This window comes from Bacteroides sp., assembly GCF_028690125.1.
GTDB lineage: Bacteria > Bacteroidota > Bacteroidia > Bacteroidales > Bacteroidaceae > Bacteroides.
In genome coordinates, this window is record NZ_JAQVBV010000008.1 from 1 (window position 1) to 57,671 (window position 57,671).

The window sequence follows — 57,671 nt, forward strand, 5'->3', positions numbered from 1 at the left end:
TGATCGCGACAGGATTCAAACCTGTAACCGGCTGATCCGTAGTCAGCTACTCTATTCAGTTGAGCTACGCGACCGTTGTTTCGTTTTAACGGGTGCAAAGATACGTACTTTTCCCGAACTAGCAAGTTTTCCACGCACTTTTTTTGATAAAAATTATTCGATGAATCGGTAATTAAACAGTTGCCAGCCGATGCTTATCCCGACATTCCACTCCCTTTTCGGTGAGCTATAATGATTTACATATGCGGAGATGTCTCCAAAAGGTAATTGACATACAACAGATATTTCTCCTAAATATTCAAATTTAAAAAAAGCTTTTCCATAATATGCTTTGTTTAAAGAGTTCCTCTCGATTGGATATATTGGCATAAAACCATAAAATTCGCCTCTAAGATGAAACATTTGGTTCAATCTGTAAATTGGACGAATACCGGCTCCTACAAATTGGTTGGCGCGGAATGCCTCATTATAGGTCAATTTGCTATACAATGTTGGTGAAAATTCACCAGCTTGCATCATAGTCGCAGTATAGTTTTCAGAGAAATTCTTAGATGCATATAAAGCTTTCAAATACCAACCTAATGTCCAGTGTTCACTCATTGTATGGTATTTTTCTTTCATATATGATAGTTGTAGCCACGAATGATGTTCTTTGCTATTCTTATTTCCAGTTGCAGTTCCTTCGCCTGGATAGAATCGTTCTTTTCCAACGAAAATTTGTGCTATAAGAGCTTCATTATATCCACTTGTAGGATATTGCCGTGAATCTAAAGTACTTCCATTAAAACTAATAGAACCACCTAACAAATCATAATTACTCTTATCAAATTTATCTTTTCCAAAATCAATGACATTTTTTTGAAAATATTTATCTTCTATTTTAGCAATTCCAAATCCAAATTCAGCCCTTTTGCTGGAAAGGAATGGGAGTCCTACCTGAAGCTTCAAAAAACGCTCATCCTTTTGGTTAAATGCCGGTTTGTCATCTTTTGAAAATAACTTTTCTTTTTTAAAATAATCGAATGTACTGATAGATGCAATAAAGCGATATGAAGTCGGAATAACTGTAGAAAAGTTTATTTTTGCCATAAATTGTGCATTATTGTACACTTTTCCCAGTTGTCCATCAAAAAGAAACTCTTTAGCGTAATAATTCAAGTCTTGATAACCGAGTCCCAGATAAATCTGGTTCGAATTGGAGGTCGATATATTACCACCCAGTCTAACTGCAAAACTATTTTCTGCTTTTACTTTTAAATGCAAATCATAGGTGTCATCTTCAGGGTTATAAACAGCATGAGGAATGATTTCAGAAATCATATTATCCGAAAGAAGTCGAAAATAACCTTGTTTTAAATCTTCATAGGTAAATTCCTTTTTATCTGAACGGTGAAATTCTTTTTTGATGTATACTTGTTGCTGTACATTGGCTCCATCAATTATAATATTTTTAAAACGAAGTTCTGGAAAGTTGCTGCGATATACCATCCTACGCAAACGTATATTATCTTTATTGACTCTCCGATAAATACGACTCTTAATGGAATCCATCAGACTAATCGTCCGGTTGTAACCTATATCATGCAATTCATCTATACGCTGAAAGTCCATCAAACTGACATTATCATAATTGAAATTCATAAGAATTCCCATAGAATCAGGTATAGAATAGTCCGTTTTTTGCATAACCATATTTTCTATCTGACTCATTAGATCGTTTTCCTTTGGTTTGGTGGGATTAGTGGACACAACACTTCCAATAATAATATCTGGGTGAAAATCATCTCGCATGACATCAGTTGGGAAATTATTATAGATTCCTCCGTCATAAGCCAACACGTTATCTATTTCAATAGGCTTAAACATGAAAGGAAAGCTCATAGATGCACGTACAGCATCACCCAAATCACCTTCTCGCATGATTAACTGTTTTTTATTGTATACATCTGAAGCAACACAACGGAAAGGAACAAACAGCTTGTCAAAATCTCCTCCACATGCTGCAGTAGCACGTGCAAATAAATCTACAAAGACGAGATTCATCTGTATGGGATTTACCACACTAGTAGGCAAAAACTGCGGTTTCAAGTTCTTTAATGAATCTTTAAATGAGAAACGAATATTAAAAAATTCGGGAGTAGGAAGATTTTTTTTGAAGTGATATACATATTTTTCTTCTATTTGTCCTGAATACCAACGTTTAAATTCTTCCGACTTAAGTAACTCGATCATATCATCAGGAGAATATCCCATTGCATATAGAGAACCGACAATAGCCCCCATAGAAGTACCTGTAATATAATCGATAGGAATATTATTTTCTTCTAGGGCACGTATAATACCTATGTGCGTCAATCCTTTAGCACCACCACCACTTAATACGAGTCCCACCTTCTGGGCATAGATAGTCGGTATGAATACCCATAAAGTAATGAACACTAAAAGAAATTTTCTCATAATCCAGATTAAACAATTGAAGTCTTTTTTCATTAAGTCTTCAAATATATATAATACTTTCCAATTAATCGATATTTTTTTATTCGTTTTTTAGAATGAAAAAAAGAGCATTACAACGCAATTTGGGTTGAATGCTCTTTCTTGAGTTTATGTTGATAAATAAAAGGGCGAAATTAAATTAGTTCAATACTACGTTTTACAAAATTGTTCAATGCTTCACCTTTCAGCATATTATTCTGCAATAAAGCCAAATCAATAAGCTGACGAATCACTCTATTGCTACCAGCATATCTTGTAAAAATAGCATCTTTCTTGCTTTTCAGGTCTTCCAATTGTTTATCCAAATCGTTCAATTCATCTTTTTCAGTAGTTGGGATATCTTCATCTTTCTTTCCTTTCTGACTATCTCTCAACTCATTACGACGTTTATTCACGCTGTCCATTTCCGCCTGTATAGGAGCTACTTCGTTATGGCAAGCAGTTTCTTCTTCATTAAGCACCTCTTTAACAAGCTTATGATCTGAATTTAAAATCAGATTGAACATATCTGGCATCTCGCCATAAAAACTCATTCCAGCTTGAATGTTTGCCATTTCTTTCATACGACGCATATATTCACTTTGAGTAATCAAAACCGGAGCAGAGTTTTCACCCAATGCCTGTGTCATGACGTTGAATTCAACCTTATCCATTTTAGGTAATTGACTCTTGAAAGCAGTAGTAATAGCATCTTGTTTAGCAGTCTCTAATATCTCGCCTTTCTTATCTTCTTTGGTAATAAGATTATCAATTACATCACCGTCTACACGAGTAAAATGTGATTTCTCAAACTTCTGTTCGAGCATACTTATCATAGCAACATCCAGTTGTCCATCGAAAAGCAGAACATTATATCCTTTATTGATAGCAGCTTCAATATAACTATATTGCTCATCCTTATTATTAGCATACAGATAGATCAAATTTCCATCCTTATCTGTTTGATTATCTTTAATAAGAGTTTGATACTCTTCAAATGTGTAATGTTTGTTATCTGTATCGGTGAAAAGGGAAAATTTCTGTGCTTTATCATAGAATTCTTCCTGAGTCAGCATACCATAATTGATGAATATTTTCAAATCATTCCACTTTTCTTCAAACTGCTTACGATCATTCTTAAAGATTGATTGTAAACGGTCGGATACTTTCTTCGTTATATAAGTTGAAATCTTCTTCACATTCGAATCACTTTGCAGATAGGAACGGGAAACATTCAACGGAATATCGGGAGAGTCTATAACTCCATGCAATAAAGTTAGGAAGTCGGGTACAATACCTTCTACAGAATCTGTTACATAAACCTGATTGCAGTATAACTGAATCTTATTTTTATTAAGTTCAATGTTGCTTTTTACTTTCGGGAAATAGAGAATACCTGTCAGATGGAACGGATAATCTACATTCAAATGTATCCAGAAAAGAGGCTCGTCGGACATCGGATATAACTTACGGTAGAACGATTTATAATCTTCATCGGACAATTCACTGGGTTTCATTGTCCATAAAGGAGTAGTATCGTTAATAATATTGTCTTCAGAGGTTTCTACTTGCTTACCATCGTTCCATTCTTTCTTTTTCCCGAACGCAATAGGAACAGGAAGAAAGCTACAATATTTTTTCAAAAGGCCTTCAATACGTGCTTCTTCGAGAAATTCCTTGCAATCATCATCGATATAAAGGATGATATCTGAACCACGTTCTGCTTTATCTATTTCTTCGATTGTAAATTCAGGACTACCATCGCAAGTCCATTTTATAGCTTGAACACCGTCCCGATATGATTTAGTAATGATTTCAACTTTTTTAGCAACCATGAATGCCGAATAAAAACCTAGTCCGAAGTGACCGATGATAGCATTTGCATCATTTTTATATTTCTCCAGAAAGTCATTAGCACCTGAAAAGGCAATCTGATTAATATACTTTTCAATTTCTTCTGCTGTCAGACCAATTCCATGATCAGATATAGTAATGGTGTCTTTTCCCAATTCAACATGAATGGTTAAATCTCCCAGTTCACCTTGAAATTCGCCAATAGAAGCAAGTGTATTTAACTTTTGAGTGGCATCTACTGCATTAGATACTAATTCGCGAAGAAAGATTTCGTGATCGCTGTACAAAAACTTTTTAATGATAGGGAAAATGTTCTCTGTTGTAACCCCAATATTACCTTTTTGCATAATGATGTATATTTTATTAGTTTATCTATTAATAATTAATACTTATGAATATTTGTTCAGAGAAAGACAAAAAAAATGCCAGACTCGAAGGTCTGACATTCTGGCATATTAAAAAACATTTTCCTTAGCTAATGTTCAATCAACAAGCAATAGTCTTCATTTCCAATTCACCCTTTTCTTCATTGAGGGAAACCTGAATGGTATCTCCTTCTTTCAGAGCAGAAGAAATGATTAATTCAGATAGTCCATCTTCCAAATAAGTTTGAATTGCCCGTTTCAACGGGCGAGCTCCATACTGAACATCATATCCTTTACTAGCGATAAACTCTTTTGCTTTATCCTCAATAACTAGTTTATAACCAATCGATTCTATTCGATTATAAAGCCCTTTCAGTTCTATATCAATGATCTTTGTGATCGCTTCTAAAGAAAGCTGATCAAAAGTAATGATTTCATCGACACGATTCAGAAATTCAGGCGCGAATGATTTATTTAAAGCTTTCTGAATTACACTTCGCGAGAATTCTCTATCATCCAGACGGCTCTGCGTAGCAAATCCGACACCACGACCAAACTCTTTTAACTGGCGTGTTCCGATATTAGAAGTCATGATAATAACTGTATTCTTAAAGTCTACCATTCTGCCATAACTGTCAGTCAAACGACCTTCGTCCATTACTTGCAATAAGATATTAAATACATCAGGATGTGCTTTTTCTATTTCATCGAGCAATATAATAGAATAAGGTTTGCGACGCACTTTTTCTGTCAGTTGTCCACCTTCTTCATACCCCACATATCCCGGAGGAGCTCCAACTAAACGTGAAACAGTGAATTTCTCCATGTATTCACTCATATCGATACGGATCAGCGCATCAGAAGAACCAAACATATATTTAGCCAATTCTTTTGCAAGATGCGTCTTACCAACACCAGTCGGACCTAAGAACATGAAAGTTCCGATTGGTTTATTGGGATCTTTTAGCCCTACACGGCTACGCAAAATAGCTTTAACTAATTTCTCAATAGCCATATTCTGTGCAATAACTTTCGATTCCAAATCTTCCTTCATTCCTGCCAGTTTAATTCCTTCCGCCTGCGCCATACGCTGAACAGGGATACCAGACATCATTGAAATAACATTTGCAATTTCTTCAGCATCAACAGTTTGTCTATTCTCTTTCAAACTAGCTTCCCAATCTTTTTTCATCTCATCCAACTGAAGAGCAAGTTCTTTCTCCTTATCCCGGAAGCTAGCAGCAAGTTCAAAGTTCTGTGATTTTACAGCTTCGTTTTTCTTATTTTTAGCTTCTTCGATCAATTTCTCCTGATCCTCAATTTCTTTTGGAACATTAACATTGGTTAAATGTACACGTGAACCCGCTTCATCCAAAGCATCAATGGCTTTATCTGGAAAATTACGATCCGTAATGTAACGATCCGTCAGCTTGACACAAGCTTCCAATGCATCATCGGTGTAATACACATTATGGTGATCTTCATATTTATCCTTAATATTACGTAAAATCTGAAGAGTTTCTTCAGCTGTAGTCGGTTCTACCATAACTTTCTGGAAACGACGTTCCAATGCACCATCTTTTTCAATATTCTTCCGATATTCATCAAGGGTAGTGGCACCAATACATTGTATTTCACCTCTTGCCAATGCAGGTTTCAACATATTTGCTGCATCCATAGAACCTGCTGCAGAACCTGCACCCACAATAGTGTGTATTTCGTCAATAAACAAAATCACATTTGGATTCCTTTGTAACTCGTTGAGAATGGAACGAATTCGTTCTTCAAATTGTCCACGATATTTCGTCCCTGCTACTACAGCAGTCATGTCAAGAGCTACAACTCGCTTATCAAATAGAATACGGGAAACTTTCTTCTGAATGATTCTCAAAGCAAGTCCTTCTACAATTGCTGACTTACCTACACCTGGTTCTCCTATAAGAATCGGATTGTTTTTTTTACGCCGACTTAAAATCTGTGCCAGACGTTCAATTTCTCTCTCTCTACCAACTACAGGATCCAATCTACCTTCTTCTGCCGCTTTTGTCATATCCGTCCCGAAATTATCGAGTACAGGTGTATCATTAGAAGGCTTTTTAGAAGCTGTTTGTGCCTGTTGCTGACGGTCATCAGCATTACCTCTGCCACCAGAACGGGAAGAAGAAATATCTTCTTCGTCATCATCATCTTCTGGAAAACCCATTCCAGAATTGATGTCCGGCTGCAATGTTGCCTGTTCCAGTACTTTCGCGTAGTTTACATTATTCGCTTCAAGTACATTTGCTGCCATATTATTCTTTTCTCTTAATATTGCCAGCAAAACATGTTCTGTATCAGCTATGTTACTTTTCATACTTCGGGCTTCTAAAATACACATTTTTAATATCTTTGCCGCATCATTTGACAACGGCACCTCTGCATCTGGCAGTAACATATCATCAGCTTCCGCCTTCAGCTGAGCTTCAATCTGTTGCTTTAGGGCAACTAAATTGGCATTGAGTTTTGACAATATTTCGATAGCTTTTCCTTCACCGTCGCGAAGCATTCCCAGAAGCAGGTGCTCAGGGCCTATATACCTACTTCTCAACCGATTAGCTTCTTCTTTACTATAGACGATAATGTCGGAAACTCTTTGTGAGAATTGATTATTCATACTTCTTCCTTTTTCTTCTAAGGGGTTATTCACTCGCAAATATACGTATTTAATCAAGTTTGTGTCGCATATTCACTTTATTTCTTATATCTACAAATGGTATGCCATAAAACCATGTATATATGCTATTATATATAAGGTATAACAAATTATTGCCAATTTTCGCTGTTGATAGGAGGTTTTTCAGCGTTCATTTATTTTTTTTCTCTTTTTATTCTCAAGTATTAAAGTTTATTAGTTATATTAAGGGCCAATCTAGATGAGAAGTTAGAAAGGTTAAAGAGAAAACATAAAGATGTCAGTTGGAAACAAATAAAAGTAACATAAAAACTTTCGTATATCAAGGAAAAGTAGTACTTTAGCGTGGTTTTTCATGGACCAAAGAATGTATAATTAATAATCATTTTAAATGCTTGAACAAGACAGAATTATAAAGATTAACATCGAGGAGGAAATGAAGTCATCATACATTGACTACTCCATGTCGGTCATTGTTTCACGTGCCCTTCCGGATGTTAGAGATGGATTTAAGCCAGTTCACCGTAGAATTTTATACGGAATGATGGAATTAGGTAATACTTCAGACAAACCTTATAAGAAATCAGCCAGAATCGTGGGCGAGGTATTGGGTAAGTACCACCCGCATGGAGACTCTTCCGTTTATTTTGCAATGGTACGTATGGCGCAGGAGTGGGCTATGCGTTATCCTTTAGTAGATGGGCAAGGAAACTTTGGTTCTGTAGACGGTGATAGCCCTGCTGCTATGCGTTATACAGAAGCTCGTCTTAATAAGTTAGGTGAAGCAATGATGGACGACTTGTATAAGGAAACTGTTGATTTCGAACCTAACTTTGATAACACATTGGTTGAACCAAAGGTTATGCCGACTCGTATTCCTAATCTTTTGGTAAATGGTGCATCTGGTATCGCTGTAGGTATGGCTACCAATATGCCTCCCCATAATATTTCGGAAGTTATTGACGCGTGCGATGCCTACATTGACAATCCAGAAATCACAGTTGAAGACCTGATGAATTACGTTAAAGCTCCGGATTTCCCAACAGGTGGTTATATATATGGTGTAAGCGGAGTACGTGAAGCATATCTTACAGGTCGAGGTCGTGTAGTTATGCGTGCAAAGGCTGAAATTGAGTCGGGACAAACGCATGACAAGATTGTAGTAACAGAAATCCCTTATAATGTTAATAAGGCGGAATTGATCAAATATATTGCTGACCTTGTAAATGATAAGAAAATTGAAGGCATCTCAAATGCCAACGATGAATCTGACCGTGAAGGTATGCGTATTGTGATTGATGTAAAACGTGATGCCAACGCAAGTGTTGTGTTGAACAAGCTGTATAAAATGACTGCTTTACAGACTTCTTTCGGCGTTAATAACGTTGCTTTGGTTAATGGACGCCCTAAGATATTGAATCTTAGAGATTTGATTAAGTATTTTGTAGAGCATAGGCATGAAGTCGTTATTCGTCGTACACAGTTTGATCTTCGTAAAGCAAAAGAACGCGCTCATATCCTCGAAGGTTTAATCATTGCATCTGATAATATTGACGAAGTAATTCGTATTATTCGTGCTGCCAAAACTCCTAATGATGCAATTACAGGGTTGATTGAACGCTTCAACCTGACAGAAATACAGTCACGTGCAATCGTAGAAATGCGTTTGCGCCAGCTAACAGGTTTGTTACAAGATCAACTTCATGCAGAATATGAAGAAATAATGAAGCAGATTACATACTTGGAAAGTATTTTGGCCGATGATGAAGTATGTCGTAAAGTAATGAAAGATGAATTGTTGGAAGTTAGAGCTAAATATGGTGACGGACGTCGTTCTGAAATCGTATATTCTTCAGAAGAGTTTAACCCGGAAGACTTCTACGCTGATGATCAGATGATTATCACAATTTCGCATTTAGGATATATTAAGCGTACACCATTAACAGAATTCCGTGCACAAAATCGTGGTGGAGTAGGCTCTAAGGGAACAGAGACTCGTGATGAAGACTTTGTTGAACATATCTATCCAGCTACTATGCACAATACAATGATGTTCTTTACTCAAAAAGGTAAGTGTTATTGGCTGAAAGTTTATGAAATACCTGAAGGTACTAAGAATTCTAAAGGACGTGCTATTCAAAACTTATTAAACATAGATTCAGACGATAATGTAACAGCATATTTGCGCGTGAAGAATCTGGAAGACCAAGAATTCATTAATAGTCATTATGTATTGTTCTGTACAAAAAAGGGAGTAATCAAAAAAACATTGCTTGAACAATATTCCCGTCCTCGGCAGAATGGTGTGAATGCCATCACAATCCGCGAAGATGATAGCGTTATTGAAGTTCGTATGACGAATGGTAATAATGAAATTATCATAGCTAATCGCAATGGACGCGCTATTCGTTTTCACGAAGCTGCAGTTCGTGTAATGGGACGTACAGCAACAGGTGTACGTGGTATTACTTTGGACAACGATGATCAGGATGAAGTAGTCGGAATGATTTGCATCAAGGATTTGGAAACAGAAACTGTATTGGTTGTTTCCGAACAAGGATATGGTAAACGTTCTGAGATTGAAGATTATCGTAAGACTAATCGTGGCGGTAAAGGTGTCAAGACGATGAACATTACTGAAAAGACAGGTAAATTGGTGACCATTAAGTCAGTAACAGATGAAAATGATTTGATGATTATCAATAAATCCGGTATCACGATTCGCTTGAAAGTAGCAGATTTCCGTATTATGGGTCGTGCTACTCAAGGTGTCCGTTTGATTAATCTTGAAAAACGTAACGATCAGATAGGTTCGGTATGTAAAGTGATGACAGAAAGTCTTGAAGACGAAATACCAGCAGAAGAAGCTGAAGGAATTATTGTTAGTGATTCAAATATAGATAATTCCGTTGAAGATACAGATGGAAATGATAACGAAAATATCAACGAAATAGAAGAATAGACATAGTATTAATAATTAATCCAAAAACAATTATGAAAAGAGTATTATTCTCAATGGTTTTATTAATGACTGTCAGCTTCTCATTTGCTCAAATGAAGAGCGTGAAAGAAGCGAAAAGAGCAGCAACTGATGTAAACCCCGATTTAAAAAAAGCCGAACAGCTAATCAATGAAGCAATGAAGAATCCTGAAACGAAGGATCTTGCTGAAACGTGGGACATTGCTGGAAATATCCAGAAGAGTATTAATGAGCTAGAGACAAAAAGTGCCATCATAGGTAAACCTTTTGATACATTAAGGACATACAATAGCGTTTTGAATATGTTTGAATATTTTGCTAAATGTGACGAATTAGCACAAATACCTGATGAAAAAGGTAAAATCAAAAATAAATACAGAAAGGCCAATGCTGCTAGTTTGATAAAAGAGCGTCCTAACTTGATCAATGGAGGTGTATTTGTATTTAATAAGGAACAAAATAAAGAAGCATTAAAATTCTTTGCAACATATATAGAATCAGCATCTTACCCAATGTTGGCTGATCAAGAAATAGCAAAGAAAGATACCGCTTTATCACTGGTAGCATATTATGCTACGTTAGCTGCTGATAGAATAGGTGATAAGGATGCAATTATTAAATATGGTCCTATTGCTATAGATGAACCGGATAATGGTAAATTTGCAATGCAATTGTTGTCAGATGCATATAAAACTAAAGGTGATACGGCTGCATGGGTTAAATCATTGGAACAGGGTATTATGAAATTCCCTGGAAATGATTATTTCTTTGCTAATCTGGTTGATTATTATAATAATGCTAACCAACCTTCAAAAGCAATGGAATTTGCAGATAGGATGTTATCTACAGATGCTAATAACAAAATGTATTTGTATGTCAAAGCATATCTTTATCATAATATGAAAGATTATGATAATGCTATCGAATTCTACAAGAAAGCTATTGCTATTGATCCTGAATATGTAGAAGCATATTCTAATATTGGATTGGCATATTTGATGAAAGCTCAAGCATATGCCGATAAAGCTACCACTGACATCAATGATCCTAAATATGCTCAAGATCAAGCTATTGTAAAAAAAATATATGAAGATGCTAAACCTTTCTATGAAAAAGCCAGAGCTTTGAAACCTGATCAAAAGGATTTGTGGATGCAGGGTCTTTATCGTGTTTATTACAATTTAAATATGGGACCTGAATTTGAAGAAATCGATAAATTGATGAATAAATAATGATTCATTGAAACATCCTTTATGATTATAAAGCCTACCTAAAAATGGTAGGCTTTTTTTATTACCTTATGCAAGTTCAGAATACCTTTCAATGAAAATTTGCAGATGTAATTATTGAAGTTGTATTAAACATAATAGTGATTATTCCTCAAAAATAAATACCCTTTATTAGCTTACATAATCATTTGATCACAAGCAATGGAGTATCAGAATGGAATATCATCTTTCGAGCAATGCCCGGATTAAATAATCGAGCAAATATATTTCTCTTATAAGATGTCAATGTTATTATATCTATTTGATTATCTTTTATATATTGGTCAAGTCCTTTTAATAAATTATCATTCATAACAACATCATAATGTATCTCAAGTTTGGGATATTGTTTATGAAAATATTCTTTTATACCAGCAAGTTTTATTTCATTCCATGTATCCTTTGATTCCGCTAAATGTATCAAAGATACTGAAAAATGAAATGATTTCCAAGCAGTGAAAAATGATTCAAAAGCTATCAAATCCCTTTGCTCAAAGTTAGTTAAGAATGCTATTCGTTTAACTTCATTGAACTGTTTGAATGATGTATTTTCAGGAATTGCCAATACTGATGTGTGGCTCCGTTCAATAACTTCAGCAGTAACACTACCAATAAGATCAATATCTTTTTGATTCTTACCTCTTGTCCCCATTATAATAACTTTAGGATGCTGGTCTTTGGCATATCTTAAGATTTCTTCCTCTGGAATACCTTCCCTCAATATACAAGTATATTTAATTTTTGGAAACTCACCAGATTCAATCTTCTTCTTAATTTTATCAGATAGTGCATTTAGATCAGAATGTACTTTTTGAATAATTATCTTTACAGATTCTTCATCTCCAATCTGATAATTAAATACATCACCATATGGCAATGAAGATACATATATAGGAGTAAAATAAACGTGCAAAAGTATGACTTCTGAATTCTCGGCATCCGCCAAATTAAATGCCAATTCACACGCTTTCATTGAATAATCTGAAAAATCGACAGGAATCAATATTTTATTTGATTTCTTTGCTACTTTCGGATCCTTCTCTCCCACTATACTTTCAGCTAGCCATGTAGAGCTTTCCGTTATTTTTAACGCACGTGGCAAATCACTCTCTTTAATCCTTAGACGCACGCCTGAAGATACAACTGGCTGAATTTGGTTCACATTATGAATGTATGTTTCTATACCTTCATTTTCAAGGACATTTTTTAATATCTGAGCTTTAGTATAAGTCAGAATGGCTAAAGTTACTAATTTATCTTCCATAAATGATACATTTTATAAGGTGAACAAAAAATAAATCCCAATTGTTGTGACACAATTGGGATCATACTGTTATATTTTAAACTTGCACATATTCGGTAGCTTCCTCTTTTTGCATACTTATATTCATTTCGTCTAGAATTTTTAAAGCCCGATCAAGAACGATAGTATCATCTAACATTACAAGCCCACCATCAGGACCAGGCTCAAGATGTATTCCGACACTTTTTCCTTCCTTAAAATTATGACCTCCGAAAAAGTTCCGCACTGTGTCCACGTGCAAACCAAGTTCATCTGCTATTCTATGCATGCTACCGCTAGGCAATGAATCTTTAATCTTACGAAGTTCATTAAATGTTATTGTTCTCATGTCTCGTAAATTTAATGGTTAATACTATGTGACTAATTTATCACGCTATAAACTTAAGCAAAAAAAAAGATAAAACAAATTATTTGCTTATCTTTTTTTCTTGAATTGATAAAATCTATTAACGTTTTTAGATCACCTCAATAGCATTAGTCGGTACCCAACCTACTTTACCATCTTCTAATCGTATTTCTTTCCATTCTTTCATGGAATTATCTTTGATACTTACTTTTCGTCCTTCATGGAGAATGAAAAGGCTCGTTCCACCTTCACTTGGAGTGCTACGAACTGTAACACTAGGATTCATCACAATTGCATCATCTCTATTTACTAACCGCTCCTTGAGTTCAGAAGCAAAAAGATTTGAGCATATAGTAATGATTAAAAAGACAATTCCTGAAATAAAACCAGTTTTCTTCCATAAAATCTCTTTGGAAAAGATAAAGAAATAAAGAGCAATAATTAAAAGAATAAAAGAAGCAATTCCCCATGCAGCCCATGCATCTACACTCCTACTGTTGATTAGTGCTTTTGTCCATGAAACAAAAAAGATTTCCGGAGTTGCTTCTACCTTATCTACTGTTTTAGCACGTGCTATTTCAAGATTAGCACGGATATCACTATTTCCCGGTTGCAAGAGTAAAGCACGTTCGTAATTTAATACAGCTTTAGCTATTTCACCGATTTTATAGTAGCTATTTCCTAAATTATAATAAACTTCAGCCGATTCTCCATTTTTTAATAAATGCTCATAAATTAGAGTAGATAGTGCATAATTATTCTTTATATAGGCTGAATCTCCTTCAGCTTTGGTTACATCCCCTACTTGAGCGTTGGAAAAGGCACTAGAATGAATAGAATCAATTTCAACTGTCTGTACAGAATCAGTAAATAGCGAATCTTGCCCAAAACAAGCTATTGATATTGACAATAATGTGAAAAACAATATTTTTTTCATGACACAAATTCTTTTGGATTAATGTTTTATTGAATTTTCCATTTTGCTTATCACTTCTACTGAAGATGAATATACCTTATCCATCGCTTGGTTCTCATCTCCAGGAGCAAAGCGTGCAAATTCACACTCATTCAAGGCATTCAGAAATTCCTTGATTAGTTCCTCATTTACTCCATGATTTCTTAGTTTTTCTTCGATATTATCTTTAGATAAACGAGAAACCGGAATATTTAGTTTGTCACTAATATATCCCCACAAAGTTTTCAATACCTCATCGTAAAAAGCATCTTTCTTATTCTCTGAAAGCAATTTACCTGCTAGTTTCATACGTCTTGTTGCTACCTTGTTAGCCTTTTTTGTACGCATCTTAGCAACATTTGCATTTTCACTAGCTTGCTTACGATATACGATGATGAAAATTATAAAACCCAAAGCAGGAATGATATAAAACAGCCAATAAGCCATAGTACCATAGAAGAAACTTCCTTTTGGTTCAATAGTTACTTCATTTTGCTTGATATACCGTATATCTTCTCCCAATACTTTCAGATCTTCCTTATTAGTAAAGTTTGCAATTACCTGATCTGCGTTTCCCGCACCTTTTTCTACATTAACTACATATTCTTCCGTATTCAGAGTCTTATACGATTTGGAACGGATATCGAAATAGCTAAATGTCACACCAGGAATTTTATAGGTTCCAGCATGTCTTGGAATTGCCAGATATTCAATGATTTTATTACCTGTAAGTCCTTCACGAGTCAATCTGACCTGATTATCTACTTTAGGATCATACACTTCGAAATCTTCTGGGAATTTGATTTTCGGTTCAGATATCAGTTTAAGATTTCCAGTACCGGAAATCACTATTTTTACAGTAATTGCATCATTTGTTTTCAGCTCTTTACTATTAATTGAAGAAGAAATAGTAAACTCTCCTACTCCACCTGAAAAGCCAGTCGGTTTACCTTCTGGAAGAGGATTGACATTAATTGCAATCTTAGGAGTAGCAATAGTTTTATTTATGTCCACAACATTGCTTCCACCATTAAAAAAGGCATCAAATGGGTCATCTGACTGTACAGCTTTTCTAACCGTCATCTGGAATTGAGCAGGATCTATGAATAATTTGCCCGACTGTTGTGGAAATAGTACGAACTGGCGATACACTGTGGTGAAATAATTACGTCCATCTTCATGTTCTTGCGTCCATCTGGACTCTCCTGTCATCTCAATTTCCTGCGAATGGAAACCCTTGAAATCAGGTAGTTTAGCATTACTCAAGTGTAGATTAGTTTCCCTGGTATATATCTTATAAGTCAGGACAAATGCTTCCTGCTCATATACCGTTGTTTTACTAGCTATTACTTTAACAAACAAATCCTTATTAGACACACTTTTACTAGAAGCTCCACCACCATTTTGCCCGCTACTTCCATCTTGATCTTGAGGCAAAACTTTAACTTTTACAGAGTTAGATACCATCTGATTTCCATCGGCTACAATTGAAGCACCGGAAATAGTATATTCACCAGGAGTAGTTGCCATCAATATATATGTGAATACAAAACTTCTTGAAGACGTGACATTCCCATTGATAATTTGCGTACTACTCTGTTTGGAACTACTCGGACCCATCAAAACATCAAACCCTTTAATAGTGGGCGCCCGAAAATCCGATACGTCTTGTGTAGTTACAGTAAAAGTCAATTTAAATTGATCACCTACAACCACTGCGTCAGGAGCAGAAGCAGTGAAGGTCACTTTATCTGCCAATACCTGAGAGCTGTATGCAATCAATGCTATCAATATAACTATCAGTTTTCTCATTGCTTATGAAATTTATATCATCAACTTTATATTACCAATCTTTCTCTAAACGACCTCCTTGAAGGACTTTCTGCTGTTTCTTTACTTTATCTTGCACATCTTTCTCATCCTGCATTACAGAATTCAGCAATTGTTCAGCATTCTCCTTCGACATCTGATTATCTTTTTTATCTGATTTAGGGGGTTGTTGCTGATCCTTTTTATCATCCTGCTTCTGGTCGTTTTGTTTATCTTTATTCTGATCTTGTTTTTGGTCTTGTTTCTGCTGTTGATCTTTCTTCTGGTCCTGATCCTTATTTTGATCTTGTTGTTGATCTTTCAGCATCTTTTGTGCAAGCGCCAAATTATAACGTGTCTCATTATCCGTAGGATTGTTACGCAGTGACATTTTGTATGCTTCAACAGCTTTAGCATAATCTTTACCAGATTGAAGAAGTACCCCCATATTATGATAAATTTGGGCTAACTTCATTTTATCTTTTTCAATATTACTGGCAGTAGCATATTGCTCCATTGCATCTTGAAACTTTTGTTGCTGCGAAAGTGTATTACCTAAATTATACATAGACACCGTAGATTTAGGATTTACTTCTAAAGCCTTCCGGTAATTTACCTCTGCATCTACAAATACACTATCATTAAACAGACGGTTTCCTTTACGGATATAATCACGTTCCGCTTTTTGAGCCGAAGCACCAGCTGCTAACGACAGAAAAACAGTGAATATAATATATTTATTTTTTAACATACGCATAACTATTTCTTATTATTAGAGAATAGATGAACGTTCTTGAATAATGGGTTTTTACGATCCAGAATTAATATTTCGGCTAATAGCAATAATAATATAATCCAGGCTATTGCTTGAAATTGCTCATTGAATTCTGTATATACCTTTGATTCTACGTCAGATTTAGCCATCTTGTTTATCTCCTGATTAATAGCTTTCTGAGCTGAATTAGAATTATCTACTCTTACATAAATTCCCTTTCCATCTTTTGCTATTTCCTGGCACATCGCTTCATTCAAACGCGTAACAATAACATTACCTTCCTGGTCGCGACGATAGTCATTAGTTCCTATTTCAGGAATTGGAGCACCTTCCGGCATACCTATTCCAAGAACATTTACCTGAATACCCTTTTCGGCAGCGGCTTCAGCAGCTTCTACGGCTCCACCCTCATGGTTTTCACCATCCGTAATAACAATAATGGCACGTCCGACTCCCTCTTGAGGAGTAAAACTACGTGCAGCCAAATTGATCGCTTCACCAATAGCTGTGCCTTGTTTCGAAATCAATGAAGGACTAATAGATTCCAAAAACATTTTTGCAGAAATATAGTCACTGGTAATCGGTAATTGAGTAAAAGCATCTCCTGCAAATACAATCATACCGACTTTATCATTATCCAATTCATCTACAAGTCTGGAAATTAACCGCTTTGCTTTCTCCAAACGACTTGGTTGTACATCTTGTGCCAACATAGAATTAGAAATATCTAAAGCAATGATAACCTCTACTCCTTTGCGTTTTACCGTCTCTAATTTAGAACCAAATTGAGGACGAGCCAATAACACAGAGAATAAGCCGATAGCAGCGAAAAGAATCCAGAACTTAATGTCCGGACGATATTTAGATACATCAGGCATCAGTTGAGCCAACAATACCGGATCTCCAAATCGCCGGATATTCCTCCGTCTCCTATAATTGGAATACAAGTAGAAAGCTGCTATAAACGGCAATAACAGCAATAAATATAAATATGCAGGTTCTTCAAATCGAAACATCTTATTATTATTTTACGATTTATAGATTAGAATTGGTAAAACTAAATTTATGGAATTCTCTTGAGTATGGAATTACGCAACAGAACTTCCAACAATATGCAAAGAAAAGCAGCCAGTGCAAACCATTGATATTCTTCATCACGTTTACTATATTCCTTCACATTCAATTTTGTTTTTTCCAATTTATCAATTTCTTCATATACTTCTTTCAGTTTCGAGTTACTCGTAGCACGGAAATAGTTACCCTCTGTAGTTCCGGCAATCTGCGTTAATGTCTTTTCATCAATTTCTACCGGCATACTGACATATTGTACTGTATTTCCAATCGGATATGGATAAGGAGCTGTACCATTTGTACCTACACCGATAGTATAAATACGAATACCAAAACTTTTAGCTATTTCAGCAGCTGTTAAAGGTGAAATATCTCCTTTATTATTAGTACCATCTGTCAATAGAATAATAACTTTAGATTTGGCTTTACTATCTTTCAGACGAGTAACAGCATTTGCGATTCCCATACCTACAGCTGTTCCATCCTCGATGAGACCACATTTTATATTATGAATCATATCGAGCAATACAGCATGATCTACCGTTAGCGGGCATTGGGTAAAAGTCTCGCCTGCAAACAAAGTAATACCGATATTATCATTCGGACGACCATTAATAAATTCTGCTGCTACATCTTTGGCCGCCTCCAATCTATTAGGCTTCAAATCTTCAGCCAACATACTGGTAGACACATCAATAGCTAACATTATATCAATTCCCTCTATCTCGCTATTTTGCCATTTATTAGTAGTTTGCGGACGTGCAAGTACCAAAATAACCAACACCAAAGCAATGATGCGCAGGAGAAATGGAGCATGCAGCAAATAATTCTTATAACTTTTTGGAGTATGAGCATATACTCTGGCATCTGAAATTTGAAGAGTTGCTTCACTTTTCTTTCGCTTCAAGATATACCATACTATATAAGGTATAAGTAATAACAGCAAAAACAAATATTCAATATTGGCAAAAACCATTTTATTTATATTTTAACAGTTTACTATTTAGTATTCAAGCTACGTATTCTTTTATGCAAAAAGCTCATAAAGCTGTAAACCTATGTATACAAAGGTACCTATTATTGCGGCCGACAATAATACAATTCCGCAAATAAGCAATACTTTCGCACGTAAAGAACGCTTTTCAATGATCGTAATTTCCGTAGGTTGCGGTTTCAGATTCTCTTCTTCCGGTTGCTTAGTCTCATTGATAAAGTCAATAGCATTAATCAAATTAACGTCGTTTTCGTTCATCAACGGATCATGCTTGGCGAATTTTACCAAATCGGCAGTCAGGAAAAGATACTTCAAGTCAGAAATAGCTTCCTTATCTTTGATTTCCAGCAACTTGTCTATAATCTCAGAGGATGTCATTTCAAGAGCATTGAATCCAAAACGATCTCTAATATAAGAACGAATTGCATCTGTTAGTTCCGTATAATACTCCTTCGGTTGTCCTTTCTGCCAAACTTTCTCATTCTTAATACGCTCTATCTCCTGTAAAGCAGCTTGATGTGGTGGCAACTTAGGTTCAACCTTAACCTTTCGGATAATAGGTTTATTATCACGAATACGGATAATAAAATAAATCAATAAACCGAGCAAAGGAAGTGTTAGAAATGAGCAAGCGATCAAACCATACCAATCCTCCCATGCGAAAGGTGCTTTCATTACAGCCTTCTGACCAAAGAATTGATCCGGATGAAGAGTATCCACCGGCATCGAATAAACTTTTAATGCCAAAGCCTTTGATTTATAAACTTTACCATCCACTGTAACTGGTATTGGTGGAATATAATACAAAGCTGAGTCAAAAGACGTGATAGTATATTCCTGAGTGATCAACATACGTTGGCGGTCATTCAAGAATTGAGTATCCGGTTTAGTTATTTCTACAATTTCGATCCCTGGTACTATAGTATCCGTATAAGCCGGAAAAACAGCACGCTGTTTGACATCCATAGCTACTTGTAATTGCAATTTCGCCTGTTCACCAATCCATATCTGTAACGAATCGATTTTTGCTTCCACCGTAACAGATTGTGCAGTCGCTCTACCAATACATAGCAGACATAATAATGCTATCAGAATAAAATTTCTATTCATCGTTTGATTCCGTTAATTTCGTTTGGCAAATAAGTTCAACAATGCCTTTACGTAATCCTCGTCAGTTCTCACAGATACAGCATCCACATTACTTTTAGTAAATGTATCGTTCAATTCAGCTTGTTTCTGCACCCACCAGTCACGATGTGCCCGGCGTACTGCCTTAGAAGAAGTATCAATCCATTGCTCATGTCCCGTTTCTGCATCCTTAATCCGCATTAATCCCACAGAAGGCAAATCACTGACCCTTCTATCATAAACCTGTAATGCTACAACATCATGTTTCCGGTTAGCAATGGTCAGTGCGTTCTTAAAGCTATCCTGATCAATAAAGTCAGAAAGAATAAATGCAGTGCAACGTCTTTTCATCACATTTGTCAAATATTCCAAAGCAAGGCGAATATTCGTACGGCGACTTTCCGGATGAAAATCAAGCAATTCACGAATAATATATAGAATATGTTTACGCCCTTTCTTGGGAGGAATAAACTTTTCTATCCGATCAGAAAAGAAAATCACACCAATTTTATCATTATTCTGGATAGCTGAGAAAGCAAGAGTAGCAGCAATTTCTGTTACCATATCCTTTTTCAACTGTTTGACAGTACCAAATTCCAAACTTCCGGAAACATCAACCATCAACATTACTGTCAGTTCACGTTCTTCTTCAAACACTTTCACATAAGGTTTGTTGAAACGCGCTGTCACATTCCAGTCAATGTCACGTATATCATCACCGAACTGATACTCACGAACTTCCGAGAAAGACATACCTCTACCTTTGAAAGCCGAATGGTACTGGCCTGCAAAAATATTGTTAGACAATCCACGTGTCTTGATCTCAATCTGGCGAACTTTTTTTAATATTTCACTTGTTTCCATTCTAATAATTATACAGTAGTTAATAGTAAGTAGTCAAGCTAAATATTTGTGACTACTAATTGACTGTATTATAACGTTATTGAGAATTAGGGCACTTCTACCTTATTCAGAATTTTGCTGATAATTTCATCTGAGGTCATGTTATTAGCTTCAGCTTCGTATGTCAATCCAATACGATGCCGAAGAACATCATGGGCAACAGCACGAACATCTTCCGGAATTACATAACCACGACGTTTGATGAAAGCATAGGTACGTGCAGCTAAAGCCAAGTTGATAGAAGCACGAGGTGATCCACCAAATCCGATCATATCTTTCAGTTCTTTAAGATCGTATTTCTCCGGAAAACGAGTTGCAAATACAATATCAACAATATAACGTTCAATTTTCTCATCCAGATAAACCTGACGAACCACTTTACGTGCTTCCATAATTTCATCTGCTTTCAAAATTGGTTTCACATTAAATTTATCACCATTGATATTCTGACGGATAATCAATTTTTCTTCTTCCAATTTCGGATAGTCGATCACAACTTTCAACATGAAACGGTCTACCTGCGCTTCAGGAAGCGGATAAGTACCTTCTTGCTCTATTGGATTCTGGGTTGCGAGCACCAGAAAGGGTTCCGGCAATAAGAATGTTTCTTTACCGATAGTAACCTGACGTTCCTGCATAGCTTCCAGCAAAGCACTTTGTACTTTAGCAGGAGCACGGTTGATTTCATCTGCTAATACAAAATTAGCAAAAATAGGACCTCTCTGAACTTTAAATGATTCATCTTTCTGACTGTAAACCATAGTACCGATAACGTCGGCAGGTAATAAATCGGGAGTAAACTGAATACGGCTATACTTCGCATCAATCAATGAAGCAAGTGTTTTGATAGCCAGAGTTTTTGCCAAACCAGGCACACCTTCGAGAAGAACGTGTCCGTCGGACAATAACCCGATAAGTAATGATTCAACCAAATGTCTCTGACCAACTATAATTTGGTCCATACCTGTCGTAAGATTGGTAACGAAAGCACTTTGTCTTTCAATCCGCTCATTCAACTCGCGGATATCAATTGATTCAGCCATAAATACTTAATATTTTATTATTTAAATTCCAATACTTAATATATACTTTACACTACGATAAGTGTTTTATATTTTGCTCCCAAAAGTACGCCATATAATTAACGATTGCAACTAAATTTTATTAAAAAATAATTTGAAATCTTTAGATTAAGGTACTTTCATACGGTTTTGTACATCCGTAACATTTCACCCGACTATACGTTGTTTGTATAATCGGGTGAAATGTTATTTTCTTTTTATTTTTTTGTTAGTTCCGGTATCTTGATTTTGGTACCATAAGGAACGTTATCGGGATTTTTTATAACTTCCGGATTGTGTTTCACAATATAAGGCCACATTCCTTTTGTTCCAAAATACCGTAACGATATTTTAGTCAAAGTTTCTCCTTGCTGAACGGTATGGGTCACTTTTGTTCCTGTGATAGTGTAAGACGCAGAATCAGAGTATATAGGAGACGAAAGTTCTTCTTGAGTTGTCTTACTATCTTTTTTTACCGAGATTTCCACTTCTTTCTTCGTTACTGGTTGCGATACAGGTGCTTCTTCTTTCATTTTTGGCGTATTTGGAATAACTGTTGCAACAGTATCCTCTTTCTCAATACTATCAAGTAATTGTGCTTCAGGTTCTACAGGCTGAGTAGTCACAGGCATATCAATAGTATTATCCTTATTTGGCGAAGACATAAAAAGATCCGGATAATAAATATATAGTATAGCACCTCCACATAATAATAAAACAATAATAATAACAGCTATTAAATATGGAACAGGAGACTTTTCCTTTTGAACTATTACTTTTGTAACAGCTTCAGGGTGAACTGTTCCCGATTGGGGCTTAGCGAGTACCGAGTCCAAATTTGCTCTCGCAAGTTCCCGAGCTATTATTGTTTCAGCTGTAGGATCTTCTTTTTTCCCTTCTTCAGATTGAGGCTGCTGTTCAGATACAGTTGCTTCCAACTCTTCTGGCTGCATGACCGTTTTTTCAACTTTAGTAATCTTAGATAGAGTTCCCTCCTCTTTAGGTTCCTCTATAATTTCTTCTCGTACTATCTTATTTTCGATAGCCGATTCTTCTGTTTCAGATTCATTGCCAACATTGTCCCTGGTGGCTAGTTCTTCAGCAATGGGCACTTTCTGAACCAAAGTAAACTGTTCATCAGATTTATTTTCATCTTTAGCCGTCAACAAGGCTTCAGCAACTTTATTGATTTTGGAAGTTTTCTTTGTATCAGAAATAACATATTGAGTCTGGTCAGTCACCTTATTTTTATTCTCCAATACCTCTACTACTGCCCCTTCTCCGGCTTCGTCTTCTTCCGGTTCCTCTATCTGAGTATCATCCAATACTGTATTTTCATTCAGCACAACAGTTTCAAAATGTGAGAAAGGCTTGTTTATTGCATCTCTCATGTTAGCATCTGGCGTAAAAGACACCTTTGTATGTCCCTGTATCTGAATTCTTTCCCCTGTATTCACATTGACACTTTCCCGACTATCCACATCAACAAGTTTGAAAGTACCCAATCCTTTAATTTTTAAATACTTCTCGTCTTCCAAAGCTTGTTCTATCAGAAGAAAAAACTCTTTGACAAACGCCTCGGCATCCTTTTTGGTCATGCTATGTCTGGCAGCCAATAAGTCGATGAGGTCTTGAATTGTTAGTCTTTCATTCATAATGGGAAATATTTATTTAAACTTATCTTTCAAATTATTACTGGGTTTATAAGATAGAACCAATTTGGGTGGAATCAGCATACGCTGTTTTGTTGCAGGATTAATTGAAATCCGTTCCGCCTTCTTCTTTACTTCGAAAGAGCCAAATCCCTGTATTGTAATGCTGTTTCCCTCTTCAAATTCTTGTGTCATATCAGACAATAAAGAATTTATCAATTCGGAAGTATCTTTAAGAGTATACCCTAATCTAGTCGCCAGTTGTGATGTAAATTCCTTATTATTCATAGTTATTTAATTACCTTTGCATATAAATCAAAAACATCTGCGTCTATCACCTCTACCTGATAAAAATATCCAATTACTAATTCCTGTTCAGAAGAACTGATCAAAACTTCCGGATCGACTTCCGGTGAGTCAAATTCCGTCCGACCAATATAATAATCACCCTCTATCCGATCAATAACGACCTTCATTTGTTTGCCAATCTTCCCAGCACTCAATTCTGCCGAAATTTCTTGCTGGACATCCATTAACTCATCCAACCGAGCTTGTTTTATCTCTTGCGGAATAGAATCTTCATATTGTTGTGCAGCATAAGTACCTTCTTCTTCCGAATATGCAAAAGCTCCCATTCTATCGAAACGTACTTTGCGTACAAATTCCTTTAATTCTTCAAAGTCCTCTTCAGTCTCTCCAGGATGCCCCACCATTAAAGTTGTACGCAAATGTATACCCGGAACTTCTTTGCGAAACATCTCTATCAGTTTATAGGTTTCTTCCTTCGTTACCTGCCGACGCATCATCTTCAACATATTATCACTGATATGTTGCAAAGCAATATCCATATATTTACAGACATTATCACGTTCCCGCATTACACGAAACAAGTCAGTCGGAAAATGTGCCGGATAAGCATAATGTAAACGAATCCATTCTACACCCGGAATTTCAGAAATGCGTTCAATAAGTTCAGGGAGCATCTGCTTCTTATACAAATCCACACCATAATAGGTCAGTTCCTGTGCTATTACCTGAAACTCCCTCACTCCTTGAGAAACCAAATATCGAACTTCATCCAGAATTTCTTCCATTGGTTTAGAAATATGGCAACCAGTAATAATAGGAATAGCACAATAGGAACATTTACGATCACACCCCTCTGATATTTTCAGGTAAGCATAATGCTTGGGAGTCGTTAGCGTGCGCTCAATATACAACTCTTCATGATATGTCTTTCCTAAATCTTGCAAAAGCTCTTTCCAATTGAATTTACCATAAAACTTGTCTACTTGTGGTATCTCAACAACTAATTCCTTCAAATAACGTTCAGAAAGACACCCCATTACAAATAACTTCTTCAGATCACCTTCTTCTTTTCTTTGTGCAAATTCAAGAATCATATTAATAGATTCCTCTTTTGCATCGCCGATAAAGCCGCATGTATTGATCACTGCAATTTCTCCTTCAGGTTTTTCAGTATCATGAGTCACACTATAGCCGACTTCTTCCAATTGACGCATCAATTGCTCCGAATCGACTAAGTTTTTAGAACATCCTAAAGTTATAATGTCTATTTTTCTTCTTTTCATGCGTTTTCTCCAAACAACGAATCAACAAATTCATTCTTGCGGAAAACCTGCAAGTCCTCCATACCTTCACCCAATCCGATATATTTTACTGGAATCTTAAATTGATCGGAAATACCGATAACGACTCCTCCCTTGGCTGTCCCATCCAGTTTAGTAATCGCCATAGCAGTCACTTCCGTTGCCAAAGTAAACTGTTTAGCCTGTTCAAAAGCATTTTGCCCGGTTGAACCATCCAGAACCAACAATACCTCATCAGGAGCAGTCGGTACAATCTTCTTCATTACATTCTTAATCTTTGTCAGCTCGTTCATCAAGCCAACTTTGTTATGCAAACGTCCGGCAGTATCAATAATCACTACATCTGCATTATTAGATAATGCAGAACTTAGCGTATCGAAAGCTACAGAAGCAGGATCTGCACCCATTTTTTGTTTAATAACAGGTACTCCCACCCGTTCACCCCAAATCATCAACTGCTCTACAGCAGCCGCACGAAAAGTATCAGCAGCACCTAGATAAACAGATTTCCCCGCTTTCTTGAATTGATAAGCCAATTTACCTATCGTGGTAGTTTTACCTACCCCATTAACTCCGACTACCATGATAACATACGGTTTCTTTTGAATAGGCAAATCAAAATCCACCACATCATCTGAATTGTTTTCTGTTAAAAGAGCAGCGATTTCATCACGCAATATATGATTCAACTCCTGAGTATTTACATATTTGTCAGAAGCTGCACGCTTTTCAATCCGTTTAATAATATTCAATGTAGTTTCTACACCTACGTCAGAAGTTATCAATACCTCCTCCAGATTATCCAACACTTCATCGTCCACCTTTGACTTACCAGCCACAGCACGAGCAATTTTACTAAATACGCTCTCCTTGGTTTTAGATAATCCTTTATCTAAAGTTTCCTTCTTTTCCTTTGAAAAAAAACTAAAAAATCCCATATTCCCGGTTGTTTCTATAATACATAATGCTACAAAGATATAACAAAGGATTGAGAAAGTAAAAAAAGAAGCAAAAAAAATCCCCTCATTGTTTATCAATGAAGGGATTTTGCATATATAGCGTATGTGCTATTTCAATTATTTTTTGAAAAAGTCTTGTACTTTTTCATTAGGAACCATTTGCTCATCAAAAATGTAAGCTCCTGTCTTCGGAGATTTAACCATTTTGATAACCTTGGTATAGGCACGACCTTCTTTAGTACCTTCGTGCAAACTTGCTACTGTTTTCTTTGCCATGGGTTATACTATCTTTATTATTTAATTTCTTTGTGTACTGTTACTCTCTTAAGAATTGGGTTGTATTTTTTCAACTCAAGTCTTTCAGTTGTATTTTTTCTGTTCTTAGTTGTGATATAACGAGATGTTCCCGGCATTCCACTATCTTTGTGTTCTGTACATTCCAGAATCACTTGTACTCTGTTACCTTTTGCTTTTTTTGCCATTGTAAGTTTTCTCCTCTACTATTTAGCCGATTACTTTAATGCTTTTCCAATCACAATAACCTTTAGTTACTGCATCAGTCAGTGCAGCATCCAGGCCCTTTTTGTTGATAATACGCAGACCGTTAGCGCAAAGGCTAAGGCTGATCCAACAGTCCTGTTCTACATAATAGAACTTCTTGTTAAACAAGTTCAAATCAAAGGTTCTCTTAGTTCTTCTCTTTGAGTGTGAAACATTGTTGCCAATCATGGCTTTCTTTCCGGTAATTTGACAAATCTTCGACATTTCTATCTTATTTTTATAGTTTTATATCTAACTTATTTCAAACAGGACGCAAAGTAAGCACTTTTATCTGTATAAAACAAGCAATTCTTAAAATAATTCACGTACAAACACCAATTTTTCTTTATTTGAGTAAATCACGCAGCATTAACAATGCATTATTGCCTGCTCTTTCAATATTCATCGCTCTTCCACGGTTTGTTTCCTGCTTATAAGTGCGAATTTCGTTTTTATAACCAGCAGCAATCCATACAGTACCGACGGGTTTTTCCGGAGTTCCGCCACCAGGGCCAGCTATTCCGGAGGTTGCAACCGCACAATCAGTTTTCAAGGTTTTCATCGCTCCTTTTACCATTTCAATAACAGTTTCTTCACTGACAGCACCATATTGAGCCAATGTATCGGATGAAACATACAATAATCCTATTTTTACTTCATTCGAGTAAGCCACTATTCCTCCATTAAAATACCCCGAACTTCCAGAAATGGAAGTCAGCCGTGCAGCAATACTTCCTCCAGTACAACTTTCTGCGGTGGAAACGGTTAATTTCTTCTTTTTCAGAAGTTCCCCCACAATCATTTCTAATGGTATATCTTCTTCGCTAAAAATATCATCGCCAAGAATTTCTTCCAATTTCGCTTTTTCGCAATGAAGAACATTGGCCAATTCTGTTTTATCTTTTCCTCTTCCTGTCAATCGTAGGCGAATAATACCGAGCTTTGGCAAATATGCCAATTTAATACACTTTGGAAGAGTTGTTTCCCATGATTCTAATTTTTCTGCAAGTACCGACTCAGGATAGTGTTGCACAAGAAAAGTTTGATGCATAATAACATCCGCTTGAAATCTTACCTGTAACTTTGGCAATATGGATTCAGTCATTACAGCAGTCATCTCCTGTGGTACACCAGGCATTGATACAAGCACTTTACCTTCTCTCTCAAACCAACTGACAGGTGCACTTCCTACAGGATTATTTATCACCGTACAGCCTTTCGGAACCATAGCCTGGCTCTTATTTAGCGAATTCATCGGTATTTTTCCAGCCAATACCCGCTTTACGTTCTCGAAAACTTCCTCATTGAATACCAATTCAGTGTGAAAGTATTTACAAAGAGTATTTTTGGTAATATCATCTTTTGTCGGACCAAGTCCTCCGGTCACTAAGACAATATTTACCCTTTTGATCGCACTATCAATCGCTTCTGTAATCTCTTCCTCCCGATCTCGGACCGACACAATGCGAAGAACCTCTATACCTATTTTATTCAATTCCTGTCCCATCCAGGCGGAATTTGTATCGACAACTTGCCCTATCAACAGTTCATCTCCAATGGTAATAATCTCAGCAAACATATTCCTCTTATACTTTTAATAGCATTTATACCTTTATTATATAGGTATATATATTGCACTAATTTTTTAAAGTTATTCCATTTCTTCATTTCACGTTTGTGATCCATTTGATCTACGTATGCAATCCCATCAGACCACACACGTGAAACAAATGGTTTTAATACATGAAACGAGGTAATCCAATAAAGAGAATTACTTAATAAAGACTTCTTTTCCTATTAGTTCCCATAGGCTTACTTATTGAAAATAAGAGTATGGTGTTGTTTTGACAATCTTTATTCTCGTTTTTCCTATTTTTATTGTCACTTTCACTATCTATTATTACCTATTTTCACTTTAATTATCACTATATAAAGCTATATTAAACAGCTTATTATTAAAAGCCAAAAGTAACAATAAAAAAAGCAACTTACAGTGTCACGCGAGAGTATGCAGGCAGTTCAATAGAACAAAAATCTTTATCCAGATACTTGAAATATCCGGTAATCGCAATCATAGCCGCATTATCAGTGGTATAACTGAACTTAGGAATAAAAATATCCCAACCATATTTCTCTGCGTGTTCACGGAAAGAGTTACGCAAACCGTTATTTGCAGATACTCCTCCGGCTACAGCAACCTCCTTTATATTATATTGTTTAGCTGCCTTTCGCAGTTTATCCATCAGAATATCCACAACAGTAGCTTCGAGAGATGCTGCTAAATCAACTTTATGATGTTCAATAAAATCGGGATCTTCTTTCAACCAGTCTCGCAAAGAATAAAGAAATGAAGTTTTTAATCCGCTAAAGCTATAATCAAGCCCTGGAATATGTGGTTTACTGAACGTAAATGCTTTTGGATTTCCCTGACGTGCCAATTTATCAATAATAGGACCACCCGGATAACCAAGTCCCATTACTTTAGAACATTTATCAATAGCTTCTCCGGCAGCATCATCAATGGTCTGTCCAAGAATCTCCATATCATTATAAGCCTTTACTAATACAATTTGAGAATTTCCTCCAGATACCAACAAGCAAAGGAAGGGAAACTCCGGTTGTTTATTTTCTTCTCCTTCCGCTTTAATAAAATGTGCTAACACATGACCAGTTAAGTGATTAACATCTATTAAAGGGATGTTAAGAGAACGTGCAAATCCTTTTGCAAAAGAAACTCCCACTAACAAAGAACCCATCAACCCCGGACCGCGTGTAAATGCTACGGCACTCAATTCTTCTTTAGTAACACCTGCCCGTTTTAATGCTTCGTGAACTACCGGTACAATATTTTGTTGGTGTGCTCTTGAAGCTAATTCCGGCACAACACCGCCATAAGCTTCATGTACAGCCTGACTTGATACCACATTTGACAGCAGATAACCATCCTTGATTACGGCTGCCGACGTATCATCACAGGAGGATTCAATTCCTAATATTATTGCACTCATAAGTCATTAAACTATTAATCGGTGCAAAAGTAATGATAAAACTACGATTCATAACGAACTATTTTATATTTTTGTTCGCAAAATAAAGTTATCGCTTATCAGAACGCTGAAAAAGACCGTACGTTGGATAGTTGGTATAGTACTTGTTGTCTATATCGGAACTATCGTTTTGCTGAATATTCCAAATATTCAGCGTGCTATGAGTACATTCATAGCTGAAGAATTATCAAAAGTATTAAATACCCATTTGACGATTGGTAGGATTAATATAGGATTATTAAACCGGATTATTATTGACGATGTGGTACTGAACGATCAGAACGACAAAGAAATGCTGAAAGTCACCCGTCTGTCTGCGAAATTCGATATTTTTCCTTTTTTTAAAGGAAAAATATCTATTAGCAGCGTTCAATTATTCGGTTTCAATGTCAATCTGAATAAACAAACCCCAGACTCTCCACCCAACTTTAAGTTTGTTCTGGATGCTTTCGCTTCTAAAGATACTATAAAGAAAGACAATTCTCTGGATTTACGTATTAATTCAGTCCTGATTCGCCGCGGAAAACTGTCTTATGATATTTTATCAAAAGAAAACACACCCGGAAAATTTAATGTAGAGCACATTCAACTTCAAAACATCATTGGAAATATATCCTTAAAAGCATTAAACAAGGACTCTTTGAATGTAGGTATTAAACGGTTAAGTTTGGACGAAAAAGTTTCCGGCTTTTCCTTAAAGAAGCTGAGCATGAAGCTGATGGCTAACAAAGAACGGTTGAATATTGATAATTTTGCAATCGAATTGCCTGAAAGTTCCCTGAAAATGGATACAATCCGTATGGAATACGATAGCTTGGAAGCATTTGATCATTTTGCAGAAAAGGTTCGTTTTTCGTTCCGTACAATGCCCTCACAAATTACTTTAAAAGATATCTCTCCTTTTATACCCGCTTTAGCACATTTCAAAGAACCGATAACTTTGGATATGGAAGTAAATGGTACTGTTGATCAACTAAACTGTTCCCATCTGGAAATTACTGCTGATGACCGGCAATTCCGGATTGTAGGAGATGTATCACTTCAAGACTTATCACATCCGCAAGATGCTTATGTCTTCGGTACACTTTCTGAATTAACAGCTAATACTCGCGGTGTAGGTTTTCTGGTACGCAATTTAAGTTCAAATTACAATGGCGTAGCTCCTGTATTACAACATCTGGGAGATATTAGTTTCCGTGGAGAAGTTTCTGGGTACTTTACAGACCTCGTTACATATGGTCAGTTACGTACCAGTCTGGGTGATATTAATATGGACTTAAAGCTGAGTTCTGACAAAGCAAAAGGATCATTTGCCTATTCGGGTGCAGTAAAAACTGAAGATTTTGAATTAGGCACAATGTTGGGCAATGATAAACTGGGAGAAATTACGTTTAACATCGATGTTCATGGACAGCACATTAATAAGCAACTTCCTTCAATTGAATTAAAAGGATTGATAGCTTCTTTAGAATATAGCAGATATAAATATGAGAATATTACACTGGACGGCGTATATAAACAAGGAGGATTTAATGGAAAAATTGCATTAGATGATCCGAACGGTTCTATCCATTTGAATGGAGACGTTAATGTTGCTTCAAAAACTCCGTCATTCAATTTCTTAGCTGTAGTTACCAGATTTCGCCCCAATGATTTGAATCTGACTCCCCAATATCCTGATACAGAATTTTCTTTAAAAGTGAAAGCTAACTTTACAGGAGGATCAGTTGATGAGATGATCGGAGAAATAAATATAGATAGTTTAGAATATAATGGTCCAGATAAAAACTATTTCATGAAAAATATGAATATTAGTGCAACTCGACAAGGCGGAGAAAATCAGCTTAAACTGACATCCGAATTTCTGACAGCAAGCATAAAAGGACATTTCCAATATCATACATTACCTGCAAGTATTCTAAATATTACACGGCGGTATATTCCATCTTTAGTATTACCTCCCAAAAAATCAATTGAAGCACATAATAATTTTCAATTTGACGTAAACATATATAATACAGACATTTTATCTACTATCTTTGATATTCCTCTAACTGTATATACCCATTCAACTTTGAAAGGATACGTCAATGATGCTTTGCAGCGTATTAGGGTAGAAGGATATTTCCCCCGTTTACAATATAAAGATAATTACATAGAATCAGGAATGATTTTATGTGAAAATCCATCCGATTATATTCGTGCAAGAGTTCGTTTCACTAATTTAAAGAAAAAAGGAGCTGTCAATTTGTCTTTGGATGCTCAGGCAAAAAACGACAATATCAGCACAACTCTAAATTGGGGAAATAGTGCAGCAACAACCTATAGTGGGCAGCTTTCGGCTATAGCGAAATTCTTACGTACAGAAGGAGAAAAGTCGCTATTAAAAGCAATAGTTGATGTAAAGCCAACAGATGTCATATTAAATGATACAATATGGCAGATACATCCTTCACGAGTGGTAGTCGATTCGGGCAAGGTAGATGTGAACAATTTCTATTTTAGCCACCGCGACCGTTATGTGCGAATCAACGGACGAATCTCCGAAAATCCCGAAGATACTGTAAAAGTCGATTTGAAAGATATAAATATGGGTTATGTATTTGATATTGCCAGTATATCTGATGATGTTGATTTTGAAGGCGATGCATCCGGAACGGCTTATGCCAGTGGAATATTGAAAAAGCCAGTGATGAACACTCATTTGTCCGTAAAAAACTTTTCACTGAATCAGGGTCGCTTAGGAGATTTGGATATATATGGTGCTTGGGATAATGAGAATAGAGGAATCCACTTGGATGCATCTATCAAAGACATATCTCCTACTCCGTCACGGGTTACCGGAATCATCCATCCCTTAAAGCCAGAAAGTGGGCTTGACTTAAATATTGAAGCTAATCAACTAAATTTAAAATTCCTCGAATTTTATATGAATTCTATAGCAGATGACATTAAAGGACGGGCAACAGGCAAGGTTCATTTATATGGTAAATTTAAGGGATTGAATCTTGACGGAGCAGTCATGACAGATGCTTCTATGAAATTCGACATTTTGAATACGCGCTTTGCTGTAAAAGATACAATCCGTCTGGCTCCTACCGGGCTGACATTCGATCATATCCATATTGCCGATGTTGAAGGACATTCGGGAACGATGAACGGTTATTTGCATTTCCAGCATTTCAAGAATATAAACTACCGTTTTGAGATACAAGCTAATAATATGTTGATGATGAATACCAAAGAATCAACAGATATTCCTTTTTATGGAACGGTATATGGAACCGGGAATGCCATACTTGCAGGAAATGCCATACAAGGGCTTGATGCAAATATAGCAATGACGACTAACCGGAATACAAACTTTACTTATATTAATGGAAATGTTGCTTCGGCTACCAATAACCAATTTATCAAATTTGTAGATAAAACTCCTCGTCGTACCATTCAGGACTCTGTTCAGATAATGTCTTACTTCGAGCAAATGCAACAGAAACGACAGGCTGTTGAAGAAGAACAAAAAACTGATATCCGATTAAATATTCTGGTAGATGCCACTCCGGATGCTACTATGCGTATTATTATGGATCCTGTAGCAGGAGACTATATCAGTGCTAAAGGGACAGGAAATATCCGAACGGAATTCTACAATAAGGGCGATGTAAAGATGTTCGGCAGTTATCGAATTAGTCAGGGAGTATATAAGTTCAGTTTGCAAGAAGTAATTCGCAAGGATTTTGTGATAAAGGATGGGAGCACAATCAATTTCAATGGTACACCATTAGATGCTAATATGGATATTCAAGCTTCATATACAGTAAACTCTGCTTCTTTGAATGATTTGATTCCGGACGAAGCAACCGCAGCTGTTATTCAACAGCCCAATGTACGCGTTAATTGTATTATGAATTTAAGTGGAATGTTGGTTCATCCGACTATAAAATTAGGAATTGAGCTTCCAAATGAAAGAGATGAAATCCAGACGCTGGTACGAAATTACATCAGTACAGAAGAACAGATGAATATGCAAATGCTTTATTTGTTGGGAATAGGTAAGTTCTACACAGAAAACACACGGAACAGTAACCAGAATTCTAATGTAATGTCATCCGTTCTTTCTTCTACCCTTTCCGGGCAATTGAATAATGCTTTATCCCAGGTTTTTGAAACGAATAACTGGAATATCGGAACCAATCTGAGTACCGGTGATAAAGGGTGGACAGATATGGAAATAGAAGGTATTCTATCGGGACAGCTACTGAATAACCGCCTTTTGATTAATGGTAACTTTGGCTATCGTGATAATCCTATGGCAAATACGAATTTTATAGGTGATTTCGAAGCAGAATGGCTACTAAACCGTTCGGGAGATATTCGGTTGAAAGCTTATAATGAAACGAATGATCGTTATTACACAAAAACGAATCTTACTACCCAGGGGGTAGGCATCATGTACAAAAAAGATTTTGATAAATGGAATGAACTTTTCTTCTGGAATAATTGGAGAATACGTAATAAAAGGAAACAAGAAACTAAAAAAATAGAAGAGCAACAAACTGATAACATTAGAAAACAAGCAAAATCAGAAATGAAAAGGAAACGTGAAAAGTAATGCTAGTCAAGATAATGACGCCATCCTCCCCATATGATGACACTATAAAGATCAAATGGTGACACTATCCTACACAGATAGCGTCACCTTTTTTGTTAGAGTATACCCCCCTCAGGTGTAATTTTAACTTTCTTATCCGGCATATTATCAGCCTCTAATTCAATAAGATAATAATTCCCTTCAACGTACGTCTCAAAGTATTCCGTATCGTCAATGTGATACTGAGGGAATTGCTCACTAATCGTTGTTCCCACTATTACAGGAATTATAATTACATCCCACGAAGTAGATGTCCAAACATTCTCTTTATTAAATACCACTTCTTTAGAAATTCCTTCATGTATAATATCCACTTCCGTATCTCCGAAGTTTTCTTTATCTACTTCCATAATTCTTGCACCCGGATATTTCTCTTCAATAAAAGATTTCATTTCGGCAGAAAGTTGTAATACAGGCAAGTGCCCATCTTGGTCGTCATCTGTATCTACCACAGTTTTAATCAAAATGCCATCTTCCGAATAATATAAATCAACCTCTTGATTCTGGTTCTCTACCTCAATGACGTATACAATTTCCAGTCCTTGACGTTCAAACATATCCACATCTTCTTTTTTCCAATCTTTATATTCACTCTTCTCAAATGAGCTTTTTACAGTTTCTGGTAATTTGGAATAAGGAATATCCGTTTCAGTCATATGCCAGATCCCATTCGACGTAAACCATGCAGAAATATCATATCCATTGTGGAAGTCTGCCACATAATATCCGGATTCAATTTCCCATTTTACATTACGAGCATTAGGATACTTAGATGCAAAAGCATTCTGTAGCTCTACGGGAACAGAGATTGATTCATCATCATCGTTATCACAACTTTGTAAGCTCCAAGTACTTAGAGCAAGTATAAGAATATACAATTTCAATTTCATTTTTGCCTTATTTTAAAATGTTCTACATATCAATATCGATCAAATTAAAGTCCTTGTCGAACTTTATTTCAGTCCGATTGGAGAGCTTTACTTCATATTCTTTTTTATCCCGTTCCAGTTTCAGAATTTTGGTATCCGGATAGTTTGTTTTAACATATTTCTGAATAAGTTCAGGAACAATAGCAACAGGAACTGAAGTATATTTGCAATCTACTTCTTTCCAATTACCCTTTTTATCAAATTCCACTTTATTACCATTAGTGAAAATCACTTCATAACTCTTATTCAAAATATCACTTTCCATTTTGGCTAAAGCCACTTTACTATCATCAAAATGCCTTTTTATAAATTGCTGTGCCTGTTGTGGCATTTGATTTACCTGAATAGGTTTGTCATCATCAGCTCTTGCTACAGTTTGCAAAGTAAATAAGCAAACGAATAAGAATAATAACTTTTTCATAATCATTGTTTTTTTATTGGTTTATACTATTATCAATCATTTTATAATGCAAAGATGAGAGTAGAATCTGAAAAGAATTGGGAATTTTGAAGAAATTTGAAAAAAAACAAAGGAAATATACTCAATTATATTTTTTTGATTATTTTAACAACAACTAATATATACATCCTTTATTTTTGCAGGCACAAATTTGACGATATTCATACTAAATAACCATAAGAACTTTTTTATGACTATGAGAACAAATTATTTTTTATTATTAGTTATGCTATTGGGAATTATTCCCGCGAATAACACACACGCTGATAATACAACACCTAAAAGCGTGATTTTGTACACTCCTTACACAAAAATTTCAGTATCGCCAGGAGCTTCAATTGATTACAGCGTTGATCTCATCAACAACACAGATGAACTTGTAGACGCTAATCTTTCTGTCAGTGGTTTATCAGGCAGTTGGAAGTATGAAATGAAATCCGGAGGATGGAACCTCAGTCAGTTATCCGTTCTTCCGAAAGAAAAAAAGACCTTTAATTTAAAAGTGGATGTTCCGCTGAAAGTGAACAAGGGGAGTTATCACTTCGTAGTAACAGCAGGTAATACAAGACTCCCTTTAAGTGTGGCAGTATCACAACAAGGTACATACCAAACCGAGTTTACTACCGATCAACCCAATATGCAGGGTAATTCCAAATCAACTTTCACATTCAGTGCTACGCTGAAAAATCAAACTGCCGACCAACAGTTATATGCTTTAATGGCTAATGCTCCAAGAGGTTGGAATGTCGTATTTAAGCCTAATTACAAGCAAGCAACTTCTGCACAAGTGGAAGCAAACAGCAGTCAGAGTGTAAGTATAGACATTACGCCTCCTGCTAATATAAAAGCTGGTAGTTATAAGATTCCTGTACGTGCTGCTACAGGTACCACTTCGGCCGAGCTGGAACTGGAAGTTGTTGTTACCGGCTCCTATCAAATGGAATTGACTACTCCTGAGGGCTTACTAAGTGCAGATGTTACTGCAGGAGATGTAAAACGAATAGAGCTGGAGGTTAAGAACACAGGATCATCTTTATTAAAAGACATCCAACTATCTGCTAATAAGCCTATTGATTGGGAAGTTTCATTCGAACCTTCTAAAATTGAAATGTTAAAAGCCGGAGAAACAGCTACCGTAATTGCCGTTTTAAAAGCATCTAAAAAAGCATTACCGGGTGATTACGTAACTACCATGATGGTTAAAACTCCTGAAATAAATACAGAAGCACAATTTAGAATTGCAGTAAAAACTCCAATGATTTGGGGATGGGTAGGTGTATTGATAATTATCGTTTCTATAGGTGTCGTATACTATCTGTTCCGTAAATATGGAAGGAGGTAATTATGAGCGAACAGGTGATGATCGTACTTACCGATTTGACTAAACAATACGGTAATTTCACTACTGTAGATCATATTTGCCTAACTATTCAAAAAGGAGAGATTTTTGGTTTATTGGGTCCGAATGGTGCTGGGAAGTCTACCACAATTTTAATGATGTTGGGGCTAACAGAACCAACATTAGGTACAGTAGAGATTTGTGGTATAAACTCGACAACACATCCCATTGAAGTAAAACGAAAAGTCGGTTATCTGCCCGAAGATGTAGGCTTTTATGATGATATGACAGGATCGGAGAATCTAATTTATACAGCTCGTTTAAATGGTATTCCCGATACAGAAGCAAAAACAAAAGCTGCTGAACTGATGAAACGCGTTGGTTTGGCAGATCAGATGAAAAAGAAAGCTGGAAAGTACTCTAGGGGAATGAGGCAACGTTTGGGATTAGCTGACGTACTTATTAAAAATCCGGAAATCATTATCCTAGATGAACCGACTTCGGGTATTGATCCTGCAGGTGTTCAGGAATTTACCGATTTAATCCGTTTTTTGAGTAGAGAGGAAGGACTTACTGTATTATTTTCTTCTCATCATCTAGATCAGGTGCAAAAAGTTTGTGACCGTGTAGGATTATTCAGTAGTGGTAAATTGCTTGCTCTGATTGATATGGCAGAACTGAAAAGCAAAAAACAGGAATTATCTGATATTTACAATCATTATTTTGAGGAAGGAGGAAACAGACATGAATAAAGTCAATCATCCTTTTTGGGTCATCGTAAATAAAGAAATGTCCGATCACATTAAAAGTTGGCGGTTTATTATCTTAATTGGTATCATTCTGCTTACTTGCATGGGATCACTTTACACAGCTCTCAACAGTATTGGCGCATCAATCAAAACAGATGATCCGGATAATTCATTTCTCTTTTTGAAATTGTTTACTATTTCTGACGGTACTCTTCCCTCTTTTGTGTTATTCATCAATTTTTTGGGTCCTCTGTTGGGGATAGCTTTGGGATTTGATGCTGTAAACTCGGAACAAAATAAGGGAACTTTGAGTCGTATGCTATCTCAGCCCATTCATCGTGACTGCATTATTAACGCTAAGTTTGTAGCTGCATTGATTGTGGTTGGCATAATGTTGTTCATACTAGGATTTCTGGTGATGGGATGCGGATTAATTGCAATTGGGATCCCTCCTACAGCTGAAGAATTTTGGAGAATTATATTTTTTATAACACTTAGTATTTTCTATGTAGCGTTTTGGTTGAATCTTGCTATTCTGTTTTCACTTTGCTTCCGTCAGGCAGCGACTTCTGCATTGGCCTCTGTAGCAGTATGGTTATTTTTTAGTGTATTTTATTCAATGATTGTCAATTTGGTGGCAAAGGCATTGAGTCCACCTCAAATGGTTTCGCCTTATCAGATGATAAGTTATCAGAAGTTTGTTTTAGGATTGATGCGCCTGGCACCGAATGAGTTATTCAATGATGCAACTACTACGTTGTTGATGCCTTCTGTAAGAAGTCTCGGACCATTAACAGTAGAACAAATTCAAGGAGCTATCCCAAGCCTTCTTCCTTTAAGTCAGAGTCTCATGGTAGTATGGCCGCAGGTGACAGGGTTAATTGCAGCAACAGTTATTTGTTTCGCACTTTCATATATTCTTTTTATGAGAAGGGAAATAAGGTCGCGGTAGTCTTTTAAAGAGACTCTCACAAATAATATAAGAAAGTCAAAATATAACAAGATATTCAGGAACGGTTTTTGCGGATTTCACGGTTTTTAATAGTAGCTAAAACCGTGAAATCCATTTAATTATATGGTAAGGAAATATACAAATTAATTGCAACAGCCTCTTTTAATTATTGCAAATCATAGTATATATTTTTGTTAGATAGAAGAATTATTTTTGTCACTCACTTTATTTAGTTCAGTTTCGATATCTCAAAGCAATGTTCATGTTGCTCGAAATAATACTTTAGTTTCAGGTGCTGTAACCGGCAGATAGAATCGGCAATTGCTAAACCTAAACCAGTAGAACCTTCTTTTTTGCTTCCTTGATAGAAACGTTCGAAAATATGTTCTTTATCTAATGGATAATCCACTCCGGTATTTCGGAAAATAATATTATATTTGGTGATTTCAATTCGTATATGACCTCCATCAACATTATGAACAAAAGCATTCCTCAACAGATTTGTCAATAAAGCAACAGCCAATGATTCATTCATTGTTGCACAGAATTCACCTTGTTCCGTAATAGTTGTTTCTAAATCACGATATTCATAAACTTCTTCATAATCTTTCAAGTACTGTTTGAGAAAATCATTTAGTCCCAAATCTTTAGTATCAGAAAATTGTCCATTATCTATTTTAGTCAATAATAATAATGATTTATTTAGTTTAGTGATATATTCTAAAGTCTGATGGGTTTTCATCAATTCTTCCAATTGATGTTCAGATAACGAATCATCCTCCATCAACATCTCCAACCGATTACGGCAAATAGCAAGCGGAGTCTGTATCTCATGCGAAGCATTTCCTATAAATTGCTTTTGCTGCTCGAATGTTTGTTCTGTACGTTCAACGTAACGAGTAGCGGCATCATTCAGTTTACGAAATTCTGTTATCTGAGTATTATTCTTTAACGGTTCATTTTTCTTTCCGGTCTTATAACCATCCAGCCAATGAAGCAGGACATATAACGGGCGCATATTCCGATAGAACACCCATACCGAAATAGCAATGATAGAAAGTAATAAAGCAACATACAGAAAGATAATCCAGATAAGAATTGCACCTTTCAAATCATCTTTTTCGATACTGGGAGTAGATACAGTAAGTTTGTGATAATACCCCTCGCCATCTTTAAAGATAGTAGTCAGAATACGTGCCGGTTCGGTTTCTTCCTTTTCTACAATATAAACCATAGAATCTTTATATTGAATATCTTCATGGCTTTCTGCATATCTTTTGCTGACTTCTGTAAGATAATATTGGTTATTGGAGCCATTATTTCTAGCAGGCAACTCTTCTCCTGCCAATGCACGAATAATAATTGTTTCAGAATAGTCTTCCAACGCATCATCTACTTCATCATTAATTTCGTCAATCATCGTGACATAGAAAAAGACAGCCCAAATCGTTAGAATAAGAGTTAAAGCTAAAGAAATGCGAAGAATGATGTAATATATCAATTTCATAGATGAACGCCAGTTACTTTTATTCTACAATCATTTTATAGCCAAAACCATAGACTGCTTTCAGCTCTATATTAGCTCCCGAATCTTTCAATTTCTTACGGAGATTTTTAATTTGAGCATAAATGAAATCAAAGTTGTCCACCTGATCAATATGATCTCCCCAAACAGATTCTGCCAATGTATTCTTATTTATTAATCTTCCGGGGCGATTGATAAAGTATAATAAGATATCATATTCTTTGCGGTTCAACTCTAGCTCTTGATTATCAACAAAGACTTTGTATTTATCTGGTTCAACTCGTACATTTCCCTGACAAATATTAATTTCTCCGTCGTTTTGGTGGCGACGGATAACACTTTTAATTCGTGCATTCAACTCAACCAAGTGAAATGGTTTAGGTAAATAATCGTCTGCTCCCAATTCCAGTCCCAAAACCTTATCTTCTATCGAATCTTTAGCCGAAATAATTATCACATTCTCTCGTTTATGCATAGATTTCAGTTTCTCTAAAATATCTAATCCGCTTCCGCCAGGTAACATTATATCTAATAAGATACAATCATAGTTATAATCCTCTATTTTATTTAAAGCTGTATTGAAGCTATCTGCTGTTTCCACAACATAACGTTCTTTCTCTAATGAGAGTTGTATTAGTTCTCTTAGAGCCGGTTCATCTTCTACAATTAATATCTTCATAAAAAGTTCTCCTTTCTTGTGCGATTACAAAGAAAAAGGATATTTCTGAAATAAAACTGAAATGTATAAAAAAAGAGTCTGAAATCTCAATTTGATTTCAAACTCTTTGTGATTAATGTGATTTAGGTTGGGCTTTTCTCACATCTTCTTAATAAGAACGTGCAAAGATTACACGGCAAGCAGAGGGCTTACCTGTAACCATACATTTACCTGGTTCTTTATCACCAACAACGAATGATTCGAATGGGATACACCGAATAGTAGCTTTAGTTTCTTCTTTTATCTTTTCTTCAGTTTCAGTTGTTCCGTCCCAATGAGCCAGGATAAAACCGCCTTCTTCGATTTTTTCTTTGAATTCATCGTAAGAATCAACCGCAGTGATATGTGAATTACGATAATCTAACGCTTTCTGATAAATATTTTGCTGCATTTCTTCAAGCAGATTCTGAACATATGTTTCAATACCGTCACAAGTTATTGTTTCTTTTTCAAGTGTATCGCGACGCATTACTTCCATCGTATTATTTTCTAAATCACGACCGCCCATCACAAGACGTACAGGAACTCCCTTCAATTCATAATCTGCAAATTTGAAGCCCGGACGTTTATTATCCGCATTATCATATTTTACAGAAATACCCATTGCTTTTAGTTTGGCAACAATATCTGCAACTTTAGCATCAATTTGTTTCAGTTGTTCGTCGTTTTTATAGATAGGAACGATAACGACCTGAATAGGAGCTAAATGTGGAGGTAGAACCAAACCATTATCATCGGAGTGAGTCATAATCAACGCACCCATCAAACGAGTAGAAACTCCCCATGAAGTAGCCCAAACATATTCCAACTTATTTTCTTTATTTACAAACTGAACGTCAAATGCTTTAGCAAAGTTTTGTCCCAAGAAATGAGAAGTACCACTCTGTAATGCTTTTCCGTCCTGCATCATCGCTTCAATAGTATAAGTATCAAGTGCACCGGCAAAACGTTCGTTAGCCGATTTAACACCTTTCACAACCGGCATAGCCATATATTTCTCTGCAAATTCAGCATATACATTCAGCATTCTTTGTGCTTCTTCTTCAGCTTCCTCACGCGTAGCATGTGCAGTATGTCCCTCTTGCCACAAAAATTCAGCAGTACGTAGGAATAGACGAGTACGCATTTCCCAACGAAATACATTTGCCCATTGATTGCATAAAATAGGGAGATCACGGTAGGACTGAATCCAATTCTTATATGTGTTCCAGATGATAGTTTCAGAGGTTGGACGAATAATCAGTTCTTCTTCTAACTTTGCAGCTGGGTCTACTACAACCCCAGAACCATCTTCTGCATTCTTCAAACGATAGTGTGTTACAACAGCACATTCTTTAGCAAAACCTTCTACATGCTCTGCTTCACGACTAAGGAATGATTTTGGAATTAACAGCGGGAAATAAGCATTCACATGTCCTGTTTCTTTAAACATATCGTCCAATTGACGTTGTATTTTTTCCCAGATAGCGTATCCGTAAGGCTTAATCACCATACATCCGCGTACAGCAGATTGTTCTGCCAAGTCAGCTTTTACCACCAAATCGTTGTACCATTGAGAATAGTTCTCACTACGTTTGGTCAGGTCTTTCAGTTCTTTTGCCATTATATTTTTCTTTTTGAAGTTTCTCAAGTGTTAAAACAGGATGCAAAAATACGAAAAATGAACGAACTGTGCCTATTCTTCGCAGTTTATTTTTAACTGTGATTAGACTGTAAAAAGAAAGGAGTACCTTAAAGTACTCCTCTCATCAATTTTTCTTCTTTATTTTTATAAAGAGCGGTAAACGAGGCTCGAACTCGCGACCCCCAGCTTGGGAAGCTAGTGCTCTACCAACTGAGCTATTACCGCATTCATATACTTTTTCACAAATGCCTTATGAAATAGTGGTGCAAAGGTAAACATAATTTTTATATCTCAAATAAAATCTTTTATTTTTTAGCAGAAGAAGAATTAACAATATTCATCGTTTGTTTCATTATATATATCGATAGTCTATTTACTCATAGGTTAAAGTGAACAAACCCATTCATTTATATGTTAGAAAGTCTCTAAAATAAGATTTGACTGACATGAAAAAGAATTCGCTAATTATCGCACTACTTATTTTATGTTTTCCTGGCATTCGGATGTACGCACAAACTCCGCTAAGTTTTGTAGAATCATTGCGTATACTCCAGCAAGGAAATCAGAGTTTGAAGATAGCTGATAAAGGTATAGAGATAGCAAAGACAGAACGTGACAAATTAAATGCTTTCTGGTATCCCAGTTTGCAATCAACAGGTGCTTTCGTGCATATGTCCGAGAAGATTGAGGTGAAACAACCTCTATCACAATTTACAGATCCCGCTAAGGATTTTGTGCATTCCATTATTCCCGATGATCAAATAATTTCATCCATTCTTGATCAAATAGGTACTAACACTCTTATTTTCCCACTTACACCACGTAACTTGACAACAGTCGATTTATCGGCTGAATGGGTTCTTTTCTCAGGAGGAAAGCGTTTCCGTGCTACCAATATCGGGCGTACAATGGTAGATTTGGCCAGAGAAACCCGTGCAGAAGTCTCTGCTAACCAACAAAACCTGTTAGCAGAAAGTTATTATGGACTTCGATTGGCACAACAGATTATATCTGTACGCGAAGAAACATTCAAAGGATTGCAAAAACATTATGAAAATGCTCTCAAACTAGAAGCAGCCGGAATAATAGACAAAGCAGGACGTTTGTTTGCTCAAGTCAATATGGACGAAGCTAAACGGGAATTGGAAGCTGCCCGTAAGGAAGAGACAGTCATGCAAAGTGCTCTTAAAACTCTACTGAACAAGAAAGATAGAGATGAGAACATTGTCCCTACTTCTCCCCTGTTTATGAATGATTCTATACCACCTAAAATGATTTTCGATCTATCAGTTAGAAGTGGAAACTATCTACTGAACCAGATCCATTTACAAGAACATATTGCCAAGCAACAAGTACGTATCGACCAAAGCGGTTACTTTCCGAATATAGCATTATTTGGAAAACAAACACTTTATTCGCACGGTATCCAAAGTAATTTGGTTCCTCGTACTATGATCGGAATCGGATTTACATGGAACTTGTTTGATGGACTGGATCGCGAAAAACGGATTCGACAATCGAAGCTAACACAACAGACACTAGCCTTGGGGCATATGAAAGCCCAAGATGATCTGGCTGTAGGAGTAGACAAGCTATATACGCAACTTCAAAAAGCGCAGGACAATGTAAAAGCATTAAATGCAACTATTGAATTGAGCGAAGAATTGGTACGTATCCGCAAAAAGTCTTTCACTGAAGGAATGGCGACTTCTACCGAAGTCATTGATGCGGAGACAATGCTTTCAAAAGTGAAAGTAGCCCGATTGGCTGCTTATTATGAATATGATGTGGCACTGATGAATTTACTTTCACTTTGTGGCACACCGGAACAATTTGTAAACTATCAACCTAAACCGTAAGAAATAATGAAACCAATGAGTAGAACCCTTTCCTGGGCTTTTGTCATCATCATGCTGGCAGTTGCCATTTTCACAGCCCTGGGAATGATATTGATGCATAAACAACCGCTAGTTCTGCAAGGACAGGCGGAAGCAACAGAAATTCGGATTAGCGGGAAACTTCCCGGACGTATTGACACCTTTTTAGTGAAAGAAGGTGATTGGGTACATCAGGGAGACACTCTCGTTGTTATCAATAGTCCCGAAGTACACGCTAAATACCAACAGGTAAATGCTTTGGAGCAAGTAGCTATGCAACAAAATAAGAAGATTGATGCAGGCACTCGCAAGCAGATCGTGGCTACTGCACTGCAATTATGGAATAAAACAGAAAGTGATCTGACATTGGCTAATACAACCTATAGCCGTATTCTTACATTATATAAGGATAGTGTAGTGACTTCTCAACGAAAGGATGAAGTAGAAGCAATGTACAAAGCAGCCTTAGCTGCCGAGCGTGCAGCCTACGAGCAATATCAGATGGCTGTAGACGGTGCACAGAAAGAAGATAAAGCATCGGCAGCCAGTATGGTAGATGCTGCACGAAGTACAGTAGATGAAGTTTCCGCACTATTAGTAGACGCGCGATTAACCGCACCGGAAGACGGACAGATTGCTACTATCTTTCCCAAACGTGGTGAACTGGTTGCACCGGGAACACCTATCATGAATTTGGTGGTTATGGATGATGTACATGTTGTACTCAATGTTCGGGAAGACCTGATGCCGCAATTTAAAATGGGAGGAACATTCATTGCAAATGTACCTGCTATCGGTAAAGAGAATATTGAATTCAAAATCTATTATATCAGTCCATTAGGTAGTTTTGCTACATGGAAATCAACCAAACAGACCGGGAGTTACGATTTGCAAACTTTTGAGATCCATGCTCGTCCCACACAGAAAGTAGAAGATTTGCGTCCGGGAATGTCCGTATTATTGACGCTAAACGATTAAAAGCATGAGTTCATCACAAACATATTATCCTTTTCACGCTGTATTGCTTAGAGAATGGCAACGTATGACTTCGCGACGTCTTTATTTGGGAGTATGCATTGTCCTGCCACTGTTCACTCTCTTCTTTATGGCTACCATTTTCGGCAACGGACAAATGGAAAACATACCTATTGGCATTATCGACCAGGATAATACAGCGAGTTCCAGAGCAATAGTCCGTAATATATCAGCCGTGCCTACATTTAAAGTAACGCGACACTTTGTAAACGAAGCTGCCGCCCGAAAAGCCGTGCAGAAAAAGGAAATATATGGTTATCTCTCTATTCCGCCCAAATTTGAGCAATATGCTATCACCGGAAAGAATGCAACACTTTCCTATTATTATCATTATGCGCTCATGTCGGTTGGCGGTGAACTGATGGCTGCATTCGAAACATCCTTAGCTTCGGTGTCTCTTTCGCCTATCGTGATGCAAGCTGTTGCGTTAGGAGTAGACCAAGAACAGATTACCACTTTTCTATTACCTGTACAAGCAGATAATCATCCGATATATAATCCGAGCCTTGATTATTCGGTATATTTAAGTCAGCCCTTCTTTTTCGTATTATTCCAGGTCCTGATTCTACTGACTACAGTATATGCAGTTGGTATTGAAATAAAGTTCCGAACAGCTAATGCATGGTTAGCTATTGCCAAAGGAAACATGGTAACAGCCGTATTAGGAAAACTGCTGCCCTATACTATTATATATATACTGATAGGATGGCTTGCCAATTATGTAATGTTTGGCATTCTGCATATTCCTTTTCAGGGAAGTTGGTGGCTAATGAATATGATGACTGTCCTTTTCATTGTAGCAACGCAAGCTCTTGGACTATTTTTGTTTTCATTATTCCCTGCCATTTCACTAATCATTAGTATCGTCTCAATGGTAGGTTCTTTAGGTGCTACCTTATCGGGGGTAACCTTTCCAGTTCCTAATATGTATCCGTTAGTGCGAGATGCTTCCAATCTATTTCCTGTCCGTCATTTTACAGAAGCAATGCAAATGATGCTTTATGGAGGCAGTGGATTTATTCATCTTTGGACGTCGGCTGTAATATTGTGTATATTTCCTTTGTTGGCACTTATGTTGCTTCCCCATTTGAAACGAGCTATAGAAAGTCATAAGTATGAAAACATTAAGTAAGGTCCAACAGATATCGTTCATCATCCAGCGTGAATTTGTAGCTATCAGCACCAGTTATGCTATATTATTGGTATTGATAGGAGGAATTTTCGTGTACGGATTACTCTATAATTATATGTATGCTCCTAATATCGTAACAGATGTTCCGGTAGCTGTAGTTGATAATTCTCACAGCCAATTAAGTCGTAATTTTATCCGATGGCTAGATGCTACTCCACAAACAGAAATTTATGATCAAGCTGTAGATTATCATGAAGCTAAAGAATGGATGAAAACAGGAAAAGTGCAGGGAATTATCTATTTACCACATGATTTTGAAGATCGGGTATTCCGGGGAGATGAAGCCGTATTTTCTCTATATGCTACTACAGATGCTTTTTTATATTTTGAGGCTTTACAAGGCTCTTCTTCATTAGTCATGTTGGCTATCAATGATAAATATCGTCCGGATGGAGCTGTTTTTCTACCCCCTCAAGGATTGTTAGCTATAGCGATGGCAAAACCTGTGAATGTATCAGGAACAGCACTTTATAATTATACAGAAGGATATGGTTCTTATCTGATTCCGGCTGTTATGATGATCATTATTTTTCAGACATTGTTAATGGTGATCGGAATGGCAACGGGAGAAGAATATCATACAGGAGGAATTCGCGCATATACTCCCTTTGGGCAAGGTTGGGGAGTCGCCCTTCGTATTGTAGCAGGAAAAACTTTTGTGTATTGTAGTTTATATGCAGTCTTCTCTTTTTTCTTATTAGGTTTACTCCCCTACTTTTTCAGTATTCCCAATATTGGTAATGGACTATATATTGTATTATTATTGATTCCATATCTGATAGCTACTTCCTTCCTTGGATTGGCAGCTTCGCGGTATTTTACAGATTCGGAAGCACCCTTACTTATGATAGCCTTTTTCTCGGTAGGATTAATATTCCTTTCCGGAGTCTCCTATCCGTTGGAGTTAATGCCGTGGTACTGGAAAGCAGCTCATTACATTCTTCCGGCTGCACCTGCTACCCTTGCTTTTGTGAAGCTAAATTCAATGGGAGCAAGTATGGCTGACATCCGACCGGAATATATTACTTTATGGATTCAAGCAGGAATCTATTTTCTATTAAGTATATGGGTATACAAGCAAAAGTTAAACAAATAGTATATTTTCATGCAATATGTAACAAAATAACAAAAATAGTAAAAAGCTGATTTATACTATTTTTCAGACGCGGATGACGCAGATAACGCGGATTTTTAAGATTAAATTTATTATCTAATTTCTTAAAATCCGCGTTATCTGCGTCATCCGCGTCTAAAAGTTTCCTTATGAAAACCTATATAACATTTGATATACTTATCATTTATTATAAATACCCTATATCATCTACGAATCAAATATTTGATAAAGAAATAACCTCCAAATACCTGTAGAAGCATACCGGGGACTCCTATACGAAAATCCTGAATAGCTTTGAAAAAGCTACCGACATATATCCATTCTCCTAAAGTACCGACTAATTGATAACTAAATACCACTCCTACCAAAATTGGAATAGATATGCGTCCGAAACGCTGTGCAGCCCATCCGGCAGCAATAGCCAGCAGTATTGATTTCAAAAGAATAGCAGGTAAAGCGACAGGCATTGGCATACCGAATAATAAAGAGTTTATTATAGGTGATAAGATCGCTGTCAATAACCCTACTTTCCATCCATACTTATAAGCTCCTATTAATGTAAAGAAATAAATGGGTAACCAAGTTACTCCACCTTGGGAAATGAGATGAAAGAGTTGGGGAAAAAGGATGTTGCCTACCACGAATAACGAGGCTGCCAAATAAGTTTTTACCTCACTATAATTAAGTGAATAGAGTTTTACTGTTGTTGTTTCCATATTTATATTATTATTTAAAAGTTCAAATTTACACCCCCCATAAAGGTTGCTTTAGGCATGGGATATCCAGCGTTGATTTCATAACGTTGTGCTAACAGGTTCTCACCTTTTACAAAGATACTGGCAAAATTACATAAGCGGTAACTCCCCCGAAGATTCCACAATACAAAACTGTCTTGCTTTTCGCTTCCTTTATTATTGATGATGACCTCCGTATAAAGTCCCTTTATATATTGTATTCCTGTGGCCAAGTTCCAACGTCCTGAAGTAAAATTTGCCCCAGCATACAATTTGTGTTCGGGAGCGGCAAGAACAGGATTCTCCATATGCAACCAACTATAATTAGCATTAACACTCCAATGAGAGTCAATCCGATAGTTCATGTTAGTTTCAATACCCCAATTCTCAATTTCTCCCGAATTTACATTGAGCGGAGGTATCAATCCGTTGGACATAATTACATTATCTCCATTAATATAATATAGACTCAATCCGTATGAAAATGCTTTTTCCAATAGGCGTTGAGAGTATGACAATTCATAGTTTATCAGTTTCTCCGCTTTCAAATCAGGATTTGCGGGAGGGAACATATACATTTCGCGAATGGTCGGATTACGATATCCTTTGCTTACCATTGCTTTCAACTCTGCACTTTTGGGTAGATGAAAAGCCAGACCTCCTTGTGGAATCCACTCAGTCCCTACATGAGAATGATGATCCACACGAACACCGGCATCCAAAGATAACCAACTATACAGGTCTTGTCGAAAGTCTACATATCCCGCAAACTCATCCATTTGTTTGTCAACTCCCGGAATTTGTTCACCCGTAGCTACTACCCTATTCCAAGATTCTCCTCCGAAATGTTGATAATCAAGTCCAACAGTCAAGCGATTACCCGAGAAGAGACTAGCGCTCTGATACAATGAAACGCCTAGCATCTTATCCTTAGAATTAAAATGTGATTTCTGAGGTTCCTTTCCCGGAGAATACCCATCATTTATGTTATGTCGCCCCCAATTATAGAAAAAGCTCAAAGCACCGGAAGTTTTTTCATAACGATTCTCTAAAGCAAATGAAGTCATTCCACGTGTTATACGCGAATCATTATCAATGAGTGGAGACTGAATTCTCCCAGGATTAGAAGCATTGAAATGGGTAACATTTACATCTCCCCACACTTTCCAGTAATTACTGAAATCATATCCTAATTTAGCATATCCACCATATTGTTCGAACCCCATATCGGAGCGATGACCATCTGTCCGGTTATAAGAGCCTGTTACCACACTATTGAAACGTCCCTTCCTTACGCGGTTGGATAATTCCGTCTGCAAAGTATTATATGAGCCGTAGCCAACTTGCGCATCGGTATTTACTCCGTCTTCCAACTGTTTACGGGTAACGATGTTGATGACTCCTCCCATTGCATTAGAGCCATATAGTACGGATGCAGGTCCACGCACCACTTCCACCCTTTCCGCCATCATTGATTGGTAAGCATCTGCTATCGGATGTCCCATTAATCCCATATATTGAGGATGACCATCAATCAAGACAAGTAATCCTGCCGTCGGACTTCCTCCGATACCACGCAGACTCATACCACCTGCCGCACCTCCAGATACACCGTATCCCATCATACCACGGCTGGTTGTAAATAATCCCGGCACTTGTTCATTCAGAAGTGGTAACAAGGAAGCCTCGTATCTATTCTCTATTTCCGAACGTCCCACTACCGATATCGTCATCGGCAAATGACGTATATCCGTTTCATTACGTGTCCCCGTAACTACTACTTCATCAATAGCATAATTCCGGGTAATTTGTGCAGTATCTTTTCTGATTTGTGCTGTTCCTGAAAAGGAAAACAAACTACTAATTAAAACCAAACAGACTGTGTTCTTTACCATATTCATTTTTTATTTCTGATTTTTTCGATAAAATCATGTATTAACGGCAATATTTCTTCAGCAGACTCTGCTTCACTACACATCGTTTCTACAGGACACCATCCGGTGTGATCACGATTCCAGATAAACGGTACTTCCTCTGCAAAATCTACTTTTACATCCGACTGACAGAATAATTCCAGAGCTTTAGAACTGATTATATCGGTATATAATTCTTTTATGCCTCCCAGAATCATTAATGCAGCAGCACCTTTACCTACTACCTTGTCGGCAATAGAAGCCCCCTTTAGGAAATCCGGTTCCAAAGTCAGCAAATCATATAAATCGGCCACTCCACGTTGAGTGAAAGTACGGTGCATTTCTCCATTGGCAATTACGCAGGAGTATCCTCCCGAATGCAATAAATTAATCAATTCTTTCATTAAATAGTTCCTTGTTTTAGTTGTTCTACAAATTGGTCTATGCGATGCAATTCCTTGGGTACATCAATATTTTGTGGACAATGAGGCACACACTGGTTGCATCCAATACAGTGGCTTGCTTGTCGTAGTTTCGGCACACTACGGTCATAACCGACCAGAAAAGCACGACGAGCCTTAGCATAATTCTCATCCTGTCCGTTTTTGGGCACGTTACCTTCATTGACACAACGATTATAATGCAATAATATACCCGGTATATCCAATCCGTATGGACATGGCATACAATATTTGCAATCGTTGCATGGAATTGTAGGATATTTCAGCATTAATTGTGCCGTTTCTTCCAGAAAGTTTTTCTCTTCATCAGTAAGTGGCTGTAAAGGAGAATAAGTGATTAGATTATCCTGTAGATGCTCCATATAAGTCATTCCACTTAAAACGGTCAGTACTTTATCCGGAGTCCCTGCAAAACGGAAAGCCCAAGATGCTACACTACCTTCCGGGCTACGTTGTTTGAGCCGTGCCACCAGATTATCATTCAGTTTAGACAGACGCCCTCCTAAAAGCGGTTCCATAATCACTGCCGGAATATTACGTTTTACCAGTTCTTCATACAGATATTCCGCATCCATATTGCGGGTATTCACTTCTTTAGCATGCTTCCAATCTACATAGTTAAGCTGTATCTGTACAAAGTCCCACTTTATTTCATCATGCAACGAAAGCAAGTAATCATACACTTCAATATCACCATGATATGAAAATCCAAGATTTCGAATGCGCCCCGCTTCACGTTCCTTAATCAGGAAGTCCAGCATTCCATTATCCAAATACCTGCCTTTAAGAGCATCCATTCCACCCATACCGATGCCATGAAGCAACATATAGTCAATGCAATCTACTTGAAGATCAGTAAATGATTTATGATACATCTTCAAAGAGGCTTCACGAGACCAACTATTCGGATCAAAATTAGACAGCTTGGTAGCAATAAAATACTTTTCACGTGCGTGGCGACTTAATGCAATACCCGTAGCTTTTTCAGAAAAGCCCTGCACGTATGCAGGAGACGTATCGAAATAGTTCACTCCATGAGCAATAGCGTAATCTACCAATTCATTCACTGCATCCTGATCAATCACTTCACCATTGCCATCGGGAGCCGGTTTGAGTGGCCATCGCATACAGCCATATCCTAATAGTGAAACACGATCTCCGGTAGAAGGAGCGGTGCGATAAGTCATTTTATCGGTAGGAACCTCTTTTTCTGTCGAAGCACTGTTTGGACCGGACTTATTATCGGAAGAGCATCCATACAACAGCCCTGTTGATGTGGCAGCATTGATACCTACAATTTTGATGAATTCTCTTCTATTTATCTCTTTTTTATTTTTTTCTTCCATCATCTTATTCAGAAATTAGATTTTATACAACTCGGTGCATCAAATGTCCATTCACATAAATTGCGCTGAAAGGACGTGACGGACATAAATTTTCACAAGCTCCACAACCGATACAGCGTTCTATATTTACTATCGGAATCTTGGGAGAATCTGAAATGTCAGGGTCCGATGGAACCATCTGTATAGCATTAGTGGGGCAATGACGAGCACAGTTTCCACATTCTTTTCCATCTGTCAATGGAATACAATTCTCTTTCACCCATACAGCATGACCGATTTGAGTAGCCGATTTATCGGCCGTAGTAATCGGGTGAATAGCGCCTGCCGGACAGACATCCGAGCACTTGGTACATTCAGGACGACAATAGCCACGCTCGTATGACATTTCCGGTTGCATCAATGTCATTAAATTGTCTGAGGGACGCAACACCTGATTCGGACAAACGGAAACACATAACTGGCAAGCAGTACAATGCTGAGTAAAATTACGTGCACTTAATGCACCCGGAGGAAATAGCTTATTTTCCCGCTTCGGAATCTTTTTGTCTTCAATAGCAGCCAATCCCCCATCTACCTTCTTTTCCTGAGCTTTCAAAATAGCTGTTGTGGCAAAGATGGCAGATGCCGACAAGAAACTACGACGAGTATTGTTCGCTGATGTTGCATTCATATGCAAAGTTTCCAACGAATCTGATGCATCGTTTACTGCTTTAGGAATTTGCCTGGTATACTTGATAGCTCCATGTTTACATTTTCCCATACAGTCCATGCAAGCCACGCAACGGCTATAATCTATTTCATGTGCTTTCGGATTAATACAAGACGCCTTGCAATTACGGGCACACAACCCACAATTATTACATTTTGCAGTATCAATCATCGGTTTGAAGAGAGAATACCGGGAGATAAAACCCAAAACAGTCCCGACAGGGCAAATTGTGTTACAATAAGTACGTCCGTTCCGCCATGCTACTATAAATAGTACGACAAAAGTAACAACAGCGATCAGCAAAGTAGAAAAACTTTTTATCCAAACATCCACTTCATAGAAAGCATAACTGCCAGCCCGTTCCGCCAGATAAGCAAGAAGATTATTTCCCCATTGCCAGACCGGAGCGAAAAGGTTGGAAACAATACGTCCATAAGCACTGTAAGGAGCCAAAAGGATCGCTAAAGCATTAAAGCTGCTAACCATAGCAATGATAAACACGGCTAATACTCCGTAACGTAACCATTTTTTCGCCGGTGAATAACGAAAACGGTTTTTCTTCCGCTTCCCGGATATCCAGGAGATAATATCCTGAAAAACTCCCAAAGGACATATTACCGAACAATAAACACGTCCGAACACGAATGTCAATGCAACAAGGAATAATACGACACCAATATTCAACGCTAATAATGCAGGTAATAATTGAATTTTAGCCAGCCACCCGAACCATGTGTGCAGTGTCCCTGTAAAGTCAAGAAAAAGCAGGGTAATGATTGTAAAGCACACAATAGCGGCTGTGATTCTGATAATACGTAGCATAATCAAATAAATTTCAAGTTATAGTAGTTTAAATTCTTTTATTTAAAGAGTTTTACCGTATGTCTGATAACGTATACACAACAACCGGCTTTTTTACGATGCAAATTTAATCACAGAGATTTACTTTTCACGTATATTAATTACCGAAAGTTATACCAATATTACAGATTTACTTTCTTTTAATAGAAAACTGCCCGTCAATACATCATTGGGATATATCAACGAGCAGTCATTTTACAGTTTCATTTCTATATACTCTTCGATGTAAAAAAATGTATCAGACATTCTTCCCCATTTCATATGCCTCCGTCAGGGAAGGTTTTCCTTCTATTTCTCCCACCTTCCAAGCACCTATACCATAAATAACTCCCTTTTCCACCGGGCCTTCCAAACAGTCGAGGAAACCACGGAAGCCATCGATAGTACGTTCCATCATTGGAACGCTCTCTTCCGCAGCAGCAATAATAAAATAGAATTCTTTATTGCGAATTTCAAGATAACAGGCACAGCAACGGTCAATCAACGTTTTCATTTGTGCAGACATCGTATAGAAATAAACAGGAGTTGCCATTACAATAACATCTGCTTCTATCATCTTGGCGACAATAGCTGCCGCATCATCCTTTTGCGGACAAGGTTTACTATACATACTGCAAACACTACATCCTGTGCAATAATTGATTTGTTTGTCTTTCAAGAAAATCTTTTCTACTTTATTTCCTACCGATTCAGCACCTTGCAGAAATTCATCACATAGTCTGTCAGAGTTTCCTCCTTTACGAGGACTGGATGATAGTATCAGAACTTTTTTACTCATAATTGTATCCTTCTTTTGGTGATCAAATATTTAATATGCAAAAGTATACAGAGTTTATTAAAACTTTCGTATACAAATTACATATCCTATTACCATTTTTACAGATATGACAAAGAATTCAATTAGTTTAGTTTCACGACTTCTCCGATCTCCGGAATCAGCACATCCAAAGAGTCCTTATCCCTCATGTCTTGGGCATTTTTCAGAGGTTCATCCCACCGATGTTTGGCTAATGCATACTTAGAATGATGCACAGTCAGGAAACGCTTTGCCTTCAAATCTTTTGCAGCTTTTGCCATATATTGCGGCATTAGATGAATATATTTCCATTCTTCATTATATTGACCGTTTTCAAGTATAGCAAGATCAATATCAGGAAAATGGTTACCTATATCCGAATAATGAGTGTCATATCCTCCATCTCCACCAATATATATATTCTGAGAAGGGGCTTGCAATAAGAATGAAGCCCATAGTGACTGATTTGAATGAAGCCCGCGACCGGAGAAGTGACGAGCCGATAAACAATGAATCAGGAAGCCGGACTCAAGATTCGCATCTTCATTCCAGTCCAGTTCAACAATTTGTTTTTTATCAAAACCCCAATATTCAAAATGTTCACCAACTCCTAAAGAGCAAATCACTTTACCAATGCGTCCTTTTAACTCCTTCACTGTATGATAATCCAGATGATCCCAATGGTCGTGGGTAATGACCAGATAGTCGATATCCGGCATATCTTCCGGACGATAGATCTCCGTACCCTCAAATGGCTTATTGACAAAAGACACAGGAGAAGCCATACAAAATACCGGGTCCACCAATATCTTCTTTCCTCCTGTCTGAATGAGATAAGATGAATGTCCGAACCACACAAGAACTTCTTCTTCCGGCTTTAATTGCTTAAGATCCGTTTTGATTACTTTTAAAGGAGCATCCGGTCGCAAACCATCTGTCTTCCGGAAAAGGAAACTCCAGATTGCTTCCAGACGCCCTTTATCTGAAGTCATCAAAACTGTTTCATGCAGATTCTGAAACTTTCCGTCTCTATAGTTGGGAGATTGTTTCACCCGTTCCAGGCGTTCTCCGCGAGGTATTCTGCCAAAGCTAGGCTGATTGACAAAAGTAATCACGGCAATGGCTAATAATGCTATTATAGCGAATGTATATCCTATAATCATACTTACCTTAATTTTCTTGAATATGTGCATAACAATTTTTTTATTCATTTTATGCAGCAAAGGTACTTTATTTGGAATACTTTAGATTATCTACATTACAGATTATTATACCCGAATTACAGATTCGGATATAATTGTAATGATGAAACAGTTTTGATCACACATCAAAAATATATTTTGTAACTTAAATTAGGAATCAGCCCCGTTCCATCCTTTTTCTCTATAACCCCGTTCTTTTCGTTATACTGATAAAAGTGCATTCCTGTTTTCATTCCGATATTCAATATCTTTAATGAGAATTCATGAGATACCTTTTTCTTATTTATCTTGTAACTCATAGAGATATCACCATTCATTGAGGGCTCAAATCTTTTGGTATAAGCTTTGGTTTCGTCAAAAACAATATCGTGTTCAGCTTGAGACCTTTCTTCATCTAGCGGAGTATAACGCCCTCCTCCATAGAAAAACACACGTCCGTTGATACTCAACACATTTTGTTTAAGCCTACCCACCATCCATTCTTTTCCGGCAAGAACATTAAACAGATAACCTTTATCTAATCTCGTATTTCTCCAAATATGATCACCCCCTTTGTATTTTGACTTAAACACTGTTCCTGTTATCATATAGTAGAATCCATTTTTCATATACTGTTCCAATGTAATATCCACACCATAATTCTTGCCTACCCCATTATTTTTCAATATTCTGTCCAAATAGAATTCCTGATAATTAATGATAGAAAACGAAGAACCTTCTTCAACAGGAATGTGAAATAAATATTGGTAATAAGGCTCTATTTTCAAATGCAGATTTTGGTTAATATTCCAATCATAAGTTAGTCCGAAATGATGTGCTTTGGAAAAGTCCAGATATTTGTTCGACTCTTTTCTTCCGTTCATTTCCCGTTCTACAAAATAATAGTCGAGCCTTTCTCTGCGACTATGCAATCCATAAGCAAAGGCTAAAGTATGCTTCGGATTCAGTTTCCAGTTGAATGCAATCCTTGGTTCTACCGACCAATTTTTATTCAAGGTAAAGTATTGAGCATTAATCCCCAAGCTTGTAGTCAGGTGGTCAGTTAAATCTATAAGAGAGTTACTATAGGCCGAAAGAACCGTACTTTCCCCACTTCCTTTTGACACTTGTTCCATCGGCTTGTCAAGCCCAAAGTAAGGACTTACTTTATAGTCAAGATCATATTTAAGCTCTGTTACAGTGATACCCGTTCTATTAGTATGTCTGGAACCAAACTTTTTGTTCAGATAAGAATTAAATACGATGTCCCATTTGGAATTCTGAATATCTCCTACTCTTATCAATTTGTCGTCGTCCGTCTGTTGGTCTACAATCGTATGATCTTTGGAATATGTAGCGGAAATGGAAGAACGGATATAGGTATTTTCATCTATAAAGTATTTGTGAGTCAATCCTCCTGCCGATTTATCCATTTTATTTTCTCCTGCCTGCCGGTCTCCCAATGTCTCCCATTCGGAACGTTCCAGAAATTCGTCTTTATTTCTGTCAGTCAATCCTATTCCCCATATTGAAAAAGTTCCAGCCTTTTGGGTGGGAAAATTCAGTTTGAATGCCAGATCCTGATATTTCAGGTTAATATCATTGCCGGTAGCAAGTGAAGTTGTAGAGAAACGGTAGTTAATGAGATAAGAACTTCCCTGCTTTTTATTAATAGGACCTTCTGATGCCAAGTCAATTCCCATCAATCCGAGTTGGAAAGTGTGTTCATACTTTTGATT

The 57,671-nt window shown here is 36.9% G+C and carries 45 protein-coding genes and 2 tRNA genes (1 of these 47 running past the window's edge); 10 read left to right on the top strand and 37 right to left on the bottom strand.

All coding sequences use genetic code 11. The features are described from left to right. From PHO71_RS07070 to PHO71_RS07085, 4 genes are all read right to left on the bottom strand, one after another. A tRNA-Arg gene (locus PHO71_RS07070) sits at nt 1-74 on the bottom strand. Between the two features lie 79 nt (nt 75-153). Beyond that, a complete protein-coding gene (locus PHO71_RS07075) occupies nt 154-2,457 on the bottom strand; it encodes a patatin-like phospholipase family protein (RefSeq protein WP_300200945.1) in 2,304 nt (767 codons plus the stop codon). A 173-nt stretch (nt 2,458-2,630) separates the two neighbouring features. Continuing rightward, on the bottom strand, nt 2,631-4,676 hold the full coding sequence (gene htpG, locus PHO71_RS07080; RefSeq protein WP_300200947.1) for a molecular chaperone HtpG: 2,046 nt from the start codon (nt 4,674-4,676) through the stop codon (nt 2,631-2,633). Nucleotides 4,677-4,815: 139 nt separating this feature from the next. Next, nucleotides 4,816-7,347, bottom strand: a complete 2,532-nt coding sequence (locus PHO71_RS07085; protein ID WP_300200949.1) for an ATP-dependent Clp protease ATP-binding subunit — start codon at nt 7,345-7,347, stop codon at nt 4,816-4,818. A gap of 409 nt (nt 7,348-7,756) precedes the next feature. Here PHO71_RS07085 and gyrA point away from each other — a divergent pair, with 409 nt between their 5' ends. Further along, complete coding sequence (gene gyrA, locus PHO71_RS07090; RefSeq protein ID WP_300200950.1) at nt 7,757-10,327, top strand: DNA gyrase subunit A; 2,571 nt, start codon at nt 7,757-7,759, stop codon at nt 10,325-10,327. Nucleotides 10,328-10,359: 32 nt separating this feature from the next. Beyond that, complete coding sequence (locus PHO71_RS07095; RefSeq protein WP_300200951.1) at nt 10,360-11,577, top strand: tetratricopeptide repeat protein; 1,218 nt, start codon at nt 10,360-10,362, stop codon at nt 11,575-11,577. 181 nt (nt 11,578-11,758) lie between these two features. On the opposite strand, the gene PHO71_RS07100 is transcribed toward PHO71_RS07095, so the two are convergent. From PHO71_RS07100 to tsaD, 19 genes are all read right to left on the bottom strand, one after another. Further along, a complete protein-coding gene (locus PHO71_RS07100) occupies nt 11,759-12,877 on the bottom strand; it encodes a universal stress protein (RefSeq protein ID WP_300200952.1) in 1,119 nt (372 codons plus the stop codon). A 76-nt stretch (nt 12,878-12,953) separates the two neighbouring features. Then, complete coding sequence (locus PHO71_RS07105) at nt 12,954-13,244, bottom strand: DNA-binding protein (RefSeq protein WP_300200954.1); 291 nt, start codon at nt 13,242-13,244, stop codon at nt 12,954-12,956. A 127-nt stretch (nt 13,245-13,371) separates the two neighbouring features. Next, entirely contained in the window at nt 13,372-14,199 is an 828-nt protein-coding gene (locus PHO71_RS07110) for a tetratricopeptide repeat protein (protein WP_300200956.1), read from the bottom strand. Nucleotides 14,200-14,217: 18 nt separating this feature from the next. After that, nucleotides 14,218-16,029 (bottom strand): BatD family protein, encoded by a 1,812-nt coding sequence (locus PHO71_RS07115; protein WP_300200959.1) that lies wholly within the window; start codon nt 16,027-16,029, stop codon nt 14,218-14,220. A gap of 31 nt (nt 16,030-16,060) precedes the next feature. Next, nucleotides 16,061-16,777: a tetratricopeptide repeat protein gene (locus PHO71_RS07120; protein ID WP_300200961.1), complete on the bottom strand. Its 717-nt coding sequence runs from the start codon at nt 16,775-16,777 to the stop codon at nt 16,061-16,063. Between the two features lie 8 nt (nt 16,778-16,785). Further along, entirely contained in the window at nt 16,786-17,817 is a 1,032-nt protein-coding gene (locus tag PHO71_RS07125; protein WP_300200963.1) for a VWA domain-containing protein, read from the bottom strand. 47 nt (nt 17,818-17,864) lie between these two features. Then, complete coding sequence (locus PHO71_RS07130; protein WP_300200966.1) at nt 17,865-18,848, bottom strand: VWA domain-containing protein; 984 nt, start codon at nt 18,846-18,848, stop codon at nt 17,865-17,867. Between the two features lie 51 nt (nt 18,849-18,899). Then, a complete protein-coding gene (locus tag PHO71_RS07135; protein WP_300200968.1) occupies nt 18,900-19,976 on the bottom strand; it encodes a BatD family protein in 1,077 nt (358 codons plus the stop codon). Between the two features lie 12 nt (nt 19,977-19,988). After that, a complete protein-coding gene (locus tag PHO71_RS07140) occupies nt 19,989-20,858 on the bottom strand; it encodes a DUF58 domain-containing protein (protein WP_300200970.1) in 870 nt (289 codons plus the stop codon). Between the two features lie 86 nt (nt 20,859-20,944). Beyond that, nucleotides 20,945-21,940 (bottom strand): AAA family ATPase, encoded by a 996-nt coding sequence (locus tag PHO71_RS07145; protein ID WP_300200973.1) that lies wholly within the window; start codon nt 21,938-21,940, stop codon nt 20,945-20,947. 236 nt (nt 21,941-22,176) lie between these two features. Beyond that, nucleotides 22,177-23,613, bottom strand: a complete 1,437-nt coding sequence (locus tag PHO71_RS07150; protein ID WP_300200975.1) for an HU family DNA-binding protein — start codon at nt 23,611-23,613, stop codon at nt 22,177-22,179. Between the two features lie 12 nt (nt 23,614-23,625). Further along, nucleotides 23,626-23,898: an HU family DNA-binding protein gene (locus PHO71_RS07155; protein ID WP_300200978.1), complete on the bottom strand. Its 273-nt coding sequence runs from the start codon at nt 23,896-23,898 to the stop codon at nt 23,626-23,628. A 2-nt stretch (nt 23,899-23,900) separates the two neighbouring features. After that, nucleotides 23,901-25,202, bottom strand: coding sequence for a 30S ribosomal protein S12 methylthiotransferase RimO (gene rimO, locus PHO71_RS07160; RefSeq protein ID WP_300200981.1), 1,302 nt, complete (start codon nt 25,200-25,202; stop codon nt 23,901-23,903). Beyond that, nucleotides 25,199-26,158, bottom strand: coding sequence for a signal recognition particle-docking protein FtsY (gene ftsY / locus PHO71_RS07165; protein ID WP_300200984.1), 960 nt, complete (start codon nt 26,156-26,158; stop codon nt 25,199-25,201). Before ftsY ends, rimO begins: the two co-directional genes overlap by 4 nt. A 138-nt stretch (nt 26,159-26,296) precedes the next feature. Beyond that, a complete protein-coding gene (locus tag PHO71_RS07170; protein WP_125042054.1) occupies nt 26,297-26,455 on the bottom strand; it encodes a DUF4295 domain-containing protein in 159 nt (52 codons plus the stop codon). 17 nt (nt 26,456-26,472) lie between these two features. Further along, nucleotides 26,473-26,661, bottom strand: coding sequence for a 50S ribosomal protein L33 (gene rpmG, locus PHO71_RS07175; RefSeq protein ID WP_002560155.1), 189 nt, complete (start codon nt 26,659-26,661; stop codon nt 26,473-26,475). A gap of 22 nt (nt 26,662-26,683) precedes the next feature. Next, a complete protein-coding gene (rpmB, locus tag PHO71_RS07180; protein WP_300200989.1) occupies nt 26,684-26,944 on the bottom strand; it encodes a 50S ribosomal protein L28 in 261 nt (86 codons plus the stop codon). A 121-nt stretch (nt 26,945-27,065) separates the two neighbouring features. Further along, nucleotides 27,066-28,298: a competence/damage-inducible protein A gene (locus PHO71_RS07185; RefSeq protein WP_300200992.1), complete on the bottom strand. Its 1,233-nt coding sequence runs from the start codon at nt 28,296-28,298 to the stop codon at nt 27,066-27,068. 409 nt (nt 28,299-28,707) lie between these two features. Continuing rightward, the gene (gene tsaD / locus PHO71_RS07190) at nt 28,708-29,727 is read right to left on the bottom strand and encodes a tRNA (adenosine(37)-N6)-threonylcarbamoyltransferase complex transferase subunit TsaD (protein WP_300200995.1); all 1,020 of its coding nucleotides are present in this window, start codon (nt 29,725-29,727) and stop codon (nt 28,708-28,710) included. Between the two features lie 199 nt (nt 29,728-29,926). Between tsaD and PHO71_RS07195 the strand changes: the two genes are divergently transcribed. Continuing rightward, a complete protein-coding gene (locus tag PHO71_RS07195; RefSeq protein ID WP_300200998.1) occupies nt 29,927-34,378 on the top strand; it encodes a translocation/assembly module TamB in 4,452 nt (1,483 codons plus the stop codon). Between the two features lie 95 nt (nt 34,379-34,473). Here the strand turns inward: PHO71_RS07195 and PHO71_RS07200 are convergent, their stop codons facing one another. Next, complete coding sequence (locus PHO71_RS07200) at nt 34,474-35,307, bottom strand: PepSY-like domain-containing protein (protein WP_300201001.1); 834 nt, start codon at nt 35,305-35,307, stop codon at nt 34,474-34,476. 22 nt (nt 35,308-35,329) lie between these two features. Further along, nucleotides 35,330-35,767, bottom strand: a complete 438-nt coding sequence (locus PHO71_RS07205; protein ID WP_300201004.1) for a PepSY-like domain-containing protein — start codon at nt 35,765-35,767, stop codon at nt 35,330-35,332. A 229-nt stretch (nt 35,768-35,996) separates the two neighbouring features. On the opposite strand from PHO71_RS07205, the gene PHO71_RS07210 reads away from it, so the two are divergent. From PHO71_RS07210 to PHO71_RS07220, 3 genes are read left to right on the top strand one after another with little or no spacing between them, the layout of a single operon-like run. Beyond that, on the top strand, nt 35,997-37,148 hold the full coding sequence (locus PHO71_RS07210) for an NEW3 domain-containing protein (RefSeq protein ID WP_300201007.1): 1,152 nt from the start codon (nt 35,997-35,999) through the stop codon (nt 37,146-37,148). A 2-nt stretch (nt 37,149-37,150) separates the two neighbouring features. Continuing rightward, entirely contained in the window at nt 37,151-37,897 is a 747-nt protein-coding gene (locus tag PHO71_RS07215) for an ABC transporter ATP-binding protein (RefSeq protein WP_300201009.1), read from the top strand. Continuing rightward, the gene (locus tag PHO71_RS07220; protein ID WP_300201012.1) at nt 37,890-38,846 is read left to right on the top strand and encodes an ABC transporter permease; all 957 of its coding nucleotides are present in this window, start codon (nt 37,890-37,892) and stop codon (nt 38,844-38,846) included. The genes PHO71_RS07215 and PHO71_RS07220 overlap by 8 nt, the downstream gene beginning before the upstream one ends. A 229-nt stretch (nt 38,847-39,075) precedes the next feature. On the opposite strand, the gene PHO71_RS07225 is transcribed toward PHO71_RS07220, so the two are convergent. The 4 genes from PHO71_RS07225 to PHO71_RS07240 form a co-directional block, all read right to left on the bottom strand. After that, nucleotides 39,076-40,353, bottom strand: coding sequence for a HAMP domain-containing sensor histidine kinase (locus PHO71_RS07225; RefSeq protein ID WP_300201015.1), 1,278 nt, complete (start codon nt 40,351-40,353; stop codon nt 39,076-39,078). A 19-nt stretch (nt 40,354-40,372) separates the two neighbouring features. Next, entirely contained in the window at nt 40,373-41,050 is a 678-nt protein-coding gene (locus PHO71_RS07230) for a response regulator transcription factor (protein WP_300201017.1), read from the bottom strand. Nucleotides 41,051-41,198: 148 nt separating this feature from the next. Then, nucleotides 41,199-42,692, bottom strand: coding sequence for a proline--tRNA ligase (proS, locus tag PHO71_RS07235; RefSeq protein WP_300201020.1), 1,494 nt, complete (start codon nt 42,690-42,692; stop codon nt 41,199-41,201). 173 nt (nt 42,693-42,865) lie between these two features. Then, nucleotides 42,866-42,938, bottom strand: a tRNA-Gly gene (locus PHO71_RS07240). A gap of 221 nt (nt 42,939-43,159) precedes the next feature. On the opposite strand from PHO71_RS07240, the gene PHO71_RS07245 reads away from it, so the two are divergent. From PHO71_RS07245 to PHO71_RS07260, 4 genes are read left to right on the top strand one after another with little or no spacing between them, the layout of a single operon-like run. Further along, nucleotides 43,160-44,572, top strand: a complete 1,413-nt coding sequence (locus PHO71_RS07245) for a TolC family protein (protein ID WP_300201023.1) — start codon at nt 43,160-43,162, stop codon at nt 44,570-44,572. 6 nt (nt 44,573-44,578) lie between these two features. Beyond that, nucleotides 44,579-45,568 carry an efflux RND transporter periplasmic adaptor subunit gene (locus PHO71_RS07250; protein ID WP_300201026.1) on the top strand — a complete coding sequence of 330 codons (990 nt, stop codon included), beginning with the start codon at nt 44,579-44,581 and terminating at the stop codon, nt 45,566-45,568. Between the two features lie 4 nt (nt 45,569-45,572). Further along, nucleotides 45,573-46,757, top strand: coding sequence for an ABC transporter permease (locus tag PHO71_RS07255; RefSeq protein WP_300201028.1), 1,185 nt, complete (start codon nt 45,573-45,575; stop codon nt 46,755-46,757). Beyond that, a complete protein-coding gene (locus tag PHO71_RS07260) occupies nt 46,741-47,913 on the top strand; it encodes an ABC transporter permease (protein WP_300201031.1) in 1,173 nt (390 codons plus the stop codon). Before PHO71_RS07255 ends, PHO71_RS07260 begins: the two co-directional genes overlap by 17 nt. A gap of 221 nt (nt 47,914-48,134) precedes the next feature. Here the strand turns inward: PHO71_RS07260 and PHO71_RS07265 are convergent, their stop codons facing one another. From PHO71_RS07265 to PHO71_RS07300, 8 genes are all read right to left on the bottom strand, one after another. Further along, nucleotides 48,135-48,647: an ECF transporter S component gene (locus PHO71_RS07265; RefSeq protein WP_300201034.1), complete on the bottom strand. Its 513-nt coding sequence runs from the start codon at nt 48,645-48,647 to the stop codon at nt 48,135-48,137. Nucleotides 48,648-48,661: 14 nt separating this feature from the next. After that, nucleotides 48,662-50,560, bottom strand: coding sequence for a TonB-dependent receptor (locus PHO71_RS07270; protein WP_300201036.1), 1,899 nt, complete (start codon nt 50,558-50,560; stop codon nt 48,662-48,664). 2 nt (nt 50,561-50,562) lie between these two features. Continuing rightward, a complete protein-coding gene (locus PHO71_RS07275; protein ID WP_300201038.1) occupies nt 50,563-50,982 on the bottom strand; it encodes a DUF1893 domain-containing protein in 420 nt (139 codons plus the stop codon). Beyond that, nucleotides 50,982-52,385, bottom strand: a complete 1,404-nt coding sequence (locus PHO71_RS07280; RefSeq protein WP_300201318.1) for an aldo/keto reductase — start codon at nt 52,383-52,385, stop codon at nt 50,982-50,984. Before PHO71_RS07280 ends, PHO71_RS07275 begins: the two co-directional genes overlap by 1 nt. Nucleotides 52,386-52,407: 22 nt before the next feature. Next, a complete protein-coding gene (locus PHO71_RS07285; protein ID WP_300201040.1) occupies nt 52,408-53,916 on the bottom strand; it encodes a 4Fe-4S binding protein in 1,509 nt (502 codons plus the stop codon). A gap of 277 nt (nt 53,917-54,193) precedes the next feature. Beyond that, a complete protein-coding gene (locus PHO71_RS07290; RefSeq protein WP_300201042.1) occupies nt 54,194-54,733 on the bottom strand; it encodes a flavodoxin family protein in 540 nt (179 codons plus the stop codon). A gap of 122 nt (nt 54,734-54,855) precedes the next feature. Further along, a complete protein-coding gene (locus PHO71_RS07295; RefSeq protein ID WP_300201045.1) occupies nt 54,856-55,962 on the bottom strand; it encodes an MBL fold metallo-hydrolase in 1,107 nt (368 codons plus the stop codon). A gap of 116 nt (nt 55,963-56,078) precedes the next feature. Continuing rightward, on the bottom strand, nt 56,079-57,671 hold the 3' portion of the coding sequence (locus tag PHO71_RS07300; RefSeq protein ID WP_367279889.1) for a carboxypeptidase-like regulatory domain-containing protein. The gene runs 990 nt beyond the window's last position; only the last 1,593 of its 2,583 coding nucleotides appear in the window; its start codon lies beyond the right edge, outside the window — the gene reads right to left on this strand; its stop codon occupies nt 56,079-56,081.

Excerpts from the sequence above, each read along its gene's own strand:
- PHO71_RS07075 (WP_300200945.1), bottom strand. The coding sequence starts at position 2,457 with ATGAGAAAATTTCTTTTAGTGTTCATTACTTTATGGGTATTCATACCG.
- htpG (WP_300200947.1), bottom strand. The coding sequence starts at position 4,676 with ATGCAAAAAGGTAATATTGGGGTTACAACAGAGAACATTTTCCCTATC.
- PHO71_RS07085 (WP_300200949.1), bottom strand. The coding sequence starts at position 7,347 with ATGAATAATCAATTCTCACAAAGAGTTTCCGACATTATCGTCTATAGT.
- gyrA (WP_300200950.1), top strand. The coding sequence starts at position 7,757 with ATGCTTGAACAAGACAGAATTATAAAGATTAACATCGAGGAGGAAATG.
- PHO71_RS07095 (WP_300200951.1), top strand. The coding sequence starts at position 10,360 with ATGAAAAGAGTATTATTCTCAATGGTTTTATTAATGACTGTCAGCTTC.
- PHO71_RS07100 (WP_300200952.1), bottom strand. The coding sequence starts at position 12,877 with ATGGAAGATAAATTAGTAACTTTAGCCATTCTGACTTATACTAAAGCT.
- PHO71_RS07105 (WP_300200954.1), bottom strand. The coding sequence starts at position 13,244 with ATGAGAACAATAACATTTAATGAACTTCGTAAGATTAAAGATTCATTG.
- PHO71_RS07110 (WP_300200956.1), bottom strand. The coding sequence starts at position 14,199 with ATGAAAAAAATATTGTTTTTCACATTATTGTCAATATCAATAGCTTGT.
- PHO71_RS07115 (WP_300200959.1), bottom strand. The coding sequence starts at position 16,029 with ATGAGAAAACTGATAGTTATATTGATAGCATTGATTGCATACAGCTCT.
- PHO71_RS07120 (WP_300200961.1), bottom strand. The coding sequence starts at position 16,777 with ATGTTAAAAAATAAATATATTATATTCACTGTTTTTCTGTCGTTAGCA.
- PHO71_RS07125 (WP_300200963.1), bottom strand. The coding sequence starts at position 17,817 with ATGTTTCGATTTGAAGAACCTGCATATTTATATTTATTGCTGTTATTG.
- PHO71_RS07130 (WP_300200966.1), bottom strand. The coding sequence starts at position 18,848 with ATGGTTTTTGCCAATATTGAATATTTGTTTTTGCTGTTATTACTTATA.
- PHO71_RS07135 (WP_300200968.1), bottom strand. The coding sequence starts at position 19,976 with ATGAATAGAAATTTTATTCTGATAGCATTATTATGTCTGCTATGTATT.
- PHO71_RS07140 (WP_300200970.1), bottom strand. The coding sequence starts at position 20,858 with ATGGAAACAAGTGAAATATTAAAAAAAGTTCGCCAGATTGAGATCAAG.
- PHO71_RS07145 (WP_300200973.1), bottom strand. The coding sequence starts at position 21,940 with ATGGCTGAATCAATTGATATCCGCGAGTTGAATGAGCGGATTGAAAGA.
- PHO71_RS07150 (WP_300200975.1), bottom strand. The coding sequence starts at position 23,613 with ATGAATGAAAGACTAACAATTCAAGACCTCATCGACTTATTGGCTGCC.
- PHO71_RS07155 (WP_300200978.1), bottom strand. The coding sequence starts at position 23,898 with ATGAATAATAAGGAATTTACATCACAACTGGCGACTAGATTAGGGTAT.
- rimO (WP_300200981.1), bottom strand. The coding sequence starts at position 25,202 with ATGAAAAGAAGAAAAATAGACATTATAACTTTAGGATGTTCTAAAAAC.
- ftsY (WP_300200984.1), bottom strand. The coding sequence starts at position 26,158 with ATGGGATTTTTTAGTTTTTTTTCAAAGGAAAAGAAGGAAACTTTAGAT.
- PHO71_RS07170 (WP_125042054.1), bottom strand. The coding sequence starts at position 26,455 with ATGGCAAAGAAAACAGTAGCAAGTTTGCACGAAGGTACTAAAGAAGGT.
- rpmG (WP_002560155.1), bottom strand. The coding sequence starts at position 26,661 with ATGGCAAAAAAAGCAAAAGGTAACAGAGTACAAGTGATTCTGGAATGT.
- rpmB (WP_300200989.1), bottom strand. The coding sequence starts at position 26,944 with ATGTCGAAGATTTGTCAAATTACCGGAAAGAAAGCCATGATTGGCAAC.
- PHO71_RS07185 (WP_300200992.1), bottom strand. The coding sequence starts at position 28,298 with ATGTTTGCTGAGATTATTACCATTGGAGATGAACTGTTGATAGGGCAA.
- tsaD (WP_300200995.1), bottom strand. The coding sequence starts at position 29,727 with ATGAGTGCAATAATATTAGGAATTGAATCCTCCTGTGATGATACGTCG.
- PHO71_RS07195 (WP_300200998.1), top strand. The coding sequence starts at position 29,927 with ATGAGTACATTCATAGCTGAAGAATTATCAAAAGTATTAAATACCCAT.
- PHO71_RS07200 (WP_300201001.1), bottom strand. The coding sequence starts at position 35,307 with ATGAAATTGAAATTGTATATTCTTATACTTGCTCTAAGTACTTGGAGC.
- PHO71_RS07205 (WP_300201004.1), bottom strand. The coding sequence starts at position 35,767 with ATGAAAAAGTTATTATTCTTATTCGTTTGCTTATTTACTTTGCAAACT.
- PHO71_RS07210 (WP_300201007.1), top strand. The coding sequence starts at position 35,997 with ATGACTATGAGAACAAATTATTTTTTATTATTAGTTATGCTATTGGGA.
- PHO71_RS07215 (WP_300201009.1), top strand. The coding sequence starts at position 37,151 with ATGAGCGAACAGGTGATGATCGTACTTACCGATTTGACTAAACAATAC.
- PHO71_RS07220 (WP_300201012.1), top strand. The coding sequence starts at position 37,890 with ATGAATAAAGTCAATCATCCTTTTTGGGTCATCGTAAATAAAGAAATG.
- PHO71_RS07225 (WP_300201015.1), bottom strand. The coding sequence starts at position 40,353 with ATGAAATTGATATATTACATCATTCTTCGCATTTCTTTAGCTTTAACT.
- PHO71_RS07230 (WP_300201017.1), bottom strand. The coding sequence starts at position 41,050 with ATGAAGATATTAATTGTAGAAGATGAACCGGCTCTAAGAGAACTAATA.
- proS (WP_300201020.1), bottom strand. The coding sequence starts at position 42,692 with ATGGCAAAAGAACTGAAAGACCTGACCAAACGTAGTGAGAACTATTCT.
- PHO71_RS07245 (WP_300201023.1), top strand. The coding sequence starts at position 43,160 with ATGAAAAAGAATTCGCTAATTATCGCACTACTTATTTTATGTTTTCCT.
- PHO71_RS07250 (WP_300201026.1), top strand. The coding sequence starts at position 44,579 with ATGAAACCAATGAGTAGAACCCTTTCCTGGGCTTTTGTCATCATCATG.
- PHO71_RS07255 (WP_300201028.1), top strand. The coding sequence starts at position 45,573 with ATGAGTTCATCACAAACATATTATCCTTTTCACGCTGTATTGCTTAGA.
- PHO71_RS07260 (WP_300201031.1), top strand. The coding sequence starts at position 46,741 with ATGAAAACATTAAGTAAGGTCCAACAGATATCGTTCATCATCCAGCGT.
- PHO71_RS07265 (WP_300201034.1), bottom strand. The coding sequence starts at position 48,647 with ATGGAAACAACAACAGTAAAACTCTATTCACTTAATTATAGTGAGGTA.
- PHO71_RS07270 (WP_300201036.1), bottom strand. The coding sequence starts at position 50,560 with ATGGTAAAGAACACAGTCTGTTTGGTTTTAATTAGTAGTTTGTTTTCC.
- PHO71_RS07275 (WP_300201038.1), bottom strand. The coding sequence starts at position 50,982 with ATGAAAGAATTGATTAATTTATTGCATTCGGGAGGATACTCCTGCGTA.
- PHO71_RS07280 (WP_300201318.1), bottom strand. The coding sequence starts at position 52,385 with ATGGAAGAAAAAAATAAAAAAGAGATAAATAGAAGAGAATTCATCAAA.
- PHO71_RS07285 (WP_300201040.1), bottom strand. The coding sequence starts at position 53,916 with ATGCTACGTATTATCAGAATCACAGCCGCTATTGTGTGCTTTACAATC.
- PHO71_RS07290 (WP_300201042.1), bottom strand. The coding sequence starts at position 54,733 with ATGAGTAAAAAAGTTCTGATACTATCATCCAGTCCTCGTAAAGGAGGA.
- PHO71_RS07295 (WP_300201045.1), bottom strand. The coding sequence starts at position 55,962 with ATGAATAAAAAAATTGTTATGCACATATTCAAGAAAATTAAGGTAAGT.